The organism is Prolixibacteraceae bacterium (assembly GCA_019720755.1).
Classification (GTDB): Bacteria; Bacteroidota; Bacteroidia; order Bacteroidales; family Prolixibacteraceae; genus Halosquirtibacter; species Halosquirtibacter laminarini.
On sequence record CP081303.1, the window covers coordinates 2422201 to 2479871 of the forward strand.

At 37.2% G+C, this 57671-nt stretch carries 41 protein-coding genes (1 of these 41 running past the window's edge); 23 read left to right on the top strand and 18 right to left on the bottom strand.

Features of this window, described 5'->3' with window-relative positions:
- The 3 genes from K4L44_09480 to K4L44_09490 all read left to right on the top strand — a co-directional run.
- A protein-coding gene (locus K4L44_09480; GenBank protein ID QZE12819.1) for a VWA domain-containing protein crosses the window boundary here: on the top strand, window positions 1-1669 show its 3' portion. 68 nt of this gene lie to the left of the window's left edge; the window shows 1669 of its 1737 coding nt (coding positions 69-1737); the start codon falls outside the window, past its left edge; its stop codon occupies window positions 1667-1669.
- The gene (locus tag K4L44_09485; protein ID QZE12820.1) at window positions 1663-2991 is read left to right on the top strand and encodes a BatD family protein; all 1329 of its coding nucleotides are present in this window, start codon (window positions 1663-1665) and stop codon (window positions 2989-2991) included. Before K4L44_09480 ends, K4L44_09485 begins: the two co-directional genes overlap by 7 nt.
- A 373-nt stretch (window positions 2992-3364) precedes the next feature.
- A complete protein-coding gene (locus K4L44_09490; GenBank protein QZE12821.1) occupies window positions 3365-4642 on the top strand; it encodes an IS4 family transposase in 1278 nt (425 codons plus the stop codon).
- An 807-nt stretch (window positions 4643-5449) separates the two neighbouring features.
- Here the strand turns inward: K4L44_09490 and K4L44_09495 are convergent.
- From K4L44_09495 to K4L44_09505, 3 genes are all read right to left on the bottom strand, one after another.
- Window positions 5450-6733 carry an MFS transporter gene (locus K4L44_09495; protein ID QZE12822.1) on the bottom strand — a complete coding sequence of 428 codons (1284 nt, stop codon included), beginning with the start codon at window positions 6731-6733 and terminating at the stop codon, window positions 5450-5452.
- A 168-nt stretch (window positions 6734-6901) separates the two neighbouring features.
- Window positions 6902-7660, bottom strand: a complete 759-nt coding sequence (locus K4L44_09500; GenBank protein ID QZE12823.1) for a hypothetical protein — start codon at window positions 7658-7660, stop codon at window positions 6902-6904.
- A 59-nt stretch (window positions 7661-7719) separates the two neighbouring features.
- Entirely contained in the window at window positions 7720-8328 is a 609-nt protein-coding gene (locus K4L44_09505; GenBank protein ID QZE12824.1) for a hypothetical protein, read from the bottom strand.
- A gap of 315 nt (window positions 8329-8643) precedes the next feature.
- Between K4L44_09505 and nth the strand changes: the two genes are divergently transcribed.
- The 4 genes from nth (at window position 8644) to rmuC (ending at window position 15821) form a co-directional block, all read left to right on the top strand.
- A complete protein-coding gene (gene nth / locus K4L44_09510; protein ID QZE12825.1) occupies window positions 8644-9294 on the top strand; it encodes an endonuclease III in 651 nt (216 codons plus the stop codon).
- Between the two features lie 517 nt (window positions 9295-9811).
- Window positions 9812-13240: a hypothetical protein gene (locus K4L44_09515; GenBank protein QZE12826.1), complete on the top strand. Its 3429-nt coding sequence runs from the start codon at window positions 9812-9814 to the stop codon at window positions 13238-13240.
- A gap of 300 nt (window positions 13241-13540) precedes the next feature.
- Complete coding sequence (locus K4L44_09520; GenBank protein ID QZE12827.1) at window positions 13541-14245, top strand: sel1 repeat family protein; 705 nt, start codon at window positions 13541-13543, stop codon at window positions 14243-14245.
- A gap of 25 nt (window positions 14246-14270) precedes the next feature.
- Entirely contained in the window at window positions 14271-15821 is a 1551-nt protein-coding gene (gene rmuC, locus K4L44_09525; GenBank protein QZE12828.1) for a DNA recombination protein RmuC, read from the top strand.
- Between the two features lie 187 nt (window positions 15822-16008).
- On the opposite strand, the gene K4L44_09530 is transcribed toward rmuC, so the two are convergent.
- The 5 genes from K4L44_09530 to K4L44_09550 form a co-directional block, all read right to left on the bottom strand.
- The gene (locus tag K4L44_09530; protein ID QZE15990.1) at window positions 16009-16758 is read right to left on the bottom strand and encodes an SDR family NAD(P)-dependent oxidoreductase; all 750 of its coding nucleotides are present in this window, start codon (window positions 16756-16758) and stop codon (window positions 16009-16011) included.
- 361 nt (window positions 16759-17119) lie between these two features.
- Window positions 17120-18316, bottom strand: a complete 1197-nt coding sequence (locus tag K4L44_09535) for an arabinogalactan endo-1,4-beta-galactosidase (protein QZE12829.1) — start codon at window positions 18314-18316, stop codon at window positions 17120-17122.
- A 205-nt stretch (window positions 18317-18521) separates the two neighbouring features.
- Window positions 18522-18896 (bottom strand): NFACT RNA binding domain-containing protein, encoded by a 375-nt coding sequence (locus K4L44_09540; GenBank protein QZE12830.1) that lies wholly within the window; start codon window positions 18894-18896, stop codon window positions 18522-18524.
- Between the two features lie 279 nt (window positions 18897-19175).
- Window positions 19176-20174, bottom strand: a complete 999-nt coding sequence (locus K4L44_09545; GenBank protein QZE12831.1) for a hypothetical protein — start codon at window positions 20172-20174, stop codon at window positions 19176-19178.
- Window positions 20174-21262 (bottom strand): hypothetical protein, encoded by a 1089-nt coding sequence (locus tag K4L44_09550; GenBank protein ID QZE12832.1) that lies wholly within the window; start codon window positions 21260-21262, stop codon window positions 20174-20176. The genes K4L44_09545 and K4L44_09550 overlap by 1 nt, the downstream gene beginning before the upstream one ends.
- A gap of 577 nt (window positions 21263-21839) precedes the next feature.
- Here K4L44_09550 and K4L44_09555 point away from each other — a divergent pair.
- From K4L44_09555 to K4L44_09590, 8 genes are all read left to right on the top strand, one after another.
- Entirely contained in the window at window positions 21840-22601 is a 762-nt protein-coding gene (locus tag K4L44_09555) for a cyclase family protein (protein ID QZE12833.1), read from the top strand.
- 559 nt (window positions 22602-23160) lie between these two features.
- Window positions 23161-24984 (top strand): AraC family transcriptional regulator, encoded by a 1824-nt coding sequence (locus tag K4L44_09560; GenBank protein ID QZE12834.1) that lies wholly within the window; start codon window positions 23161-23163, stop codon window positions 24982-24984.
- A 432-nt stretch (window positions 24985-25416) separates the two neighbouring features.
- The gene (locus tag K4L44_09565) at window positions 25417-27645 is read left to right on the top strand and encodes an inorganic phosphate transporter (protein ID QZE12835.1); all 2229 of its coding nucleotides are present in this window, start codon (window positions 25417-25419) and stop codon (window positions 27643-27645) included.
- A gap of 1276 nt (window positions 27646-28921) precedes the next feature.
- Complete coding sequence (gene secA, locus K4L44_09570; GenBank protein ID QZE12836.1) at window positions 28922-32221, top strand: preprotein translocase subunit SecA; 3300 nt, start codon at window positions 28922-28924, stop codon at window positions 32219-32221.
- Between the two features lie 291 nt (window positions 32222-32512).
- Complete coding sequence (gene lgt, locus K4L44_09575; protein ID QZE15991.1) at window positions 32513-33286, top strand: prolipoprotein diacylglyceryl transferase; 774 nt, start codon at window positions 32513-32515, stop codon at window positions 33284-33286.
- Between the two features lie 59 nt (window positions 33287-33345).
- The gene (locus K4L44_09580; GenBank protein ID QZE12837.1) at window positions 33346-34050 is read left to right on the top strand and encodes a phosphatase PAP2 family protein; all 705 of its coding nucleotides are present in this window, start codon (window positions 33346-33348) and stop codon (window positions 34048-34050) included.
- 214 nt (window positions 34051-34264) lie between these two features.
- Entirely contained in the window at window positions 34265-34567 is a 303-nt protein-coding gene (locus tag K4L44_09585; protein QZE12838.1) for a hypothetical protein, read from the top strand.
- Window positions 34568-35445: 878 nt separating this feature from the next.
- Window positions 35446-35742, top strand: coding sequence for a hypothetical protein (locus K4L44_09590; protein ID QZE12839.1), 297 nt, complete (start codon window positions 35446-35448; stop codon window positions 35740-35742).
- 441 nt (window positions 35743-36183) lie between these two features.
- On the opposite strand, the gene K4L44_09595 is transcribed toward K4L44_09590, so the two are convergent.
- From K4L44_09595 to K4L44_09605, 3 genes are all read right to left on the bottom strand, one after another.
- A complete protein-coding gene (locus K4L44_09595) occupies window positions 36184-36561 on the bottom strand; it encodes a GntR family transcriptional regulator (protein QZE12840.1) in 378 nt (125 codons plus the stop codon).
- A 1-nt stretch (window position 36562) separates the two neighbouring features.
- Window positions 36563-37324, bottom strand: coding sequence for a hypothetical protein (locus K4L44_09600; protein QZE12841.1), 762 nt, complete (start codon window positions 37322-37324; stop codon window positions 36563-36565).
- Between the two features lie 302 nt (window positions 37325-37626).
- Window positions 37627-38814 carry a hypothetical protein gene (locus tag K4L44_09605; GenBank protein ID QZE12842.1) on the bottom strand — a complete coding sequence of 396 codons (1188 nt, stop codon included), beginning with the start codon at window positions 38812-38814 and terminating at the stop codon, window positions 37627-37629.
- A gap of 189 nt (window positions 38815-39003) precedes the next feature.
- On the opposite strand from K4L44_09605, the gene K4L44_09610 reads away from it, so the two are divergent.
- The 3 genes from K4L44_09610 (at window position 39004) to K4L44_09620 (ending at window position 41512) form a co-directional block, all read left to right on the top strand.
- On the top strand, window positions 39004-40122 hold the full coding sequence (locus K4L44_09610) for an ISAs1 family transposase (GenBank protein ID QZE12843.1): 1119 nt from the start codon (window positions 39004-39006) through the stop codon (window positions 40120-40122).
- Between the two features lie 61 nt (window positions 40123-40183).
- Window positions 40184-40978 (top strand): hypothetical protein, encoded by a 795-nt coding sequence (locus K4L44_09615; protein QZE12844.1) that lies wholly within the window; start codon window positions 40184-40186, stop codon window positions 40976-40978.
- A gap of 135 nt (window positions 40979-41113) precedes the next feature.
- Window positions 41114-41512 (top strand): transposase, encoded by a 399-nt coding sequence (locus tag K4L44_09620; GenBank protein ID QZE12845.1) that lies wholly within the window; start codon window positions 41114-41116, stop codon window positions 41510-41512.
- Window positions 41513-41790: 278 nt separating this feature from the next.
- Here the strand turns inward: K4L44_09620 and K4L44_09625 are convergent, their stop codons facing one another.
- From K4L44_09625 to K4L44_09640, 4 genes are all read right to left on the bottom strand, one after another.
- Window positions 41791-42261: a pentapeptide repeat-containing protein gene (locus tag K4L44_09625; GenBank protein ID QZE12846.1), complete on the bottom strand. Its 471-nt coding sequence runs from the start codon at window positions 42259-42261 to the stop codon at window positions 41791-41793.
- Window positions 42262-42524: 263 nt separating this feature from the next.
- Window positions 42525-43964 carry a pyruvate kinase gene (gene pyk / locus K4L44_09630; GenBank protein QZE12847.1) on the bottom strand — a complete coding sequence of 480 codons (1440 nt, stop codon included), beginning with the start codon at window positions 43962-43964 and terminating at the stop codon, window positions 42525-42527.
- 441 nt (window positions 43965-44405) lie between these two features.
- Window positions 44406-45839 (bottom strand): TrkH family potassium uptake protein, encoded by a 1434-nt coding sequence (locus tag K4L44_09635; protein QZE12848.1) that lies wholly within the window; start codon window positions 45837-45839, stop codon window positions 44406-44408.
- Window positions 45840-45846: 7 nt separating this feature from the next.
- Window positions 45847-46590, bottom strand: coding sequence for a hypothetical protein (locus tag K4L44_09640; protein ID QZE12849.1), 744 nt, complete (start codon window positions 46588-46590; stop codon window positions 45847-45849).
- 274 nt (window positions 46591-46864) lie between these two features.
- Here K4L44_09640 and K4L44_09645 point away from each other — a divergent pair, with 274 nt between their 5' ends.
- On the top strand, window positions 46865-47611 hold the full coding sequence (locus tag K4L44_09645; protein ID QZE12850.1) for a 1-acyl-sn-glycerol-3-phosphate acyltransferase: 747 nt from the start codon (window positions 46865-46867) through the stop codon (window positions 47609-47611).
- 877 nt (window positions 47612-48488) lie between these two features.
- On the opposite strand, the gene K4L44_09650 is transcribed toward K4L44_09645, so the two are convergent.
- The 3 genes from K4L44_09650 to K4L44_09660 all read right to left on the bottom strand — a co-directional run bounded on the left by K4L44_09650 (window position 48489) and on the right by K4L44_09660 (window position 50837).
- On the bottom strand, window positions 48489-49424 hold the full coding sequence (locus K4L44_09650) for a patatin-like phospholipase family protein (GenBank protein ID QZE12851.1): 936 nt from the start codon (window positions 49422-49424) through the stop codon (window positions 48489-48491).
- Window positions 49425-49518: 94 nt separating this feature from the next.
- Window positions 49519-50520 (bottom strand): class I mannose-6-phosphate isomerase, encoded by a 1002-nt coding sequence (locus K4L44_09655; protein ID QZE12852.1) that lies wholly within the window; start codon window positions 50518-50520, stop codon window positions 49519-49521.
- Between the two features lie 14 nt (window positions 50521-50534).
- A complete protein-coding gene (locus tag K4L44_09660; GenBank protein QZE12853.1) occupies window positions 50535-50837 on the bottom strand; it encodes a Dabb family protein in 303 nt (100 codons plus the stop codon).
- Window positions 50838-51041: 204 nt separating this feature from the next.
- Between K4L44_09660 and K4L44_09665 the strand changes: the two genes are divergently transcribed.
- The 4 genes from K4L44_09665 to K4L44_09680 all read left to right on the top strand — a co-directional run bounded on the left by K4L44_09665 (window position 51042) and on the right by K4L44_09680 (window position 57309).
- Window positions 51042-52079: a hypothetical protein gene (locus K4L44_09665; GenBank protein ID QZE12854.1), complete on the top strand. Its 1038-nt coding sequence runs from the start codon at window positions 51042-51044 to the stop codon at window positions 52077-52079.
- Between the two features lie 51 nt (window positions 52080-52130).
- Window positions 52131-52439 (top strand): hypothetical protein, encoded by a 309-nt coding sequence (locus K4L44_09670; protein QZE12855.1) that lies wholly within the window; start codon window positions 52131-52133, stop codon window positions 52437-52439.
- A 103-nt stretch (window positions 52440-52542) separates the two neighbouring features.
- Window positions 52543-53760, top strand: a complete 1218-nt coding sequence (locus K4L44_09675) for an exonuclease SbcCD subunit D C-terminal domain-containing protein (protein QZE12856.1) — start codon at window positions 52543-52545, stop codon at window positions 53758-53760.
- 3 nt (window positions 53761-53763) lie between these two features.
- On the top strand, window positions 53764-57309 hold the full coding sequence (locus K4L44_09680; GenBank protein ID QZE12857.1) for an AAA family ATPase: 3546 nt from the start codon (window positions 53764-53766) through the stop codon (window positions 57307-57309).
- The last annotated feature ends 362 nt before the right edge of the window (window positions 57310-57671 follow it).

The following is a 57671-nucleotide window of genomic DNA, read 5'->3' on the forward strand; positions in this document are numbered from 1 at the left end:
CTTCATTCCGCTTTTTCTCTCTCTGGTATACTATGTGATTATTAGAAATAGAGATGCCAAGTGGCAGAAGTTGTTGCGTCCTGAATATCGTCTATTCTTGATCACAAATACAAAAAGCAAAAAGATTACATGGCCATCCATCATTTTCTTTACAATATTCACATTGGCAATATTAGGTATTGCTGGGCCAACCTTTAAAAAGAAAAAATTACCAAAGGTCACTAATAAATCGGAGGTGATGATTGCACTAGATTTGTCTCAAAGCATGATGACAACCGATGTGCCACCAAACAGGCTAGAAAGATCGAAACTTAAAATACGCGACCTATTCAAACAAGAGCTAGGAACCAAAATTGGACTTCTCGCCTTTGCTGGAACGGCACATACCATCTTCCCTCCAAGTCAAGATAGTGAAATTATGGTGCCATACATGACGACCATTAAACCGCGTATTATGCCAGTAGCAGGACTGAACTATTCGTTTATGATAGAGCGTATCGACACACTATTTAAAACCATAGAGGCCCCATCGACACTCCTACTTTTAACCGATGAGATCAACCCATCGCAGGCTGCCATACTACAAAACTTTGTCAATACAACCAAGAACTATATCGTCGTATGGCAAGTAAGTACCCAACAAGGGGGAGTGGTTCCGTCACCCCAAAATATCAAAAGAGGACTACGTTATAAGGGCAAAACGATTGAATCACGACCAGATGCCTCCGTGTTCTCGTCTCTTCAATCAAACGAAAGAATATGGGTAGTACCGATTACATTAGATGATACAGACACACAGTATATTGCCAACATCATTCAGCAACATAGGGTGATACAAAGCGACTCTAAAAACCAATCCGATGATTGGAAAGATGTAGGACCATGGTTCTTAATCCCTTGTCTCCTTCTTGGACTGCTTTGGTTCCGCAAAGGATGGGTGATAGGATGGTGTTTTCTCCTACTCCCTTGGTTAACCTCTTGTGACACCAATGGACCAAGTGCAAAATGGTGGTATACCGACGACTATCGTGCATACAAAGCCTTTGAGGCGAAAGACTATGAGAAAGCCTCACAACTCTATAGCGATGTATCTCACAAAGCCTATGCATACTATAAAAAGGGCGACCTAGATAATGCGGCCATCTATTATGCCATGGACACCACTGCACAGGCAAAATATAACTTAGGAATGATATATGCTCAAAAAGGGGAATACCTCTTGGCACAAAAATCAATACAGCTAGCCATAGAAAAAGATCCTAATCTAAAACAAGCAGACAAACAGTTAGACATCATACAAAAGATCATCGACACCAAACCAAAGCTACTAAAAGAGCAAAAAGAGGATCAGAAAAGAAGTGTCCAACAGTTCAAAAAGATAGAGGAGCTCTCTGAGAAAGAGAAAAAACTATCCGACAACGACTATAATGCCAAACGCGACACCACTGATAACAGTCATGATAAAGTGTACGGCGACAAGCACAAATACAAAGAGGTCGATTGGCCACAAGAGAAGAAAAAGAAGGATCAAATAAAGAACCAAGTACAAGCATCTTCTCTAATCATGGAAAAGACCAATAGCGACCCAAGCGAATTTCTTCGTAAGAAGTTTATTCTACAAAAGAAAAAATATTACCCTCAAGTAAAGACAGGAGGTGAGATATGGTAAAGAAACTATTCATAATCCTTGTTTGCATTGCATACACTACTGTAGTGATCGCACAAAAGCCTTTTGCGAAAGCTTCCATCGACAGATCGTTGGTGTATACACAGCAGCCTATTAAATTAACCATCAAAGTCTATTCGCCTCGATGGTTTACCCAAGGCCTAGAGCTTCAAAGTTTGAAAATAAAGGACGCTTTTATTGTCCCTTTCACCCAAACAATTGCAAGCAAAGAGGTCTTGAACAGACACTCATACTCTGTCCTCTCCTTTTTCTATCTGGTATATCCTTACAAAACAGGAAAGAACGTAATACCTGCTGTTCCTGTAACCGCTTATATCCCGATGGGAAATGCGTACAAAGAGACCAAAGTAGTGTTGAACACCCCTACCATTCACTTTACAACCAAAACACAGCCCTCTGAGGACAGCAAATTGGTTAGTACAAGAGTCTATATAAGCGATCGTTGGAGCAAACCATTCTCGTCCCTAAAAACAGGAGATGTATTAGAGAGAGAGATTACCACCACTGCTTATGGCACCATTCCGAACTTCATCCCTTCCATAGAGATGAAGCCAGTGGACTTTGCCCGAATATATAATACGAGCAATACCACCCAACAGAATATCAACAAAGAGAGTGGAATTGTTATAAGCAAAAGAGTACAGAAGTTCTCCTATCTATTTACAGAAGATGGGAAATACACCATGCCCGGAGCAGAAATCAAATACTTCAACCCATATCTAGGAGTCTATAAAGAGAGAAAGAGTACACAATCACCTATCACCATCCAACCCAATGACCAACTAGGCATTGTAGCATCCATGGCAGATAGCCTTGCGCAACAACAGGCAACGATGAAGGTACAAGAGCCAAAAATACCTCTCAAAAGACGCATTATTCAAGCCATCGTTCACTATAAATGGTATATTCTAGGAGTGGTCGTATTACTCTTTGCATTCAAATATATTATCAGAGCAATACGAAAAATAGTTCAATATATCCAAGAGAGAAGAAGAAAGTACCTTATCTCAGAAAAAAGAGCATTTAAACTCCTGCTGAAAGAAAACGATTCTAACTATAAAAGATATTTAATGCAACTATACTATTGGATGTATCGCCTGCCAAAAAAGGAAGTATCCATTATACTCTTGGCAAAAAAACAGAAAAATAGTACCATAGAAGAGATGCACCAACAACTATTTGCTGCAAAATATGGGGGAAAGAAAACAACCATAAAGCACCATTTCCAATATGCATTAAAAAAACTACGGAAATCGATATTCTATAAGAAGAAAATAGAATACGGAAGGTTGGAAGATTGGTAAATATTATCTGACAAGTCTATTATATCGCCCCTACGCAAGGATGCTCTTGTCTAGGGGCATTTTTTCATCCCTACCCCATCAATTCCAAATATCTCTACCACGCAATCCATATCCTCCACAAATTTATACATCAACCCCACGTAGGGGCATTCCCTCGTGGATACCTTTATCACCATATCAATAATCGTGTATCAACAATCGATGCTGCAACACCTGGGAGATAGGAAGCTCCTGCTCAATGTCATTAAGTTAAGTAATGTGTTGATTATCAATGGCTTGGCTTGTTATTATGATAAATATTTCGTATATTGTATTCATAATCAACAACATAGACATGGTAAAAAAAACACCTGAGTTCATATTGAAAAAGATAATGCAATATATATATTCGAATGAATTACAGAATCAATATAGAATGAACGACAAAGATTTTACAAGAAATAGAAAATTAAAATTCCCGAAAATACTTCTCTTTTTAATGAATAGAATTACCAAGACACTATCTATTGAAATTGATAATATCATTGGTGTATTTAACAAAGACAAAAAACTTAAAACAGATGATCATTTTACCAAGAGTGCATTTGTTCAAAGCAGAAAAAAGATTGATTACAAGGTGTTTGATGTTTTATCAAAGAAACTTACTGATGAATTTTATACTGATAATACTTATAAGAAATGGCATAAGTTTAGAGTCCTTGCAGTAGATGGATCGCTTCTAACTCTACCCAATACCAAAGAGTTAATGGAAGTCTTTGGATCTAATCAACCACATACAAAAGAACCTATTATTCAGGGAAGAGTTTCTTTATTATATGATGTATTAAATGGATTTGTTATTGATTCAACACTTCAGCCACTTTCTAGAACAGAACGAGATTTAGCGATTGATCATATAAAGCATGCAACTCCTGGTGATCTTATTTTATATGACAGAGGCTATCCTTCTTTTGATATGATGTATCAACATAAGAAAAGGGATATTGACTTTCTTTTTCGAGTTCAAACGAACTTTAATAAAGAAACAAAAGAGTTTTTGAATAGTACGGATAAAACAAAGTTGATTGAATTATCTCCAAGTATAACATGTTTAAAAGAAAAAGGTTACACTGGTGATGAAACTATCATTGTACGCATGAATAAAGTTGTGTTGCCAAATGGCACTGTTGAAATTCTTATAAGTTCTCTTCTTGATAAAGATGAGTATAGAAATAACATATTTAAAGACCTGTATTTCAAGAGATGGAATGTGGAGATTTTTTATAATGAATTGAAGAATAAACTGAAGGTTGGAAACTTTTCAGGGAACTCAGAACAAGTGATATTACAAGATTTTTATTCCACCATTTTTGTTAGCAATATCCAAACCTTATTAATCGAAGAGATTAATGATGAATTAAAAGAACAGAAAGGGACTAAAAAATACAATTACAAAGTAAACAATAATGTATCCTATGGAATCTTGAAGAATAGAATCATTGAGATATTCTTTACAGAACAAGAAATGTCCAAAACGATATTTCAGATTAAAGAACTATTAAAAAAACACACAATTCCTATACGACCGAATAGAAAAAATGAGCGAGACACTAGAAAATTTGATAACAGAAAACGTCCAAAAACACTTACGAATCAAAGAGATGCAATATAATTAAAGCTTAACTTAATGACATTGAGCTCCTGCTTCCGTTGTTGCTTCAATTCGATGAAGAATAGATACTGTCATGTAGAATATTGCACGAGTTCTCGTGCAATCACGAAGCAGGTGCTTCGTGGCTCCCAGATGTTGTCACAACACATTACCAACACCACAACATGGTTGCAATATCATGGCAAACACATGGGTTTGTAGCTACCAAATTACAAATGGTCACAACAAATGGTGTGTCAATAATCGATGCGTAAACTCCTGGGAGTTAAGAAGCTCCTGCTATCCATCTGTTGTAACAAAACAATATACATGAAAAATAGATATTTAATATTATGCCCAAATGGGGGAATAATAGGGGATTGAAGGCTACTTTGTCCATGGTTTGTCCATGGTTTGTCCATGGTTTGTTCATGGTTTGTCCATCGATTCTCCATCGATTCGGTGGTTGAAGCATGAATATGATTTGGTTAAAACATGAACAATGTAATGATCAAACAGGTATAAAACATCTTTCAAAATATCTCAAAATATCATGCTATCCTTACCTAAATGCAATAAAAACCAAAAACAAACATCACTTCAGCATCACCCCAATGCCATAAAAACCATAACAAGTGATCATGTAAGCCTCTCGATAATTCCATAGAAGCCTCAACTAAACGGCTTTCTATTCTCATCATAACAACCTATAAACGACAACATTACATCACGCAACTGATATCAAAACACGCAACATTATGGCAACTATTTTCTTCACTCGATCCTCTAACATAGGTTCAAGTCTAGTATAATATTCCCCAATATAAATTACTGATTTTGCTTTGGTTCTTTTACGAATAACGCAGCAACAAGTAGGATAATAGATATTGCTAGACATAGATATGCTGCCCAACTATAGCTTCCTAGATGACTTTTGGAGAGACTGAAGATAAATGGCGATATGGAGCTAAAGACCACCATGACTAACATATTGAATCCACTAATCTGACCAAGGTATTTGTTACCAAAATATTTAGGATGAAATACGGCTGCAGAGGCAGTAAAGAAGCCCGAGAATATTGCAAAACCAACCACCAACACATAGTAGTAGATCCCCTCTCCTTTCATCATAAAGCCAAATGAGGCAATGACAATACCCAACATACAAAAAGCAAGGATATAGCTAGACCGAACAAAATCGCTTAACACATTGGCTAGCAATGCAAAAAAAACAGATAGAACGGTGACATAAATAAAAAACTGAACCATAGCCTCTTTACTCCACATAAACTCCTCTGCAATAGAGGTTATATGAAAAGTAAAACCTCCTATAAAGAAGTTACAGAAAGCAGTCACAAGACATATGATCCAAAACGGATAGGTTCGAATGGCAAGAGAGAGAGGGCTTCCCTTCTCTTGTTTGTCGTGGCTGTCAGCCTCCCCACTCTTTTTCCCATCTGGGTACAATCCATATTCGGCTGGAGCATCCGCATAGAAGAAAAAAACAAGCACAAAGATTACAAGAAGAGAGAGTGCTAGAATACGATAGGACGAGATCCAACCATAGTGATAGAGAAGGATCAGCAACAGAGAGGGCGCAATAGAGAAGCCAACGCTAACCATCGTTCCGCTGACTGCATTGGCAATACCTCGTTTCTTATCAAACCATTTCATGATCATCGCACGGGAGACCAGTGCCATGGTGCCCTGTCCCATAATACGAATCGAAAAGAAGATCATCACCAGATAGACCCATAACAGTACACCTCCTCCAATAAGCTGTGAAACTTCCGTGGTATAGGATAGTAAGAGTTGCATCATCGCAAGGGTAAAAGTGGCAGTAAGCATCACCTTACGAACCCCAATACGGTCGTATATCTTTCCTATGATAGGCAAACATAGTGCACTAAGCAATGTCCCAATTAGATAGAAGGCACTCAACTGATCTCTAGACACATCGGTAGCATCTAATAGGGAGTCTGTAAATGCAGACACCCCAAAAGGTTGTCCAGGAATACTACCAAGCATTCCTAAAGCACCGACAATCATCACAATCCATCCATAATAGAATGGGTAACGATCCACCTTTATTGGAAAAACATGTTTGCTCATTTTATTTTTTTTGCAAAAGAAATATTTCTGCGTAAAGCTCCAAAATATGCAACCTTTAAAATCATTCACACCCAACAATCTGAGCCAATCAAAACAGTAAGGTAGTCTATCGTAAATAAAAAAGGGAGTGTTTTCACACCCCCCTCTTAAAAATGTTATATGGAGTTTTTAGAAAAACACCTGTTTATAGACCACATTTCCATCCTGCACTACCGCCTTATAGTATTTCCCAGAATAACTATAGTAAGAATCCCCATCTTTCTTCACTACAGTAGCCCCTTCAGGAATCTCTTTTAGAATCTCTCCTGATGGATTTGGAACTACCACATAGTGTACAGAATCTCCGACAGGCTCTGGTCGATAGTAAGTTCCGTGACAGACATAGAAAGTAACCCCACCTTGATTGATCGACTTTGTTCCTTCAGGAAGTTCCGTAACCATCACCCCAATAGGAGCTTTCACTACTTTGTACTTCTTCTTTTTTATTTTCAGATAGTAAGTACCCGCATAGTAAAAGTATGTACTTCCTTGATAGTCGAAAGTCGTACAATTTTCAGGTAGAGAGGATACAACAGCCCCAACTGGCGCCTCTGTAACCTTATATTTAGAATCAGACTTCACGTAATATACCCCTTCTGTATAGTAATAAGGGAATCCATTCACATAAACAGTCATATATCCAGGAGGCAACATAGGCACATAAAATCCTACAGGATGCCAGTATGGTCCCCAGAATGCAGGTCCTCTATAAACAGGAGGACGTACCACCACCACATGTCTTGGCGGGGTATGTACAATAACAGTTCTACGAGGTGGTGTGACCATCACTCTGTTATAACTTGGTCGAACTACTGTAGTTCGTCTAACTCTTTGTGCAAACATTGGCAATGACACAAAGAGAGCCAATAATAAAAGAACATTTTTCACGACAACGTTTATCTTTAAAATTTAAATACTAAACCAATTCGAACACCCAAAGGCAAAGACTAAAACTTCAACTCTTGCCCCAATGTGAAGTTTAAAACATAGCCAGCAGGAATACGCATGTCTCCATTATGAGACAATAGTTGCAAACCTCCCATGACAGCAGCACCACGACCAGCTCCTTTACCACCATTAAAGGCAGCTCCAATAGCGGCACCAGCTCCTGCTTTACGGATAGTCTCCTTCCCAGCTCCTTCTGTATTAATCTTTAAGCCCATCGAAACAATAGGATGATACTTTTTCTCATACTGCACAAAATTCAGTTTCAATACCATTTCGGCAGATCCAGCCAAACGTCCACCTTTTTTAGCAGACACAATCTCGCCCTGCACTTTACTATTTTGTGGAAGCACCGAACCATCTTTGGCAATAATATCCATAGATACTACCCCCGAGAACTTATCACCAGGTTTGCTTGATGATGCAATCAAGTTGGAGGTTAATTTAATAGGGATTACCGTACCAGATTCTAGCACAAGTGTTGGCGTCTCACTTACAACAGGTGCAGGCGCTGGAGTGCTTTGAGCATCTTGAGCCATTACTGTCTCTACTAATGAGATAGAAAAGAAGATGGCCACAAGCATTAAAATACGAGTTAAATTACGGTACATAGTTGTTTATATTATTTGTTTATAACTTTAAAAACTTGATTTGTGAATCATTCAAAAATCAAACCATATCATGAAATTTCATCTGTTTTAATCAATGATTAACACAGATTCACATTTCGTTAACAAATAGACGACCCCATCTGTGCCACAACCCCACACTCATAGATTATGTTGATAATGGGTTCGATAAAATCGATCAATGAATCGTCCATACTTACAGAATAATTAACACGAACTATTTGATAATTGTTTAAGTTTGTGACGATAAAGAAGAACAAATCAAAGAGGCAGGAGATCTCATTAAAAAATAATAAGATGGATAAAAAAGAGAGATTCCAGAAGGTAATAGAGTGGTTTCAAACAAATATGCCCATTGCAGAGACAGAGTTAGACTACAGAACGCCATTCGAACTTTTGGTAGCAGTGATTTTATCGGCACAATGCACCGACAAGAGAGTGAATATGGTAACGCCTGCTCTTTTTGAACGTTTTCCAACAGTGGAGAAGATGGCAGAGGCAGAGGTTCCTGAGATTTTCGAATATATCCGTTCCATCTCTTTCCCCAATAACAAAGCCAAATATCTAGTGGGCATGGCACAGATGCTACAAAACGAATATGAATCACAAGTTCCGAATACCGTGACAGAATTGGTTAAACTACCAGGAGTGGGACGTAAAACAGCCAATGTGATCGTTTCTGTGATCTTCGATAAACCAGCCATGGCTGTAGACACCCATGTCTTTAGAGTATCAGAGCGCATTGGACTATCTTATCGATCGAAAACGCCACTAGAAACAGAGAAGCAGTTAATTAAATATATCCCCGAAGAACTACTACCTATAGCACACCATTGGCTGATACTTCATGGTCGATATACATGCGTTGCAAGAAAGCCGAAATGCGAACATTGTGGGCTTCAATTATGGTGTAAAAAATATGCTCGAGAACATAAAAAAGAATGTTAATTTTTAATGACTCAAAATAAATTATCTTACTTTTCACTACATCTATCATAAAAATTACATATCTTTAAAGCACGAACTCAATAAAACTTCCCTCTTTAGAGACCAAATTCAACTAGGTTTTTAAGGCAATTCCTTAACATGAATATTTGGCAATTACTCTCTTTAAACAGGTCGATTTTTCTACATCTAGAGTCGACTCAAATTCTTAGTCTATAGACTTTTACACACAATGCTGTTTTTTTATAAAAATCCCACACTTTTAGTCAAATTCATTTGTTTTATATCATCATAGTGCTATATTTACAAAAGTATTTCAAACATATTGTCAATACACATATTTGTATAAGCAATGGGAATACATAAACTGTACTCAATAGTAGTCAGGCAGGTTTTTGCTATCGAACAGAGCAAAACTTATTTGGGGTGATTTAGTACAGTTTCATTAAGTTGAAATATACAAAGGATTACAAATATTTGATAGATCAACTTGTTAATAGATAGTTTATAAAATACAGCTATGTTACAGAACAAAGACCTTATCCAGTACCTGAACCTTAAGCTTACAGAGCTTGGGCAGCCAGGATTTAAGTTTGATTCAGATACTTCTGAAAACCAAAGTGCTATTTTACAACTTACAGAGGAGTTAATGTTAAGTTTCAAAGAGAAATATCGTCGTATGGATGATAGAATATCTGCAGCGGACAAACGTATCGAAAACTTCCTTAATGACTACCTAAAAGATTTAGATGTCGAGGTAAAATTACCTACACAGACTCTCGTGTTGGATCGTCCAGGATTGGCAAGAGTTCTAAGTCTTCCTCCAAACAAAGATATTTTTAAGAACCAATATGTCACCACCACACGTGTGGAGCAAGGATTGGTAAACAACCCAAGGAACGACAAACGTACTACCAAAGGGACTTTTCATATTGTAGCTGATGGACTTCCAGTACCATTGGACAAAAAAGAGGTTCCAAGAAATACTTTTGCAAAGCTATTTCAATTGGCAATGCAACCAGACCAAGAGCTAAAGACCCTTCCATTTACTTCGGCACAAGAGGAGAAATCGGAGGTTTTCACCTCATTCTTAATTCGCCCTGTAGTTTGTCCTAAGGTTGCAAACTTTATTGAAGAGAAGCGAATGGAGATTCGTTTTTATGCACCAGGAGCACTCGTAAGTAATATCGACTTTGTAGAGACCATCTTTGGAAATGCAGGCGATCCTTATTTGGCTGAAAATGATGCAGCATTAGATCCAGACCATTGGACTGGACATACAGGATGTATCGTTTTGGCTCCACACCTATCAAATTACACCAAAAAAGAACTTGGCCTTCCTCATTATGATGATGCAACAGAACGTCAACGTAAAGACGAAATGTGTTGGAAAGAGGAGACAGAAAAATATAACGATGGTTCGCCATTCAAATTAACATGTCGTGACGACAGAGGGGTTACAGTCACCTTGATTGCCGACAACTATTATGGATACTCAAAGAAAGAGGTAAAAACTCAAATTGGGTACTCTGCCAATCTTTACGGTTTGGTTGAAGAGGAGCATGCTGGAGGTGCTATCGCTTTCCAACGTATGAATTTAGGAGACTTCTTCTCAGGAGTTCAATATATGCGTATGTTGAAAAAGAGTTATAGCTTCGAGGATGTAAAACAGACATTAGGTAATGTCATGGAGGTGTATCCTGAAAATTACGGGGTAGACAAACGCTATCCGAATGTTTTCTATATCCAAGAGGATGCAAACATGGATATATATCAGGGAAAAGTGACATGGAATCATCACGGACAACCCTTTCATCTTTCATTGCAACCAGGATATATCTTCATTCACCCATCAGGACATAAAATCCATATGGAGAAGCACCCTTCGGCTCCTTCATGGAGATTGATAAGTACTTTTGCTGAAGGGACATTCTGTCATAAGCCAGCAACAGTATCTGGTGGAGGTAAGAGTGAGATCTCTAAATCTCTAATGAATGCGATCATCTACGGTTCTCTTTTCGTGGACGACTTCGAGAAAGATTTCGATTTGATTGATCAAGTGATCAACTACGACTACTCTAAGCGTTGGAAAGAGCGTAAAGATAAGACCAAGCGTGGTTCTCGTTCACTTTTAAGTCCTGAGCGTTCTATTGGATCTGTTATTAAGCTTTTAACTCCTAGTGAATATCATATAGAGGAGTACAACGAATTTCTTAAAACAATACCAGACCGTGTAAAATCGATCGTACTGTTTATCAAGCGTCTTTATAGAGAGAAAGGAGACCAGCAAGGATGGAAAGAATTATTCTCTGTGGATACAGTGAATGGAAAGCAGGGGCATGAGTTGAATTTCAACAACCGTAAAGTAATCGCATCGTACCTACGTTTGGGATTCGATCTAGATAACTCTTGGTATCTACATAAACTGAGAACAGACTTTATGGCTGCTCAGAAAGTTCAGATGGAAGATGATATCTCTGCTTCAGTTGTAGTTCCTACTTCACAAATCAATATGTCGAAAAAGGTGGATAACCCATCGGTTAAATTTACAACGAACTGTGAGAATTTCTTCTTTCAACGTCCTGATGAGGCAATCGTAAGAGGATATGATAAAGAGGCGGAGGCTGATTTGACTAGTCCAAACACCTTTATCTCAAACTACGAACCAATGGATCGTGAGCAGGCTAAAGCACTCGTTTCGGATGCTATTGGATTCGATCAATATACGCAGCCTGTGAAGGATTTGATTCAAAAAGTAGCCAATGGCGAAGGAGCCAACTACTTTATTGCACCTTCTCACCCTCGTATTATTGGTGATGGTAAACCAACGAAAAACCCTCGTTACCTTCAAAAGAGAACAGATAAAGATCCTTTTGAAAACTATATCACGGATATAGGGATGAGAGTTTCACGTAATATTGGTACAGACCGTCCAGTGTATCGCCCAGTGAATGCAGTACTTTCAGGACGTCGTAACAATCCTCAGGATAAAGCTGCAGGAATACGTCCTTTGAGTGTGTATAACCCACTACACTACCAAGAGCTACCTGAGCTACTAATGGATTTTATCTGTAGTTTGACTGGTAAATCTCCATCAACAACAGGAGCTGGTACAGAGGGTGCTTTGACAAAAGGGCCTTTCAATATGCTTTCTGCGACAAGTGATATCAATAACTCGTTGTTGTCATTTATCTTGACAAACTATCAAGGCTATTCGACTGCAGCAGGATGGGTAGGATCAGAGAATCGTTTCGATCATGATATCTCTCTATTGGTACCAGAGTTATGGTGTCGTATGACTGCTGAAGATGCGGATGCAAACCAATTGATTGAGAATGGTTCGCTAGAGAAGCTTGAGGACTTTGAGTTTGAAGGCAAAGTAATAAAAGCATCTCGTTTGGGTTATCGTGTCACACAAGATTTCCTATTCCGTTATATGGGTCGTGTTTTTGATGAACCAGGAGCTGTCTTTACAGAAAAAATGTTAAAACCAGAATTGCAAGACATGGAAGCTTTTGTTGATGGTGTAAACAACATTGTAGAGGCACAAGAGAAAGTGGCATTAAACTACTTCGCTGACAACAGTGTAGAGGGTGCAATACCACCAGTAAAAGTACTTCTTCATATGATGGCTTATGGACATTACGAAGGAAAAGATCTTAGCGATCAAGAGTTGAGAAACATGTTCGACAGAGAAGTAGTATTGAACTCTGATTGGTACAAAGCTCGCCTCGTACGCAAACAAGAGATCGATACGCATTACTACGAAAAAGAGATTACTTATTTGAATGACTTTATCTCTAAATCATATAATGAGGAGTACACTGAAAAATTGGCTTTAAAAGAGAAGCTAGAAGCTTTAAAAACGCAACTTGTATTTGTTAAATCGGATGCGTATCTAGATAAAATTTATGGAACAATTGGTGCAGATATTCTTTACAAAGGATAAGTCCCAACCATATTAAAATAGAAAAAAGCGTTGACTACATTCGTTGTATGTCAACGCTTTCTTTTTTATAAAAACCATCAACTATAAAAATAGATCTCCTTAAAATAAGATTTCTGTATCTCGGGAACGAAACGAACTCCAATCCCCCCATTAAAACTCAATATATTAGATTATTATCACACACATTATCAGATTCACCACCCCTAAATAAATAACAAAACAAAACGATTTTTTAAGGCAAAAGAGGATGCTCTAAACAACAATTATTTTATTTTTACAACATATTATAACTTTTATATCATGAAGCAAATCCTCTTTACAATGATGCTCCTATTTGCTTATCCATGTCTGGCAACACAACAAGATTGGATAGCACAAGCAGAAAAAGGGAATCCACAAGCACAATATCGCATTGGAAAGTCGTATCTTGTCGGAGATACCATAAAAAAAGACATATCCAAAGCCCTCTTTTGGATAGAGAAAGCGGTAGCACAACAGGAACCTCGAGCAGAATATCTACTAGGTCTGTGCTACTATAAAGGAGAGGGAAAGGAGAAAAATGATTCGTTGGCATACCAAAATTTTAAGCGTTCAGCGCTACAGGGATACCCTTTGGCACAATACTCTTTAGCTCTTCGATATCTTCGAGGAGAAGGAACGAGTAAAAACCAATCAAGAGCTTTTCATTGGTTTCGTAAAGCCTCCGAAGGTGGAGTAATGCAGGCACGATACTCTATGGGAGTTCGACTACAAAAGGGAGAAGGGGTGGACAAACATCCCGAGTTAGCATTAAGCCTATATCGGGAGCTGGCATTACAAACACCTCACGACCCATTCTTCGACTATTTTCTTGGGTATAGCTTATATTATGGTACATGTGGGAGACAGGATCGAAACGAAGGTAGTAGACACATTCAAAGAGCAGCAATCAATGGATGTATAGAAGCACAAAGTTTGTTAACACAAATACGCCAGAAAAGAGAAAATGTTCCCGTAAAGTTTTGAAGATAAGTATTAAAACATTTCTATTATGATCGAGACAATTCTGTTAATCTGTATTCTAATTCTTCTTTCGTATCTAATCCTTTCTAGAAAGAGAGGCCAGCCTACGAATCAAGCCACTGAAAATATTGAATTAGAAATTCTCAAAAATGAAAATAGAGAACTGAAGACAGAACAGAAAAGCCAAACCCAACAAAGAGATGAGCTTATTCGTCACCAGTCCATGAATGAACTCTCTCAGAAAGAGATCATAGAGTTAAAAGATGAAAACCAAAGGCTTAAAGAGATGATTCTTCAGAAGGAGGAAAGAATCACCGAGAACAAAGTAAGCATCTCGAAATGGCAGTCTTCTCATGAGCAACTTAAGATAGAGAATGCCTATATAAAGTCGAAGGAGATAGATCTTACACAACAATTGAAAGCTCGCGAAGAGACGCTTAACGAGAAATATATCACGATTTCTAACCTAGAGTTGGAGAACAAAAATATGCATCAGAAAGTAGTACAAGAACGAGAAAGTATTGTAGAGACAAAACAGCAACTACAGAAAGAGTTTGAACTACTTGCAAATAGGATACTAGAGAACAACACCCAACGCTTTGCTAATAATAACAAAGCATCGATGGATGCCATATTAAAGCCTCTTCAAGAGAATATTGCCCTCTTTAAGGGCAAAGTAGAAGAGGTATACGATAAAGAGTCGAAACAACGCTTTAGCCTCGAACAAGAGGTAAAGAAGTTAATGGAACTGAACCATCGAATCAGTGCCGATGCCCAAAGCCTTACTCATGCACTTAAGGGAGAGAGCAAAGTACAAGGAAACTGGGGAGAGATGATACTAGAGTCGATCTTAGAGAAATCGGGACTACGTAAAGGGGAAGAGTACTTTATGGAACATGTCCTTAGAGATCAAGAGGGGAAGAGGTTGCGTAATGAGCATGGGAATACAATGCGTCCTGATGCAGTGATTGTATATCCCGACAACAGACAGGTGATTGTGGATGCCAAAGTATCCCTCAATGCCTATATTCGCTACTGCGAAACGACAGACCCTGAGCAACAAGAGTTGGAACTAAAGAGTCACGTGGATGCCATCAAGAAGCATGTGGTGACTTTAAGCAATAAGTCATATGATGACTATCCAGAGGCACTAGACTTCACCATGATGTTTATACCAAACGAACCTGCCTATATGGCAGCAATGAAGCATGAGCCTCAACTATGGCAATATGCATATGAGAAGAGAATTTTGATCCTCTCTCCTACAAACCTTATCACGGCACTGAAACTGGTGTCAGATCTATGGAAGAGAGAGCACCAAAACCTTAATGCATTAGAGATTGCAGAGAGAGGAGGCAAACTATACGATAAATTTGTTGGATTTATAGAAAACCTACAGAAGGTAGACAAAAACCTATCACAAGCACAAGGAAGTTTTCAAGAGGCTTTCAAACAGCTTCATACAGGAAAAGATAACCTAGTTCGACAGACACAGAGGTTAAAAGATCTAGGAGTAAAGAGTAAGAAACGTATCCCTGAACAATATCTTTCGGAATCGGATACTCCAGAAATAGAGTAAAGAAAAGAGGGGATCAGCTCCCCTCCAAAATGTTTTATTGTTATAGAGAAACTCATAAAAGAGAAGATAACGAAGCCTAATAATGATCCTCCAAAACGATCTATTATTATTGGTGTGCCTGAGATAGAGTGAAAAAAAAGAGCAAAGCATGGAGACTTCTTATGCTATGCTCTTATTTTATAAAAACCTACACGGTATAGAATGGGTTGGCTTGTGCTGTGGGTGTAATCACAAGATCATTGATACATACATGCTTTGGTGTGTTGGTCACATAGACTATCGCATCTGCAATATCTTCTGCTAGAAGAGGGGCAAATTGCTGATATACCTTATCTGCTCGCGCTGCATCCCCTTTAAAACGAACCAATGAAAACTCTGTCTCCACCATTCCTGGCGCAATATTAGTTACTTTGATATTGTCTTGAATCATATCGACACGCATCGCTTTACTTAGTGCATCAACTGCATGCTTCGTCGCACAATATACATTTCCAAAACGATAGACATCTTTTCCTGCAATCGAAGAGACATTGATGATGTGTCCCTCTTGTACTTCTACCATTTTGGGAGCGATAGCCCTCGTCATATATAGCAACCCTTTTATATTGGTGTCAATCATTCGTTCCCAGTCGTCCACAACCCCTTCATGAAGAAGTTCTAATCCAACAGCCAATCCAGCATTATTAATCAATACATCAACGGTACCGACAGTATGAAATATCTCTTTCACAGCGACATCTACCTCCTCCTTTTTGGTAATATCGAAACAGAAAGCATACGCATCCACCCCTTTAGAACTAAGATTCTCAACCATAGTATTTAATCGATCTTGACGTCTTCCAGTAAGTACCAAGCGGTGGCCTTCCACTCCAAACTTAGAAGCACAGGCTTCTCCTATCCCAGCAGTTGCACCTGTGATTAATATTGTCTTCATTATTATAGTTTTATATTTTTTAAAAAAAGGCACTTCATAAGAAGCCTGCCATGAGTTATTTAAAGGTATAAAAAAGAAGAGTGAAAGCAGCCCTTTTGTTTGGGAAAAACCTATAGATAAGAGACAATCAACTAGAGAATAACAATGTGATAAAATAAAAAAGAAGAGATAAAAGACAGAGACAAAGTGTGGTGAGAAGAAAGAGACTTCGTACATGATAGGTATCGTCTTTAGAATATTTTCCCTCTGAATATGAAGAAATACCAAATATACCCATCTCCAAAAAGTAAAGTAGTATCGATAGAAAAGATGAACTGTAATAATTGAGTATGAATACTCCAATCTCTACATAGAGTCCTTAATACTATTTATACGGATAGTGCAGGTAATCAACCACCTTTGTCATCTCTCCATCAAAATCAAAGAAAGTACAGTTATCCCAAGAAGAACTAGTTCCCCAAAAGTCTTTCATATGAGAAGAGATCCAAGCAGGTTCCCAAATAATAACACCCGAAGCCCCTGCGTCCATCATCATTTGGGTTAAATCGATCATATACTGTTTTTGACCGTCCAAAGTGAAAGGGTATCCTTCAAGAGGCTCTTGACTACCAAAGCTATTAGGATAGTTATCGGCATCGGCAATAGTAAATGGATAGGAGGTCTCTAAAAGCATCACCTCTTTTCCAATCGAGTTTTTAAAATCTCTAATATGGTCTTCCAACTGGGCAAATGCAATCTGTTTGTGCCATATATAATAGTAAGAGAAGCCTGCCACATCATAGTCAGTCACTCCTCCTTTACCGCTAATATTATCGAACCACCAAGAGAGATTCTTCGGATCAGCAACATGAAGTACCACTTTACTATCTCCACCAAATTCTCTATTAATATGACGCACTGCACGAATCCCTTCATTGATCACCTGCCCTTGGTTGTCCCAGTGATCATCATAGACAGAGAGTTTCGGGAAGTTGGCTTTGGTATCAGTAGATAGTATCCCTCCATTTATCTCATTTCCTATCTGAACAAACTCAGGAAGGTGGTTCTGAAGTGCCATCTTCTTCAAAAGAGAGTAGGTATAGTTATAGACAGAATCCTTCAGAACTGTTATGTTATCAATATTCTCCCATGCCTTTGGGGGAGATTGATGAGAAGGGTCCGCCCAAGTATCTGAATAGTGGATATCTAAAAGGACTGCAGCCCCTTCCCTCTTTGCAAGAGAGATCGACTTCATCACATCCTCTAAGCCACTATACAGTGGAGTCGAGTCGCCATATATAGACTTCACCCAATCAGGATTATGCCACAGACGAAGACGAACCAAATTGGCCCCTTTTTTCACCAAAAAATGATAAGGAGTCGAGACTTCACCGTTCTCTTTATATACTCCTCCATGATCCATGACTTGATTCACATAGCTCAGGTCTACCCCATGGTAAAAGGAATTATCCGAAGGAAGAGGCTTATCTGGTGTCACAACCTCTTCTTTCGTGGAGCAAGAAGCGAAACATCCCCCAACAGAGAGTAACGCAAACCATACGAACACATGATAAAGTCTCATAAAACGATGTTTTAACCATTACTATTTGACCCCTATAAAGAAAGCTATTATTTAAAACAGAGGTTATTATTTTCAGTATAAAAAAGGACAACACAATCTTAAATATAACGAGACTACACTCTCCAATAAAGAACTTTTATGTATCTAAGATCAAAGCACACATAAAGACTACAAGTTATAACTATCAAAACGAAATGATGTTCAATCAATCGTCAGCAAACACCTTGACTGTTTTAGAGCGACTAGAGGTAATGATTACCTGTCCCACATTCAAGCCCTTGCTCTTCTTTACATTCTTTGCTTCGGTATATACTACATTAACTTTTCCCTTACCTTTAGAATTCTTGGCAGCCAGTTTCGCCGCTTTCTTGATCACCTCTTTGTTGGGAATTTCGCTCTCCACACGAATCACTACATGCGATCCAGGGACCCCAGAAGCATGCATCCATATATCGTTCGGATTTGCAATCTTTACGGTAAGGATATCATTCATGGCAGCGTTGCGCCCCACTAAAATGGTAAAACCGTCAATCTCCTCCACCTTGGCTACTTTTGCAATGTCGATCTCTTCTTTTCTCATACGTTATAATTATATCCTAATGCCACAAAACTATACATTTCCCATTAGAGAAGCAATCACCCTGCAACAGTGAAATAAATAGGCACTTTCGATACGACAGAATAAGGATACGCGCTTTATATAAATAAAAAGCCCAACAACCAAAGAATCGGTTATTGGACTTTTACACGTCACAAATTTACGATAAAAGATTGGATTTCGTTATTAAAGTGTTGGGTAATGTTTACACAGGATCACGACACCCATTCTTTTCGTTTCATTATAGACTAATACATCCTATTATTGCTGATTTTCCTCTGTAGGCGTTTCAACCACAGGCTCTTTCTCTTGATAAGAGCATTTAGAGATATAATTTCTACTAGTATCCGAGAACCAAAACCAATGCTCGTCACAAAAAAGTCTTCCTAGGTCACGGTTGCTATATCCTTCCACCTTAAACTCCTCGATATTACCAGAAGCATCTACTAACTGATAGAATTTATCATTCTTTGCAGAAATCACAATATCCCCATCCACGAGACAGATACCCCAAGGCTCCACATCCAAATCAATTCTTTTATCAATCACGATCTTTTCTCCTTGATGGTATACTTTGTCTTCAAAAGAGTAAAGACACTTATTCACCACATCGGTAAAAAAGATACGCCCTTTATAGCTTGCAAACTGAACAATATAATTGTTTTGTGGTAGTGTCGCAGAAAAAGCAACCCATGCCAGTTCGCCAGGAGCCACATCTTCTAATGAACCGACGTTAAACACACTAATCTTCTCTCTATCTCTTACAAAAAGCTGGTCATTATGAAGAAATAAGCCATTCCCTGCAATCAGTCCTTTATTGGTAAAATTCCATTTACCAGTTCCGATGGTCGTAACATATTGATATCCGGTCTTAGAAAACACATCTATTTTAGAGGTGTTTTGAAGAAGAAAGATATACTTCTCATTCATAGCCATATCAGAGACAAGCGATTTAATCGTATCCCTACTATCCTTTGTCTCCCACGAATAGAAGTGATGCAACACCTCTCCAGTCTTTATATTTTGAACATCTACTCCATAACTACTCTTTGATCTATTGCCAATAAGCATTAGATCCCCATCAACGAAATAACTTGCCAAATCGTAGGACTCCGGTTGGCTAAGCATCTTGTAAGTCTCTTCTAGTTTATAATCCATAGACTTTTCAGCATGGTACGTAGCAAAATTATAAGGAGATTCATCCGATGTAGAACATCCCCATAATGTTAAGAATGTCAATAAGTATAATATCTTTTTCATTAGATCTTCATATTTTTAAGTTGGTATGCATCTGTCTCTTCCTGAATAGGCTCTTTCTCTAAAAAAGGATCGGTATCTACAGCAAAAGGATCTCCAATAAAAGGAAGGTCTCCTTTGTTATGCATCTCTAGATACACCTGTTTTACTATATTAACCAAACTCCCTTTACTATTGCCATAAGTCATATTACTACTATGTCCAAATCCAATAGTATGCGAGAATTCATGAGCATATACCTCTAAAGGCCAATTATTTCCAAGAGTACAGTACTTCTGAATATATTCACTTCGAACACCAAAAGCAGAACCACCACCAAGGCCACCTATACCACTACCAGTGACCACACCTAGGTTTAATTTAGGTTTATTAATCATAGATAGATATACCGCATCCCTATCAATAGGATCCCCATTATTATTATGCAAGATCCCTTCGTAGTTCTTAAAGGCATCTTCAAAAGTCTTAGAACTATATAGATACCCCATATTAGCAAACATGGTCGTATAATAACGAGCATCTCTGGGGCTCAATACCCCCCAGTTGCCACTTCCATATCTAGAAAATTTCACATGAGTACTCTGTTTGATTCTAGAAATCTTTTCAAAGAGAGGATCTGGACAAATAATTCGGAAAGTTACATGCTCAGGATCCATCTTTTTCATTGCATCCATATAAAGCTCTGTTCCCTGAATCGTAGTAAAAGTGGTAGGACTTTCGATTCCTGCAATCTTACCCACTTGACAATATTGTCCAGGAACTAGATCAAAATGAGCAATCATAAACTCTTGTTCGACAGTATCTATTTTACAATATACAGCAACATCCTTAAAATCATAAGGCAGTGCATTGAATAGACGAAACTGTGTGGTATCTAACAATGCATAATTCAGAGGCGCATCAATATTATATCCCCTAGCACTATCACTATATAGTACACTATCGGGTTCATAATCCGTAAACATCTTCTCCCCATGATCAAGTATATAAGTATTACTATACCATATACTATTCTCTTCACTATGGTTGGAATCATTGGAACAGCTGATACACAGCAACAATCCAACCACGACATAGATTAACTTTTGCATTCGTTGATTTTTATAATTAAGGTTTATCTATTCGAATATAATGTATATTGGCAAATATTGACAACATACAACCTTACATCACTCAACTAGATAATGAATTATAAACTAGACAACAACACAAAGAAGGTAGTTATTAACCGATACAACAGAGCAATCATGAACATCTCATTATGAAATAGATAGATTATGATAAATATTATAATATTTACATATACTTCTATCTGAACAGTGAGTTAAGAGATAAGAGATGCACAAATATTAGTTTTATTTTATTTGCTTATGTTAACAATATTTATCTATAACAAGGAGATTAAAGATCCATAACAATAAGGAGGGAATTCTTTGATTGAAAAGAACCATCACAGAAAATATCACTATCATCATCCATTTATATATAAAAAATGAAAGAGTATAGAATTGATCCAAGCAGTAAAAAAAAGAAGTTATAAATACTAAAAAAATGAAGACATTAGAGTGGAAGGATAATTTTAATCAAAAGGAATAGCATATTATTTGTAATAAATTATTGCAGATAGATACAAACTAAATATAGAACATAATAAACACTACTATATTTATGAAAATCATTGATCTATCGAAGCCTATCCAATATAATAAGAAAGACCCTTGGTTTATGCGTGTAAAAATAAAGCACAAGTCCCATAAATCTGCCAAATGGCTTATTAGAGTATTGGGCTTACCATTTAGACTCTTTCCAAAGGATTTTATAGGTTGGGCAGATGATTGTATTCAAAAGATGGGGGTACATGCGACAACCCATATAGATGCACCTTGGCATTACTCACCTACATGCAATGGCTCAAAAGCGAAAACGGCAGACGAAATTCCATTAGAATGGTGTTATGGGGATGGAGTAGTAATTGATATGGCCCATAAACTCGATAATGAAGAGATCTCATTAGAGGAGGTTAAAGCATTTGTAGATCATAACCAACTAAAAATCACTACAGGTACCATTGTTCTTTTTCGAACTGGCCGCGACCAATATATTGGGACATCTGACTACCACACAAAAGGAGCAGGAGTCAGTGCAGAGGCAACAGAGTGGCTCATCGACCAAGGGGTGAAAGTGATGGGTATCGATGCATGGGGATGGGACATGCCACTTCCATTCCTTATACAGAAGGCAAAAAAGGAGAACAACCCAGACATTTTTTGGAAAGCACATCTTGTTGGACAATACAAAGAGTACTGTCATATGGAGCAATTGGTCAACTTAGGATCACTACCACTTTCAGGATTTAAAATTTCTGCCTTCCCTTTAAAGATTGTCGGTGCATCTGCTGCACCATCGAGAGTAGTCGCTATAATAGAGTAGTTATTCAAAATAATAATTGACCGCCCAATCACGAAGCTTACAGTAATAGAAAACATCAAGATGCCTAAGATTTGACAGTTCAGGGGATATAGATATTTTGTTATTGTTCATGATTTGTGGCGGTCAATCTTCATCAATAATGTATAATTGCAAAATCGTTCAGTACCTGACAATTGCATTTGTGGCGGTCAATCTTCATCAATCTCTTTCCGAAATCCCCCGAATCTGTATTAAAGGAAGAATAAAATAGTCTTCAAAGATGAAGTAAATATTCTCAAGAAAACTTGAGGATGCATCCCAAGCAATCCTGTTCGATATAATTCACCATCATCTAGAGAAATAGTAATCCCCAAAGTTCTCTCTGTCTGTTCTGAATAAAAATACAATCGCAAAACGATCATTCTACGATTCTTTTACTCAAAATGATTCCTCAATTTCCACGAATACATACAGCTTCTTATCTACCTAATATACTGAATAACAAAATATTTTTCATATTTTAATGTTCATATTATTAAGCATTTTGGAAATTTCATTACAAACACAACATGAATCAATTATGAGAACAAAACGATATTTGCACATATTACTTTTCACCCTTTCATGGATTATAAATTTCACAGTAAGTGCACAAAATAAAGTTCGATCACCTCAAATTAAATACATAAAAGAGGCCGAAGATTTTTTCTATAAAGATCTAGATGAATCGGAGAAATATTATCTTCTAGCGGAGAAAGAGGCGGAAAAGCAGAAGGATAAAAGAATCGCTCTATTAGCAAAGACTGGTCTCGCTAAAATAATGAATCGTAAGGGAAACCTTGAAAAAGCAGACTCTTTATTTCAGATTCTTCTTTCCCAAAAAAAATATCTTCCGATAGAAAACCAAAAAAGTATGGATTGGGAATATGCCTATATGCTTTTTCGTTCAAACAAACTTGAAGAAGCAATGGAAAAATTCTCGATATTGAATGAATATTACGAGAAGAATAACAATGACGATCTCTTAGTCAAGACCTACAATATTCAGGCAAAAATATATATAAAGCAAAACGATTATGAGCAGGCGATGAAACTACTACTCCACTCTAGAGATGTGGCAGAAAAGAAGGATTACAAAGATGAACTTTCTCTTATATACAATAGTATTGCACGTCTCTTCTATCGTCGGGGAGAATTTCACAAAGCCATTGATAACTTTAAGAAAGGAGCTAATATTCAACAGGAGCTCAATACTCTACATCTTTTATGTTCAAGTTATCAAAATATTGGTACGGTCTACCTACAACTCAAAGAGATAGACAAAGGAATCGACTACATAAATCGTTCCATCCCAATATTTCAACAAATCGGAGATAAAAAAGGGTATATGAGTGCCATGAACAATTTGGCAGTGATCTACAATTTGAACGCGGAATATGATAAGGCGATTAAAATACACCAAAGTATTATTGAAGAGGCAAAACTTTTAAATAACTTTAGAGAACAAGCGAATGCCCAGCTCAATATATCTCAAATATACTTTGACAAAAAGCAATATAAACAAGCAAAGAAACTCTGTCTAAAAGCGATAAAGGATGCAGAAAACTTTGGTCTCACCGACATGACACTCTTCTATAAAATCATGATCAAATGTTGTGATAAACTCAAACAATACAAAGAGGAAATTGACTGGCAAAAACGATATCATGATGCCAAAATAACGCTGTTAAATCAAGAGAATTTTAACAAAGCACTCGACCTAGAGAAGAAATATGAAACAAAGAAAAAAGAGCTAAAGATTAAAGAGATCACCTTAGAAAACAAGAATAAAGCGCTTATAATACAGAAAAATAGAATCCTGTTTTATGCTACGACATTGATACTATTAATTTTTATAATACTAGGTTCTTTGGTATTGAGAGAGAATCGTAAGAAATTAAAGTCATACGCAATCATCATTGAGAAAAGCAAAAAAGTATTTGCACAAAATCAGATAGAGCGTGATGCACAATTTGAAAAGAGAAGGGTGGTATCAGAAATTCCAGACAATGTCATAAAGCCTATTCTAGAGAGACTAAAGATTCAAATTAACCATAAAAAGATCTACACAGATCCTGAATTATCCTTAAATACATTGGCACACATACTTGACACCAACAGTCGATATCTCTCATTGGTAATTCATGAAACATTCCAATCCAATTACACCACTTTCATCAATGAACTTCGTGTAGAAGAGGCACAAAAACTCCTTTGCAAAAACCCAGAGTTAACGATCGAAGCAATTGGGGAGATGTCTGGATTTAATAGCAAATCCACTTTTAACATGGCTTTCAAGAAGATTACTGGAATGACTCCTTCTTCTTATCAAAAAAACCATCTGTTAATGGACATGGCTATTTAACGAAGTAACAAGATAGGGACATAGAGCATTACAACGTATGGGCACCTCTTATCGGTGCCCATTTTATATGATAAGGTCAGGTGATCGAAAGATGTTGGCTTGACGATTCAAAACTTCTTCCCCGATTCATAAGAAGGGATAACCCCTCCGAAGAGAGAATTGGATGTTCACCAGAGCAATACCAAGAAGACTCACACACCCACCCATTGTCCATTCTCAGAACCCATCAAAACATATATAAGTTGATTTAAATACAGACCTAATTAAACTATTTAAGTACCAAATCGTTTTAAGATTAGAGTCTTCGGACTTACACAACATTTCATGTAGGGATCATCCTCTTAAAGTAAACAACTTCTACGACTATTGAACTTTTTAGATCATATCCCTCACGTGAACCATGATGGAATAACTAAAAACAACTTAGATCGTATGGAATCATTTTATATTACGTTGGTCGTCATCTTATTTGCATTGGCAATAACCGACCTTATCGTTGGAGTGAGCAATGATGCAGTGAACTTTCTAAATTCCGCTTTTGGCTCGAAAGCAGCACCCAAGTGGGTGATCTTTGGCGTAGCTAGTATAGGGATTCTTGCTGGAGCCACCTTCTCAAGCGGTATGATGGAGGTTGCTCGAAAAGGGATTATGAATCCAAGTATGTTTATGTTTAACGAGATCATGATCATCTTTGTCACCGTCATGTTAACGGATATCATACTACTAGACGTATTTAATTCATTAGGACTACCGACCTCCACGACCGTCTCAGTAGTATTCGAACTTCTTGGTTCTTCTGTTGCTGTCGCCCTAGTAAAGATATCTCGCATGGGAGCATCTGTGAGCGAGCTTTACCAATATATCAATACAGACAAAGCACTTGCCATCATCTTTGGTATTCTCTTCTCTGTCATCATTGCTTTCACTATAGGAGCATTAGTACAGTGGCTTACGAGACTTATATTCACATTTAAGTTCGAAGAGAAGATCAAATACTATGGCTCTATATTTGGAGGGCTATGCCTCTCATTTATTGTCTATTTTATCTTGATCAAAGGAGCCAAAGGAGCCTCTTGGATCACTGCAGAACATTTGACTTACATTAAGACTCACACTCCGTTAATTATTGGCGTATGCTTTATCGTTTGTAGTTTAATATTCCAGATTATTGTACTTCTGTTTAAACGGGTCAACATTCTTCAAATAGTAGTTTTATCAGGAACTTTTGCCCTAGCTATGGCATTTGCAGGAAACGATTTGGTGAACTTTATTGGAGTTCCTTTGGCAGGATACGAATCATTCAAATTATGGGTCGATTCAGGAGTCGCACCAGAGGCATTGAACATGTCATCCCTAGCGAAGCCTGTAGGGACTGAGACCTACATGTTGGTAATTGCAGGGGTTATTATGATTGTTACATTGATCACTTCGAAAAAAGCAAAGAGAGTCATCGCAACCTCACTCAACCTATCAAACCAAAGTGAAGGAGATGAACAATTTGAGTCGTCAGCTGCTTCAAGAGCCATTGTTAGATCTTCTATATCTATCTCTAAAAATCTAGGTTCTATTGTTTCACAGGGAGTAAAGAGTTGGGTTCATAGGCGATTTACCAAAACACAACCAACCGACAACGACGTTGCCTTTGATATGATACGAGCCTCGGTGAATCTAGTAGTTGCCAGTATTCTTATCTCTATCGGAACCTCATACAAACTCCCACTATCAACCACCTACGTAACCTTTATGGTAGCAATGGGCACCTCTCTATCAGACAAAGCGTGGGATAGAGAGACTGCAGTATATCGTGTATCAGGAGTCTTTACAGTAATCGGAGGTTGGTTTTTAACGGCAGTAGTAGCCTTCTCTATCGCCGCGATATTTGCAGCATTAATCTCTGTCGTAGGATCATGGTTAATCTTTGTACTTTTGATTATTGCCCTCTATCTATTGTCTCGTTCAAGTCGTAAGAAAATGCATATTGAGCAGGAAGAAGAAGAGTTATTCGAGACCGTCATAGAGACAACCAAAGTACTTCAAAAGAGTAATAAACGTGTATCCAATACGATATTGACTGTTGCAACAAGTTATAGCAATTTATTAAGAAGTTTTCTGAAAGAAGATCGAAAGAATATGTCCTATGAGTTAGAGAATATCGAACATATCAATAAAAAGAGTAAGAAGTGGAAGAACAATGTCAACAACATTGTCTTACGACTTCAATCCGATTCGGTTGAAACAGGGCACTACTATGTTCAGATAGTAGACTATATGCGAGAATTAACCCACTCTCTAAATTATACCACCACCCCACTATACGAACATGTGATCAATAATCACCGTCCATTTATTGAGGCACAATCACAAGAGATAGAAAAGCTATCGGACCAGATGAATCTTTTCTTCGACAGAACCCTACAAATCGTACGGGCTGAATCTTTCGATCAGATAGAGGAGCTAATTATTGATAGGGATCAAATTGTAGAAAATATGTTAGAACTCGAAAGAATGCAAATTAGACGAATCAAGGCCAAAGAGGTAAACACTAGAAATTCGGTTCTTTATTTTAATATTCTCTCTGAATCGAAGAATATACTATTCCATACTGTCAATGTGATCAAAGCATACAGAGACTTAGTGAAGAACTCTCGAGAAGCAATATAGTTAGAATAGGAAAAGAAGTAAGCACACTTAGGGCTAGCATACTAATTTTAAAAGGTACTAGCCCTTTTTTATTATATAAAAAACAGACATCGCTCTTCTGTCGCGAACACATTATTGTTTTAAATCGCATCTTCTCAATAAAAGCACCACTCCTTCATCTATTTTAACGATTAAGAGTATCCTATTGATTCCATTTTTATCTAGTATACACCTATTAATTAAAGGCATGATGACAGGGGAGTAAGCTACCCTTTGGTTAGAGTTTGGTTAGAGTTTGGTTACACTCAGAGTAACTGAAGGGTAACCAAACCCTAACCAAAGGGTAACGGAACCTAGGAGGAGACCCTTTTGAGATAAAAATAAAAACAGAGAAAACACCAACCTATTACGAGTCTTCCCCTCTTCCATAAGATTTAAACAGCACATTAATCATTGGCTGAAACAACATGTTTCAAAGGAATTGCTTTAATCAACGAATTACCATTATATTGTTACTTCAGAAACATGGAAGTGGATCAAAACAAATCAATCACTTCAATATATTCCATTCGTATGGAACTTCTTAAGGGAGACTTAGAAGCAGGTCATTTATTATACAAAAAAATACATATCGTCAACAAAATCCATCTCACACATTAAAACATTCTGTGTTCAATCACACACAGAAGAGATAAACCATATATACAAAACCATAGGGGGGAGGATCCTCACACAACCACTTAAACCTCAACATATTGAAACACCTGTCTAGGCATAAAGAGATGCTAGTCCTCGTTTGATACAACAAAATGACATACTAGACCTTTGGTCCTTACAACAATATATAATAGTCAACCACATCGAAACAAGAGGCGCCTTCCTCCATTTGATGCTACCAGAATGATATATCCAACATCTATGAAACGAATTCTCGCGCAATCACGATGTCCTTCGGAAAGTTCATCCCCCTCTACAATATAGGTTGCTACATTTCGACAACCTCAATAACCGTTTCCCGAAGTACAGAAATCGGATTGAAGCAGCACTCCCTATGAGTGGAAAACATATGCAAACACAAATAAATGAATGCCCTTTTGTGTTAGATATATTTATTTAAGATAAAGGATACACTCCCAAACAGAACTATTTGATTAAGGTATAAACAAGTTCTATTGTTATACGTTTTTGTCGTAAAATTATGGTGAATTATATAAATTTGTTTCTAGATTTGACGTACATTTGTAAGAAGTCTAAGAAGACTATTAAATAGCATTATACAAAGTTAATAATTATATATATGTCATTTGTTGATAAATTTTTAACCAAACTATTTGGGAACAAATCTGATCGAGACATTCAAGAGATCATGCCTATTATCGAGCAGGTAAAGGCAGAGTACGATCGTATTCAAAAACTATCGAATGATGGTCTAAGAGAAGAGACAAACGGTCTGAAGGCTAAGATCCAAGAATACATCAAGCCTGAAGAAGAGAAAGTTGCGACTTTAAAGATCAAAGTAGAGGACCCATCCACAGAATTGGAGGCCAAAGAGGGTATCTACAAAGAGATTGATCAAATTGAAGATACAATCAATACTAAAATTGAAGAGGTTCTAAAGCAGATACTTCCAACAGCATTTGCTGTAATCAAAGATACAGCACGTCGTTTCACAGAGAACGAAACGATCGAAGTGTCCACATCGAAATTAGACCAAGAGTTAGCTGCCACATATAATCATGTAAACATAGAAGGGGATAAAACAATCTTCGACAACCAATGGGATGCTGGAGGAAACATGACTCTCTGGAACATGATACACTATGATGTACAGCTGATTGGTGGTATAGTGCTTCACTCTGGTAAGATTGCAGAGATGGCGACAGGAGAAGGTAAAACTTTGGTGGCAACACTTCCTGTTTTCCTAAATGCTCTTGCAGGAAAAGGAGTACACGTGGTAACAGTGAATAACTATCTAGCAAAGCGTGATGCAGAGTGGATGGGACCTCTTTATCAATTCCACGGTCTTACAGTGGATTGTATCGACAACCATCAACCAAACTCAGAGGAGCGTCGCAAAGCATATCGTTCAGATATCACCTTCGGTACGAACAACGAATTTGGTTTCGATTACCTTCGTGACAACATGGCAACAAGCCCGGAGGACCTAGTGCAGCGTAAGCATCACTATGCAATCGTCGATGAGGTCGATTCGGTACTTATTGATGATGCTCGTACTCCATTAATCATCTCTGGTCCTATTCCAAGAGGTGAAGACCATCAGTTTGATGAGTTGAAACCATCAGTAGAGAAGTTGGTAGACGCACAGCGTAAGTTGGTAACCCAACTAATATCGGAAGCTAAAAAGAAACTTCACTCTGACGACAATAAAGTAAAAGAAGAGGGAGCCCTATTGTTGCTTCGTGCACACAAAGGATTGCCAAAAAATAAAGCCCTTATTAAATATTTAAGTGAAGAGGGAATCAAGATCCAGATGATCAAGAGTGAGAACTTCTATATGCAGGACAACAACAAGAACATGCATATTGTAACAGATCCTCTCTATTTTATCATCGAAGAGAAGATGAACTCTATTGAGCTTACCGATAAGGGGCATGAACTGTTGGCTCAAGGTGTAGAGGATCCATCATTCTTTATCCTTCCTGATGTAGGTTCGGAGGTTGCAGAAATCGAGAACGATGAATCGATGGATGAGCAAAAGAAAGTTCGTGTGAAGGATGAACTTCTTCAGAACTATGCGATTAAATCAGAGCGTGTTCACACCATCAACCAGTTATTGAAAGCATACGGTATGTTTGAAAAAGATGCTGAGTATGTGGTGATGGACAATAAAGTAAAGATTGTCGATGAGCAGACAGGTCGTATCATGGAGGGGCGTCGTTATTCCGATGGTCTACATCAAGCGATTGAGGCGAAAGAGAATGTAAAAATTGAAGCTGCTACACAAACTTTTGCAACAGTTACGCTACAGAACTACTTCCGTATGTACCACAAATTAAGTGGTATGACTGGTACTGCAGAGACTGAAGCAGGAGAGTTTTGGGATATTTACGAATTGGATGTGGTGGTGATTCCTACCAATCGTCCTATTGCTCGTAACGATCAAGATGACAAGATCTATAAGACCAAGAAAGAGAAATATTCAGCAGTGATTGCGGAGATCGAAGCACTAAACAAACAGGGACGTCCAGTTCTTGTAGGTACTACTTCGGTAGATATATCAGAACTTCTTTCTCGTACATTGAAGATGCGTGGTATCAAACACAATGTACTGAATGCGAAGTTACACCAACGTGAAGCGGACATCGTAGCAGAGGCAGGTCAAGTAGGAGCAGTAACTATTGCTACCAACATGGCTGGTCGTGGTACTGACATTAAGCTGATAAAAGAGATCAAAGATAATGGTGGTTTGGCTATTATCGGTACAGAGCGACATGAGTCACGTCGTGTAGACCGTCAGTTACGTGGTCGTGCAGGACGTCAAGGAGACCCAGGATCGTCACAATTCTTTGTCTCTTTGGAAGATGATTTGATGCGTCTATTCGCACCAGAGCGTGTTACGAAGATTATGGATCGTCTGAACTTCGAAGAGGGAGAGGTGATTCAGAGTGGTATGATTACCAAAGCAATCGAGAGAGCACAAAGGAAAGTAGAAGAGAATAACTTCGGAGTTCGTAAGAACCTATTGGAGTATGATGATGTGATGAATTCACAACGTGAGGTGATCTACAAAAAACGTCGTCACGCTCTTTATGGAGAGCGTATCGATACCGACATTATGAATATGATGTACGACGCGGTAGACTCTCTTGTAGAGGAGTTCCATCCTCAAGGAACAGAAGGTTTCGAAGGATTTAAGATGGAGTTAATCCGCTTTATGTCGGTAGAGTATCCTTTTGATAAGGATCATTTTGCTCAGGGCGAAGCAAACCAATTAACCCAAGAGCTATATAAGATTGTTATTGAGCGTTATGAGCGTCAATTGAATACAATTTGTGATCAGGCAATGCCAGTGATAAAGAATGTATTTGAGGAGCAAGGCGATCAGTTTCATAACATTGTGGTGCCTATTACAGATGGCCGTCTAATGTACCAAATCACATGTAATCTAGAGAAAGCATATCGCACTGAGTGTCGCGAATTGGCATTGGCTTACCAGAAGCAAGTAATCCTAGCTACCATTGACGACAACTGGAAAGAGCAGTTAAGAGAGTTGGATGATCTTCGCCAATCGGTACGTAATGCACAGTATGAGCAGAAAGATCCTCTATTGATCTACAAATTCGAGTCGTTCAATCTGTTTAAGACCATGATTGAGAAGTTGAATAAAAGTGTGGTTTCTACTTTGATGAAGGGACAGATTCCTCTTACTTCACCTCAACAGATCGAGGAAGCAGAAGAGCCAAAGAAAGAGAAGCCACGATACCAAGAGCAACGCACTAATTTAGATGCACCAAACCACGATACAAGAGAAAAGGAAAAAGTACAACCTCGTCGTGTAGAGAAGAAGGTGGGTCGTAATGAGCCTTGTCCTTGTGGAAGTGGAAAGAAATATAAGCAGTGTCACGGGAAACACTAGAATGATCTTATCTTTATGATATAGATAAACACTATAAAAGGGAAAGGAGTTCATCGAAGCTCCTTCCCTATTTTTATATCAAAAACTTTAAATTTATCTTCTATGCTTCTTTCAATTACTTGGAATGTATCCCCAGATATCTTTACCCTCAAACCTTATTCTGCCAATTGGCACTATCTATTTTTTATTGTTTTAGGTATCCAACTCGGCAAAGGTATTTATCAATATGTAAAGAGTTCGAAATTCGATACCAATAGCATTCTTATGATAGCAGGAGTCGCAATCTTAGGAATGGTATTGTGGGAGAAATACCCAAGTCACTTCATGACACCAAAACTAAAGATACGATGGTATGGGTTGGCATTTGCCATAGGTTTTATGCTAGGGTATAAGATCATGGAACGTATGTTTAAATCGGAAAAGATACCACAAGAGTGGCTCGACAAGCTTTTTATCTATGTATTTGTCGCAACCATTGTTGGAGCACGACTAGGGCATGTCTTTTTCTATGATTGGGACTATTACTCTGCACATCCTTCGGAAATATTGAAGACATGGCACGGAGGATTGGCTAGTCATGGAGGAACCATCGGAATTATTATTGCGATCTACTTCTATTCGAAACGAGTGACTAAGAAGTCGATGTTATGGACATTAGATCGTTTGGCTGTACCAGTAGCGTTGGTCGCTATGATGATCCGATTAGGTAATTTAATGAACTCTGAGATATATGGAGTGGCAACCGATATGCCATGGGGAATGATCTTCGCGAGAAACGGAGAGACCGTTGCTAAACACCCAACTCAACTCTATGAGGCTCTATCCTATCTTGTTACATTTGTAGTATTAAGCTATTTCTATTGGAAAACAAATAAGAAAGATAAAGAAGGTTTTCTTTTGGGAATTTTCTTTATTGGGGTTTTTCTATCAAGGTTCTTGATCGAATTTATCAAAGAAGATCAAGAGGCTTTCGAAGCAACCATGACTTTAAATATGGGACAGCTTCTGAGTATTCCTTTTGTTTTAGCAGGAATATATCTCATCTACAGAGCCACAAAGAAATAGTATCAAACTTAAATAATATAGAGGTGTTTTCTGTTGAGAACACCTTTTTTTATCTCTCTATGAAAAGAATTACGCACATTGCCCTACTCTATATCTTGACGACTTTCTCTTCGTATGCACAGCATCGTATTGAGATTACTCCATTAGACACCTGCTATGCAACGCATACAAAGATAACAGGAACAAAACTATGGCTTCCTATTGCGGGAGTTGTAGCCGCAGGATTTGCTTTAGATCAGACCCTCTCCATAAAGGAAACAGACATCGCTATGGGAAATCACGGCCTCTCCTATATGGGAGAGGCAAAAGTATTGGCGCCTGTTGCAGTTGCGATGACGTTAACAGGCTGGGCTCTGAAGAATCAGAAGCTGACATTGACAAGCAACCAATCGTTAGAAGCGATGGTAGGTGCTGCTGCCATCACCTCCTTGCTAAAAGTCGCATGTGGTAGAGCACGTCCATATACAGAAGAAGGACCTAACAGCTACTACCCTTTCTCGCACAAAGGTGATAACTATCGATCGATGCCTTCGGGACATGCCACCATGGCATTCGCATTCTTTACTCCACTAGCAGAAAACTACTCCCGCTGGTTCTATTTGGCTCCTATTGCAGTGGCTGCACAAAGGGTATGGACCAAACAGCATTGGCCATCCGATGTAATTGTAGCCTCAGCCATAGGTTGGGGAGTTGGATATCTCCTAGCCCATAAAAAAAGTCATCGAATTGGATTCTCACCCAATGGAATCTGCATCTATATATAGAAAAGAATATTCAGAAGGATAAAAAAGAGATAATTATAAAAAAAAGCTATTTAACATGATTATTATTCTTTAGTGCAAATAGGATGCACAGCAAGCATATATCTTTGTTCTATCATTTAACTCAAGAGCACAATATATAGGACTCTTAAGTGAATAATAAGATCTAAACATAAGATAGATCGATTAAATGTAGATCAAACATAAAATATTTGCAATGAGAATTACGACAGGACATTATTCCACCTATAGAACTACTATCTCAGGAGAAGAGTATTTTGTAAACATCAGTGCGAGCTATCCCTTTACAGTCTACTTAGGAAGCTACTCCTTCTCTCTTACGATCTCCTCTATTGCTCGTCAAAAGCCTAGAAATGTACAACTAAAAATAGGAAGGCGAGAGATGCATGCACTTGTGGATAAACGTTCGATGTCCAAAGAATCAACACGTCAAATGGACATGTATGCATTAAATAAGGTAAAGAAAGACATTGCAGCGGGAAAGATAATCCTGAGATAATCATTTGTAAAACGATAGCTTGATCATATAAATAACTTACTGATACGATGTGGAATCTTGGGAGGACAAGAGATTATGGTCATTGCCATTACGTTATACATCTATCTTATCTATAAGATAAGTAAATATGGAGAACAGTTTCGGGTAAATATCGTAATTTCTGTCATTCTTTTCCTTGTTCTCACCCCCTTTGTTTATATCATATTGTTGTACCTCTATGGTAAATACGATGAGTCTAAAGGCAACAAAGTAAAGTAATATTGATCCAACAATTAAATAAAACAACAACCTCAAATGGAACACTAGGTGTAACTATAATTCATTGTATATATCCCCCGAGATCAAAACACTATGATATAAAATAAATACACCATATCCCCCAAGAATAGCAAGCCTCTAACGAAAAACAGGTATTCTGTTTGTTAGAGGTCTATTCTCTAGGAGAATCATCAATATACTTCAGATAAAATATTCAAAGAATGAAGAAAAAGAGTGATCTATTTATCACTTCTATATCTATAGAATCAATAATATGCAATAATATTAGAAATCTGATGTTATATAAATTAGAAATGTGAAATGAATAGGCTCATAAATCATACTGTTTTACGAAATATTCTATCGTGAGCACAAAGCCTTCATATAGAATACCGGACAACTAGCTTTAAACCTTTAAATGGTTCGAAGGGGCTCTATTTGGCCTTTTCTGTTTTCGCAATGCAATAATTTTAAAAACAACAACCCCTTTATTTAATACTTCTTTTCTTCTAGAGATACTAGAATTGCAGGAGTATTGAAACATGTGCCTATGATCTAAATCAAGGACTGTAATCCTTAATGAGACTATGGTACATGAAGGAGAAATAAAAACACTTGAGATGACAAATAAAACTAAACACTTCTCCACCTATAAAACCACTATTGGAGAGGAAGAGTACTTCGTAAATGTAAGAGTAACTTACCCACTACTACTTTGGAGATATTCATTTAGATTCACGATCTCTTCTATTGTACGTCAGAAATCGAAACATGCAGAACTTAAGATAGGAAAACGAGAGATTCATTCCATCTTAGATAAAGAAGGCTCTCATAAAGAGAATATTCGTAAAATGGACATGTATGCTCTAGATAAGATCAAAGAGAAGATTGCTGCTGAAAAATTAATACTCAGGTAAACATCCAATGAGTGGAACTTACGAAACGACAGAAAAGATCCATGAAATAGAGATGATATCTGATGAATCCCTTTAATCATTATACAATTGATAGGAATTAAGACATAAGCTATAAAGTCAGATTTGACTGGCTTATTCTGATCCGTATTTTAAATAATCACAACAGCACTTACACTACACCCTTAAAAGAGTTGTTGTACACCCAATTTAAAACCGGAATCACGACTATAGTTACACCTAAAGACATAACCTCAACACAACAAAAGAGCGACCTCTAACGAAAAACAGGTATCCTGTTTGTTAGAGGTCTATTATTTATATGTTGTATCGATTCGAATAAGGCGAGACCCTACAGTTGTAAAGAAAATAGGTAGGTAATAATAAGAATCGCGGCAAAAATCACGATGCCCAAATAACCTAGCAACAGTTTAGAGCTTGTCTTCATATTTTCAATTGGTTTTCATGATTATAAACTTGGTATCTACTCTCAATCTCATCAAAGGAGATATCACAACGTTGCATCTGTAAAAAAAGTTTCTCTAACTCCTTTAAAAAGAAATCCTCTCCAAGCTTAGAGAGGATTTTAGCCTTTGCATCTTCCGCTACAAAATAGCCAATCCCCCTTTTGTTATAGACCATTCCTCGATCCATTAGTTCAGAAAAGGCATTTGCTACAGTATTCGGATTTACTTCCAACTCTACAGCAAATTGTCGAACAGAGGGGATTCGACCATGTGCCTCCCACACATTGTCTAGTATGTTATTTTCGATGATATCACAGATCTGTAGATATATCGATTTGCTTGAATCAAATTTCACATCAAAGAGCCTCCCTCTCCTTTATTAAATACCATATAGGGATATATAAAAAACTATTCATCACGAACAAGCATACCAAGAGGGCTATTTTTAAATTGTATAGCAACGCTTCAGATACAACCTCAACGTGAAATATCTTTTGTACATAATATGAAAAATCATAATCTAAAGAACCAACTAAATATAAAATGAAGAACAAAAGCATGGTGAATCGAATAAAAAACATCTTAAGTAGGGCACGCTTCTTAAATAGAAGTACTGCAAGCAATGTCTTCACATGAATTGCAAAAGAGACCATGAGTACAGCTAAAGGATACAATCCATAGTAATGAAAATAGTGATCATCCAACTGCATCACAATTTCATGGCTTGGATCAATTCCACAAAGAGAATAGGCATGTAGCACAAGGTAAAAAACCAGTGGATTTATGATAAAAATCCATATAAATACTCTCCCACAAAGATGAATCCACCTTTCTGTAGTGCTAACAGGCAATGCTAGAAGTCCTGTGGGGTTTTTATCATCACTGAGAAATCGGCATGATTCTCTAGTTATCTTTATCGAAAGGGATACAGAACCAATTAAAAAAAAACAAAACAGTAAACCAAAATCAAAGGTCCCCTCTTGAAGTATGGACATCGGATAAATTGCAAGATAGCAAAAAGGAATATATATAAAGGTGGTTATATAATTTCTTCTATTTAAGCTCCATTCTAACTTGAATAGATTAAGAATTCTACGAAAATCTATCGATTCATTCATAATTCAATACATTAAAACTAACAACAAATTTTTCTTGGAGAAAACAGTAATATTGCCACTCGAAAATGAGATATAAAAGTACATTTTTCTCATCTGTTTAATAAAGAGACAGAAAATGTTGGCAGATTTCCTCCATCAGGTTTACACTCCGATCATCTTATAGCATAGGCATTGCGAAAAACAATATCGAAGTGATGAGCACAATAGCTAGGTATATAGTGAGTAATTTTGAACTAGTCTTTTTCATAATTGATTTCTCTATTATTATAAATGAGTCCCCCACGAGAACCCCTTTTATGGAATTATAGGATTATGCGTATTTTGGGACTTTTTAGTCTACAAAACTGAATCTTAGTAACAATAACACTTTCTAATAAAGTCATTTTCGCAATAAAAAGATCACACAATTTACATTTAAGCATGTTTATGACCATCGAAATGTTTAGTTCGGAATAGTATTTTACTATTCGAACAAAATTCACCCATAATGATCTAGCTACTGCCCACATTTGATGTTTTATCAATCCTCTATAGACAGTGTTTTTCCCATTACAATGAAAACCTAATTGAAAAATACTCGCTTCTACATTATTCCTTATTTGAAGCTTTTCTATTGGGGTTTCTTTTATTCTTTGCCTTAAAAGACTTTTCTCAACCTCAGTCAATTTAAAATAGCGAAACTTGCCTTCTTCTAAATATATTTTATATCTATCTAACTCATCTTTTCCTTTGTATTTTGTATAATCAACATACCGTTGATGCTTATTATCAAACACTTTTAGAACTTGTGCCTCTAAACTAAACCGAAATCGTCCTTCTTTACCTTGTATGGCATGTAGATATAGGTGTTGGTTGTTTTCTGCACAATATTCTTGATTTTCCTCACTATTATAAGCCCCATCTGCATGAATGTTTATTACATTATATCCCAATACTTCTTGTGTCCTCTCTATTGATCCCTTAAAATGAGCAGTGTCCGAATGAGATACTTTTTCTACTTGTATAGAAGTAATGATATTAGGAAGTCCATTGTCTCCAACTACTTCTGTCAAATTAGCTGAATACCCTTTGCATTTATCACCTGCTTTATTTCTATAATCACAGTCCGTATCAAACGGAGTTTGCATGTTCTTTGCAGATAAATCTTCTCCTTTTATTGGAGTGGTAACTCCCTGATCATCTTTGAAAAACTGCTCTTTAAATAGACGTAATAGATTATCGTAATAACTATTGGCAGGTCCAGTATATTCATTAATAATATTTGAAATGAGTATCCCAAGATCCACGATCTTTTGTTTAATTGAATCTGTTGAATTGCGATAAACAACCTTATCTCCATCTGTTGAGACCACATCTGAAATATGAGGTTTAAGATCATCAGAGAAATTAAAATTATTGCAACCTTTTGTCAGAAACAAGGATAATGTCTCATGTATTAGACTATATAGAGAAAGCCATTTTATGTTGCTATTCAGCAGTTTGCTATCCATTCTTATAGTATCACTCTTAATGCCAAGTATTTCTATATGAGAAGAAGTGATTTGTGTAAAAACATCTTCAAATAAATCAGATTCATTCTTCTCATTATATTCTTTTACAGGGCTTGTTCATGAATTATTTATATGAGAAAAGGTCGACTATTCATATTATATTTGGATTTGTAAAAACAGATATAAATTATGAATAACGACCTTTCAAGTGCCGAAATTAGAAGATTTTATGAGAAATTACAAGTCAAATTGGTAGATAATAGGAGTCATGTAGGACTTAAGCACGAATTGGCTTTTGTTATCACTCTTTTTATTATCTCGATTCTGACAAGTTATGGTCATCTAAGTATGAATAAAATTCATCGCAATATGGTTCGTCATTACGAGAAACTATGTATCTGTTTGCATAAAGATATCGACAGTTGTATAAGTCGAGTTCAGTTAACAAGAATCCTATCTGAATTTGATTATGATTCCTTTTTGACAATTTGTGATGAAGTATACTCTTCTACAGAATGGATATCTATTGATGGGAAGGAACTTCGAGGAAGTATAGATTCTAAAAACAATAAAAAGAGAGGGTTAAGTATTATTTATTCTATTGGTCATAACACAAATATACAGCAGTTATTAGGCTTTTATGATGGTACAAAAGAGAGTGAAAAGAACATTGTTTATGATCATATTCTTGAGTTGCCAGAGAAGGCAAAGGTAACACTAGATGCAATGCATAATTCAGAAAATCTGTTGTCTAATATTCACCAAAATAGTCGATTCTATTTAACTCAAATAAAGTCCAATCAGCAGAAATTAAAGGATGACTTAGTACATACATCCAATCATATAAAAGTAGATGATGTGATGACAGAAATAGACAAGTCGCATGGAAGAATAGACTCTAGGAGGTACGAAATATACCCAATAAATACAGAAATGTTAGATCCTAGATGGTGTAATAGTGGCATATGTAATATGATTAAAGTGACAAGAGAGAGTTATAATGTAAAGAGAGATAAAAGGAGTACAGAAACACGATATTATATCACAAATTATAATGGGAAAATTGATGAAATTGCTGGAGCTATTAGAGGTCATTGGAAAATAGAAATAATGAATCGTATTCGTGATGTTAATTTTGGAGAAGACAAATTAAAGTCTTTAGATCATGGATTGCAAAAATCGATATCCTCTATTATGTTATTTATATGCAGTAAGTTAATGGAAATAAATAGTTACAACAACTTAAATATTTTAAGAGAAGAACTTGTGCACAATACTGATAAAATACACGATGTCTTCGCTGCTTAAATTTCATGAACAAGCCCTGATTATCTGATGATTTTAAAAACATAACTGAACTTTTTGTATAATGACTGACCAAGTAAACATCACTAGAATCATACAGCTATGTAAAGTAGACTGGGCATTAAAGAAGAAGACATATTTGTTGATGGCTCTTTTCCTATTTATTCTCTATTTCTTGCCCTTATTAATAGAACTGCCTCGCCTTAGATCTATACATTTCACACAACTGTTTAAAAATAGATACATAGTCTTTTCTGTTACCTCGATCTTTTTAGGAGGTTATCTTTCACCTGACTCCCCATTATTTGTAACCCATAAAAGGAATACTCTTGGGAATTTGATGATCCCTGTAACCGTTACGGAACGTCTAATCTACTCTTTTATACGTTTTTTTGTTTGGGTTATAGTGGTGAATCCCATACTGTTTTATTCTTCAGTAACTATCCAAGATTTCGTTCTTCCTATAGGGCGTTTTATGGAACAGCTTAACCAAAATCCTTTTTATGGTTTTTATATTCCTGTAGTATTTGCACTCTCTTTCGCTTTTTATGTAAAACTGTCTATTGGGGTACTCTTTTTTAAGAAGGATAGTAAAGTGAAAACGATTATTGTGAGGGTATTCCTATTTATGGTGTTCTTGCTTGTAGGGTTTGCATTTAGTAAATCACAAGGGCAGCTTTGGGGTGGCTTTATTAATGATACTACAAGATATTATTTTAAAAATGTATTTCATATTACCAGAGATACCGTACAAGACTATGCTACCTTACGTAGCTTTATCTTAGGCTATGTCCTTCTTGTTAATGGGTTTCTTTACTTTGCTGTATGGTACCTGATAAAAGAGAGAGATGCTCGTTAACCAAAAAGGTTCATCTGATACAGTAGAAATAAATAGTATCAATTTATGAGTCCACTCCGAAAACCTTACGCCTAATATAACATATTGTTAATTAAAGTGTTATATTTATGGTATTAAGAACAATAATAATCCAAAATGTTTAAACGTAGTCCTGCCAACAAACAACTAGATATGTTTGATAGTCCCTCAATAATTGAAGGATTACCATCTCGTGCATCAAATATCTATCATGATGACAATCATTGGCACAATCAATTTAGAAAGCTCGTTGTTTATCAGATAAGTGAGGATATTTTTGCGCCGATCTATTGTCAAGATAATGGATGTCCCAACTATCCTATTCGTATTCTTGTTGGTATGATGATTTTGAAAGAAGGTGCTGGTATAAGTGATGAAATGTTGTTTGAAAACTGTCAATTCAATCTACTTTACCGATCAGCGTTAGGACTTTTACATGCTTCTGATTCTATTCCTGCACAATCTACTTATTATAAGTTTAGACAACAAGTAAAAGAATACAGGGCTTGTTCATAAATTGGTGAAATAAGAAGCAATATATTGGATACAAATAGTATTGCACGAGATCTCGTTCAATCACGAAGTAAGAGCATCGAGGTTCCCAGGGGTTGTCACAACATATTACGAAAACATATTTCAAAAAATATCAAGGCATCGTTTATGGATTCATTTACATGTAAGAATCGCATATAAATATTGGGCAAATAGTAGTAGGAAAACAGAGATGCGGGGAATACTAAAGAATAACCCCTCTCCAAGCCTATCAAAAGGCGTGGAAGAGAATCAATAGCAAATCAATGTGAGACTTTTATCTGGTATTTGGTAAGCAATCCTATGGCAGACTGATAAGAGAAGCGAGCACCTTTTACTCTATTCTGTTCAGGATCGAGAGCTAACTGTTCGGCAGAACGAAAATCAGCGTTCATTAGATTACAACGATCGAAGAACGTTCCTCCAAGATCCACACGATCGAAAGCTACTTTTTGCATATTACAAGATTCAAATATTGCCTCTCGGACCTTTGCATTTCGAAAAGAGCAGTTACGCAGATCCATCTCTATAAATTGAGATTGATCTAGACGACAATGATCAAAATGAAACGCCAAAAGAAAAGGATTGGCATGGTTAAAAGCGACTCCTTGTAGAAGACACTCTCGAAATGTTACGTTACGAAAAGCGCTACCAGAGAGGTTCACAAGGGAGAGATCGCACCCTATAAATTCACAATCTTCAAACTCATAGCCATTCAATATCAGACTATTCATATGAACACTTTCGAAACGACATTCGAGATATTGTGTGGGAGCAGTTTCTATGTGCGTACAGACGCAATCTTCTATCGTATTCATGATGTTTTTTCGTTATTGTTTAATATTTAAGATGGAATACTCTCCGCGGGAAAGAGCAAGAGTTTTGTGAACGACTAAAATGAGTTAATAATAATTGGCAAAGATATCATAAATAATAAAACGCAGAAAGGGGGCAGCATATTGCTTCCCCCTCTCTTGTTAAGTAATATTATTCAGGCTTAAAGCTCCTCACCTACCACACCAATTAGTGCCATACGAGAACCAATACGCTCTGGAGGAAGAGTTCCAACAAAAACATAACGATCATCATTCTTTAGATAATTCTTATGTACCATCTCTTTCTCCATCCATTCTAAGAACTCCGAAGTAACGGTTGGCATCTTAGGCAAGAAGAAAGTACGTACCCCCCACATTAGAGATAGAGAGTTCACCATCTTGCGATTTGGAGTAAAGACATAGATATTTGCATCTGGACGATGGCGTGCAATATGTGCAGCAGCAAAACCTGTTTCACTAATTACTACGATTGCTTTTGCTTGAATGTCTTTGGCAAGTGTCACTGCATTCTGAATGATATGACGGCTATAATAGCAGTTGTCGTTAATGGTAACATCAAACTGTCCATCGTAAGGGAAAGCGTTGCTTACCTCAACAGAGCGGATCACTTGGCTCATCACCTGTACTGATTCTACAGGATATTGTCCAGCAGCCGACTCCTCACTAAGCATCACTGCATCTACACCATCCATCACAGCAGAAGCGATATCGTTTACTTCAGCACGTGTAGGCATTGGATTCTTCACCATACTCTCAAGCATCTGTGTTGCCACGATTACGGGCTTAGCAAGACGCTTACATTTTTGAATGATCTCTTTCTGTACGATAGGCACTTCAGAGAAGCTTGTTTCAATACCAAGGTCTCCACGAGCAATCATAATAGCATCAGTCGCATCGATGATCTTGTCGATACGACGAAGCGCTTCAGGTCGCTCAATTTTAGCAATAATTTTAGCATCACAACCAGCTTCATCTAAGATGCTACGTAGCTGTTCGATATCGGCAGCAGAACGTACAAATGAGATTGCCACCCAATTTACGTCATTCTGAATACCAAACTGAAGATCCTCTAAATCTTTGGTTGTCAAACAACCTTCAGAGATTGAGGTATCTGGAAGATTGATTCCTTTACGACTTTTAAGAAGTCCACCGATAATCACTTCGGTAACCACCTCGTCTCCATGAATCTCTTTCACCTCTAGGCGGATACGACCATCATCAATCAGGATATTCTCTCCCACTTTCACATCATTTGTGAAACCTTGATAAACAGTAGACACCTTTTCAGAAGTACCAAGACACTCTTTTGTAGTGATGACAAGAGATTCTCCAGGGACAATCTCTACCCCATTGTTCTCCACTTGACCAATACGGATCTTAGGTCCTTGAAGGTCTTGAAGAATAGAAAGATTATAGTGAAAATTTTTATTAATCTCTTTAATATTGGCAATCACCTTCGCATGGTCTTCATGGGTACCATGAGAGAAGTTTAAACGAAATACATTGACTCCAGACGCAGCCAACTGTAACAACATCTCTTTGCTACAACTAGAAGGGCCAACAGTAGCCACCACTTTGGTTCTTTTTGATAAAAAATCCATTATACCTCTTTAATTAATAAAATATGCAATTGACTAACTGATAAATTTAAAAAAATATGTGACAAATATGACTTTTGATAACAAGTTTAAAGATTTATTAGCCTATAGATGTAGAACTAAAAGAGACATAAGTCACCTATTAAACACTATAACCCAATGATCTAAAGAATGTTCTATAACACAAAAGATTTTTTCTATATGAAGGATTCAAATGATGAAATCGAAGGGTACATAACATTCAGATAACAAATGAGTCATCTTTGAAACAATAAAAAAGTAAAAGACAGTAAAGCCTATAATATTTGCTACATTCTATTGCACCAAACGGTATACTAAAAGAGATAATTTAAGGAGGTATTTTTAACTGAATAAAATGATAATCAATATAAAATCCCATGTCTCACTGGAACATAGGATTTTTATATTATACTAAGAGTACTCTTATCTTTTCGAGAAGAGTGCGAAAATACTAAATATCTCTAGACGACCTAAGAGCATATTTCCACTTAATAGATACTTACCTAAATCGGGAATAGAGCTAAAGTTTCCAAGCGAACTAACATTTCCGAAACCAGGACCCACATTCCCCATACAAGTTGCAGAAGCACTAAAAGAGGTAAACAGATCGATATCCATTGCTGTAAGCGCCAATGTGGTTGCAAAGATAACGACTAGATAAATTACAATAAAAGTAATCGCTCCTGAAATGGTCTCTTCCGAAAGAGTCATCTTTCCAATCTTAGAGGTTGCAACGGCTCTAGGATGTTGAATTTTCTTTAATTGATTTAGCATCCCCTTCCACAAGATCATCACCCTATTTACTTTAATACCTCCTGAGGTAGACCCAGCACAAGCACATTGTAGGGTAAAGAAAATTAGAATAACCTGTGTAAATGGAGGCCAAGAAGCAGTATCACAAGTAGCGAATCCAGTAGTGGTTCCAACCGATATCAACTGAAAAGAGGCATATCTAGCAGCTGTTAAAAAATTGGGGTAATATCCATCGGCAACGAGTTTTGCAGAGACTAAAATGGTAGCAACAGCCATACCTCCTAAATAATAGCGAACAATTGGAGAGGTAAAGATATTGGAACGCTTTCCTAAAGCAGTCATATATAACAGGCCAAAATGGATACCTGAGATCAACATAAAAAAGTTAATCACCATCTCTATCGAGGCACTATCAAAAGCTGCAACACTCATATTCTTAGTGGAGAAACCTCCAGTAGCAATCGTAGCAAAGGAGTGGTTCACAGCATCAAACCAGCCCATACCGCACCAATTCAATAGGACGACTTCGGCAAGCGTAAGCACTAGGTACACAACCAATATCACACGAATGGATTTCTTTGTAGTATAGCGTAGATCTTCTTTTGCCAAAGGGGAAACCTCATTACTATAAAGTACTAGTTTGGCTTGTCCTGATTGAGGCAGAATAGCCAAGACGAAGATGATAATTCCAATACCTCCAAGCCAGTGAGTCGACGATCTCCAAAAAAGGATTCCTTTAGGAAGAGTCTGTATCTCATTTAAGATCGTAGAACCTGTAGTAGTAAAGCCAGACACACTCTCGAAGACGGCATTGGCTAAGGTAAACTCTCCTCCATATAGGATATAAGGAACAATCCCAATCACACAGGATATCATCCACCCTAAAACGACAATAGCGAGTCCTTCATGGTTATTGATATCTTCGATCTTCGGGATAAAGATATAGGGAACCAATCCAAATAAGATAGCAAGAATACTACTAAAAAGCAGAGCCATCTGCGCTCCATCAGCATATCCTAAAGAGATCAGAAAAGAGATAAAAAGAAAAACACCATTCAGTAAACAGACCAAGCCAAGTTGGCGTATAACAACATAACCTCTCATAACTGTACTATTGATTCTTATTGGTTAGTTTCTTAATCACCTCAGCCAACTTACGCAATTCATCATTTGTTTGGATATTCACATCAAAAGGCCGACCATATCTCAGGTTATCATTGGCTCTATCATTAATACGTATAATTGGTTCCACAAAGAAATGGTTCACTAGATACGAGAATACAGAGATAAAGAGAAGTAAAGCAACCACAACCACGACTCCAGGAACAATAGCACGCTTAGCACGTTCTTTTAGACCAGTAGAAGTTTTAAAAAGCGCATTTTGATTATACTTTTGAATCTTAATCACCTCGTGTGTCATCTTTGTTAAAAGAGGATATGGGTTCTGATAGTACCACTCCAAAGTAGCAATTTTACGATTAAAAAGAGTGGAGTCCTTCATCATATTTAGATCATCGATAAAGATTGCAAGATTTTCAACACTCTGTCTTTCCACTTTACTAATAGTATCTTTTTTGACAATATTTAAAGCTTCTAAGAAAGAGTCACCACCCTGTTCAAAGTCCTCATATCCAACACTCCATTGTCCTTGCAAGATTAACAAGATACCTTCATTTTGCTTTTCAAGACTCGTTAGCATCTGGTTAGAAGCTTTAATTTTCGTGTTATTTTGGCTCAAAATCCTGTTAATGGATACACCAATCTTTGAAAATTCAATTCCTGAAATTGCCCCAGCGGCAACCATTAAAAGTGCCATGATAATAAAACCAGAAAAGATTTTTAAACGTATCTTCATCGTTTCTTTCTAAAAAAAATAAAATAGACTACAATTATTGTACAGCTACAATAACAAAATGTTCATTGCAACGACACATCATAAAAAAACTTGTAGCACAAATGTAGAAAGAAATATAAGTATATCTTTGTAAAAAAAACAGAATCTAAGTTATAAGTTAAGATTCTTATAATATTGGGGGAAAATAAAGACGCTATTTTGCGTATCAATACTATCCCCACCCCAATAAATGGAAGAGTTTTTAACTATTAATAAAATTTAATTACTTTTTTACATGATGAATATCTTTGTTTACATCCTGTCGACACTACGACTTATATTGTTGGTCATCGTATCTTTTATAGTTGTGTTTTCAGGTCTTCTTGTATGGTATATAAGTGGGAAAAACAGAAAAATTGGACAGAGTGTTAGTTATATTTGGGCTAATGCATCGCTATGGCTATTAAACATTAAAATCAGGTACTATGGGGATAGACCAAAAAGTGCAGGAATTGTGATGGCAAACCATCAGGGGTATTTAGACATCTTTGTACTATTGGCACAAGGACGTTACTCTATTATTGCCAAGCAAGAGATTGGAAAATGGCCTATTGTGAAGAGTGCTGCAAAAATGATCAATATGATTTTGGTTAATCGAGGAAATGCATCCTCCATGATAAAGGTGATGCGTACACTAAAAGAAGAGCTTGAAGGAGGAAATAGTATTATTCTTTTCCCTGAAGGGAAAACCAATGCAGGAAATAAAACTGCTCCATTCAAGAGAGGTTCTTTTAAAGTAGCAACTGAGTTGGAGGCACCTGTGACACCGGTTTCTATCATCTATCATAACCCGAAAGATTCGTGGACAGGAAGTGCCACTTTTATTCCTCACTTTCTAAAGCAAATGGGTAAATGGAGAACAGAAATGACTATTGTTTTTGCTCCATCTATCCAGTCAGGTTCTCTTCCGGAGTTGATGAAAGAGACCAAAGAGGTTATTGACAAGATGTTAGAGGAACACAATCCTTCTAATTCCAAATAGATTTCGATAAGAGATTGTTTTAATCAACACCCTTTCCAGAAATCAAGTTACAGTTCAAAAGGTAATTAAGGGGGTAATAGACCTATTTATACCATCACTACTTTAGAACTTACACTCTTTTCTGGACCTTGTCAAACAGTCCTAAAATGAGGAGACACTCTTTTATTGCTCCTTGTTTGCCCCCTGTTTGACAGTTCCTTTGTCCATACATCACTCATGGCTGCCTCATGGTTTGTCCATCAAATCGATGGAGAATCGATGAACAAACCATGAACAAACCATGAACAAACCATGAACAAAGTACGAATGAATCCCTTATGAAAGCACTTTTAAAGTGACCTAAACGATTTATTCAGGTCCCCACACAAGGAGTCTCTATAAAGTTGAAATTCAGCGACACACTTCACATGATTCAACCACTTTCATATAGAGGATATCTTTGATTGACAAATCAATGATTTGTGTTACAATTTGCTAACGATAGTATGGATACAATAAAGACAAATTTGTACAAGTAACTTGTTTCGGTGGCATGTTTTTTTTGTTACAATTTACAGCATTCTAATTGCGAACACACAAATGTCTCATTCTTCTAGAGTTAGTTCTGTTGAATCCGCATGGTTTTTCCTCAATGAGTTATTTCATAAGTTTACCTTTGCAATCTAGTGAATCGAAAAGAGTTCCTATTAGGTTCTATCCAATTTCTAGTTTATGTTCCTCTTGGGGTTTATAGATTCATTTCAAGAGGCAAAGTGAGGATTTGTATACATAAAAAAAATTCTTCATCCCCTACCATTAGATCGTAAAGGGGATGAAGAATTTCTTTTTTCTATCGACACATCTAATAGAATCAACCTGTTGCTCTTATTAGAGAATACTATAAGTTTTTCTTTTCGATCGCATAAAAAGCTTCCCGTGCAGCATATCTGCCTATTTCGATAAGATCACGTGATTTATTAAACTCAAAAGTACCACAAAGATCACGTGGAATTTTAATCAATACATCTGGTGGATAATCCTTCAATATATATCCAGACAGTTGTTCCTGCATCATATCAAACATATGATTTAAAGTGGAAAAATAGGAGAGTGTTTCGGATTTCTTCTGTTTGTCATCGTCATTAGACTTTCCAAAGATATACGAATACTTATTGAAAAGAGTAAATACCTTATCAAAGACAGGGCCTTCAAGATGAAAAGGGGCTGTTTTCTCCTCTGTTTCTTGGATCATATTACGCATTATATTGTCTTTCTCTGTGGTGACAAATGCATTTAAGTCGACAGCCACATGAAGATGATGATCCTCTTTTATTATACGATTAACAGGAATTGGATTGCACACTCCTCCATCAAAAAGAGTAGAGTCTTCATGTAGTACAGGAGTCAAGAAGCCGGGTATTGCTACAGATGCTCTCATTGCTGTTAACAGATCACCTTTATCGAAAATAATCTCTCTTCGGTTGATCATATCGCTAGCAATTGCAACGAATGAAATTGGAAGAGACTCAATATCAATATCCTGAACCCAATCTTCTAAATGTCCAAACACTTTTTTCCCTTGGATTAATCCAGCTTGTCCAGAGAAGTCTAGATCCATTAACTGAAACACATCCATCCGATCTAGGTCACAAATCCACTCTGTATAGTCGTCTAATTTACCAGCAGCATACAAACCGCCAACCACAGCACCAATAGACGCACCAGCAATAGAGCTTATAGTATAACCACGCTCAAGGATCTCTTGAATTACCCCAATTTGGGTTATTCCCCTTGCGCCACCGCTAGAGAGAGTTAAAGCAACTTGTTTATCCATCTAAAACAATATTTAATAAAAACTAAAAAAAGAGATACTTATACAAAAAGTATCTCTTTTTAAAAATAGTAATTTTATTCTTATTGAAAGACTATTATTTCTCAGAATCTTTCAGGTATACTTCTAATAATTTGGTAGAGCCCTTAGGAGTAAGAGTAAAGTTCTCTAAAGAAGCAGGGACAAGAATAGACTCGCCTAAACCAATCTCAAGAGTTCCCTCTTCCCATGTAATAGTATATGCTCCTTCTAGACACATATAGATTACAAAAGAATCAAGCTTATTGAAGTTTTTCTCGATCTTTTGGTCGAAATTCATCACGTTGGTAGTGAAGTATTCACAAGAAACAACCTCAGTAGAAGCATTGTTCTCTGCGTTATACTCTGTTCTATAATTATCTTCTTTTGTAAAGTCGATCGCATCCACAGCAAGCTCTGTATGCAGTTCACGACCATTGCCTTGCGCATCTTTACGATTGAAGTCATAGATACGGTAAGTTACGTCAGAAGTTTGCTGAATCTCTGCAACCAAAAGACCTCGACCAATAGCATGCACACGCCCCGCAGGCATAAAGAACACATCTCCAGCCGTTACAGTCTCCGTGTTTAGCATATCCATCACAGTATTCTCTTCCACAGCAGACACATACTCCTCTTTGGTCACCTCTTTGGCAAAACCAGAGATAAGAGTACTGTCTTTATCTGCCTGAACAACATACCACATTTCAGTTTTACCGAAGGCATTGTGTCTCTCTTTAGATAATTCATCATCTGGATGCACTTGAATAGATAGGTCATCATTCGCATCGATAAATTTAATCAAAAGAGGAAATTCTGTACCGAACTTTTCGTAGACTTTATCTCCTACCAATTCGCCCATATAGATCTCAATCAACTCTTGAAGATTGTTTCCGGCAAGGAAACCATTTGCTACGGTAGATATATCTCCCTCGACACCAGAGATTTCCCAAGACTCTCCAGCATTAGGAAGTGGTGCAATCTTTTTACCTAAAATTGACTCTAATTTGTCTCCTCCCCAAATCTTATCTTTAAGAATAGGGGTAAATTTGATAGGATACAATCCTTTATTGCTGTCCATTTATCCAGTTTTAATTAAAATTCAAAATCTACACATGCACGTCCAACAGCATATTTCTTCACGACCTTCACAACCTCAAGATGAAGAGGATGAACTTGATAAATATCTACATCCGCCAACGTGTTAAAATGTGTTATTAAAGCCAAATCAAAAGAGTCACTATTCAAAGTATGATGAAGTTGGACTTCAATGTGTTTCAACTGTTCTATTTTGCCATCTAAGCCCATCAAAGACTCTTTGATCTCGAGTAATGCATCTTGCTTATCCTTAGGAGTATCAAAGTCTTGGACTTTGAATAATACAGTATGATTGATCATGATCTATTCGTTTATAACATTAGACAATACATCCAAACAAAAGTAGTAAGAAATCTTTGTTTCGACTTTTTATTCAGCGAATATAATACGTAAAAAAAGCTAACAAAAGAAATATCTAATGATATTGTGATATCAGACAGGTTAAAATAGAGAATAAATTTAATTTATAATGACTATATTTACAGATTATATATGGAATAGAATATGAGTAGTATACTTAAGTCAATATTGTTTATTGCCATTGGCCTTATTGTTACATCGTGTCAAACAGTATGTAAGATTCCGATACAGTTGATGGAGGATTCGAAGGGCATGATTCCGATCGAAGATAATGTTATTTTAGTAATCAATAGAGGAAATAACTATCTTTCAAGGGATCTAGACTCTCTTGCGCTCCAAGGCTTTTTTATTCAGAATCACTTAGAAACCGACACCGTTATCAATTGTCCTATGCTTACGGATATTGCGACACAGAGCATGGCTGACCAGTTATATAAGCAGAACAAAGATGTCCTTTTAGATTTGAATAGTTTTCGATATGATACATTAACCAATGATCCCTCGAAGATCATCAAACCGGAACTCTCTAAGACAGACATGTTATTTCTACAGGCAAAATATCATGCCTCAAAAGCATTGGTTTTAGAGGGGATCATCACCCAACTTAAAGGAGATATCTATAACGATCAATATCAAGGGGGATATCGCAACTACGAAGTACAGGGTAAATATGTAGCTGTTTGGAAATACTATGATCTAGAGAAAAAGGAGATGTTGATCAGTGTAAACAAAGAGTCGAGTCTCTATTGGGAATCTCAAGGGAGTGGTTTAAGTAAGGTTCTAGAGAAAGTTCCTCCATACTATGAGATGGTAAAGAATATCGCATATGTGAGTAGTGAGGATGTGGTAAAGAAATTTATACCTCAATGGAACAATAGTACACGAAACCTCTTTGCTATAAATAAAATATACGAAGAGAGTCATATCTTTCCTAAAGCAAAGAAATTTCAATGGGAAGAGGTAAAAGAGTACTACCTAAAGTGTTTAGATAACCCTAAATTCATCAAGAAAAAAGCGGTTATTCTATACAATCTCGCAGTTTGTAATGAGATGTTAGGAGAAGTAAAAGAGGCCATGAAGCAGATCAATAAAGCACTCGCTATTAAATACTCCTATCCTGCAGATCAATATCGCAAGATGTTAGAGAAGATCATAACACAAAAAGAGGGACTAAAAAACTAAGTATATTTCATGGTTTCTATCTATTTTTACTAATTTGCAAATAAAAATATCATGGCAAAGAAGATTGATGTACAAGAAGAGATGGTGAACGAAATCATTGAGCACGTAGCACAAGTAATGGAGAATACGGTAGGATACCAAGAGGTTGCTCCACTAATTGATGCTATTATCAAGATCACAGAAGAGAAGCGAGATGAGCAGTTAATTTTTAACACCATCGCCACTCACTTGTCATTAAAGAAAGACGATATTCGTGTAGAACAAGTCTACACCATAATTTCATTAAATCCATTAACGCAGACATACCATCCATTCCAAAATGACAAATTGGAAGCTTTAAAGAGAGAGATGGAGTCGTAATGGGATAACACTATTTTTTAGTTTCGATTAAAAGTAAGATTGCTGTCACAGGGCTCGTAAAGAATCAATGTGGTAGTAATCTTTTTTTTTATAACCTTTCTATATGAAGATACTTCACACATCCGATTGGCATATTGGTCATAAGCTACACCAACAAGAACGTACGGAAGAACACCTCCACTTTTTTCAATGGTTGATGCAAGTGATCGAATCAGAACGGGTAGACCTTCTTGTTATTTCAGGGGACATATTTGATGTAGGCTATCCATCCAATGCCATGTTGCAACAATACTACGACTTTATCCTACAACTTAAAGAGAGCCACTGTAAGCGCATCATTATCACAGGTGGTAATCACGATCAGATAAGCACATTAAATGCTCCTAAAGAGCTCCTTCGACAGTTTAAGATAGATGTTGTTGGAGGGATGCCTAACTCTTTAGATCAAGAAATTTTTTATATAGATAATGGAGAGAAAGAGATTGCAATCATTGCGACACCATTTCTTCGAGATCGAGATATCAGACAGTCGCTTCCAGGAGAGTCATTCGAAGATAAAATGAAAGCGACAGAAGCAGGAATAGTCGCACACTATCGCCAAGCTGTAGATCATGTTCTTCAAGAAAAAGAGAGCAGTCCATTCATCTTAGCCATGGGACACCTGTTGGTTACTGGAGCCTCGACATCGGAAAGTGAAAGAGAGATTCATATCGGCACACTACAAGGCATAGATGCCAACCTTTTTCCTGAAGAGATCGACTATTTTGCCTTAGGACATATCCACCGACCACAGAAGATTAAGAGTCACAGTGAAGTTCGTTATAGTGGATCTCCTATCCCTCTCTCATTTTCAGAACATAGAGACACCAAGCAGGTAGTTCTGATAGATATCGACAAAGACAATAAGATGTCGGTAACCACCAAGGACGTCCCGAAACTACGTAAATGGGGAAGAGTGAAAGGAACCCTAGAGGAGGTGAAAGAGACACTCTCCCAACATACCAAAGAGACTTCGCGTAAAGATTGGTTTGAAGTACAAATAGTGGAACCGCAATACCACCCCGATATAATTGTAGCTTATGAGCAGTGGCTAGAAACAGAAAGAGAAAACGAACAATATAAGGTTATCAAAGAGAGTCTTCGTTTTGAGTCGAACCATTCGAAACGTAAAGAGGCACAACAGTATGCACGTGATCTAAGTGAGATGAGTGTAGAAGAGGTATTCGATTCTCTCCTGATGGATCATCATATCGAAGAGAGAGAGCCTTTGATGCAGACTTTAAAAGAATTAATATCTAATAACCCTACCCTACTCGATTAGATCATGCGTATTATCAATATAACCATCGAGAATATTCACTCGTTAAAAGGAAAACACTCCATAGACTTTGATCAAAAGCCACTATCAGACACTGGCATTTTTGCAATCATAGGCCCCACAGGATCAGGTAAGAGCACCATCCTCGACGCCATCTGTTTGGCACTATACAACCAAACACCAAGAACAGGAAGATTATCCAAAAGTGCTATAGATCTTTTTGGATCTATCATGACCAAGAATGCCAAAAATGCACTAGCAGAGGTAACATATCAAGTGAAGGGAACCACCTATCGTTCGAAATGGATGATCTCTCATACTAGAACTGGTAACTTGAGAGATTATGAGATGGAGCTATCGGAGATTCAAGAGAATGGTTCGGTGATTATATCTGAAAAGAGAAGTACGGTACCTTCAGAAAACAGTCGTATCATTGGACTAAGCTTTGACCAGTTTAATCGATCGATGATGCTATCGCAGGGAGCTTTTACGAAGTTTATCGAAGCAGGTCCAAACGAACGAGGGGAGCTGTTAGAGAAGATAACAGGGACGGAAGTGTTTCGTAAAATTGGTATCGAGACTTTCGATAGACATAAAGCAGAGAGCCTAAATTTAGAGAAGAAGAGACAAGAACTAGAGAAACTAAATATTCTATCTCCTGAAGAGCTTAAGGTTTATACTGAAGAGAAAAAGAGCCATGAAGGGTTGCTAGAGAAAAAAAGAGAGGTGCTCAAAGGATATCAAGATCAACAAAACTTGCATCGACAAAAAGAGGATGCGCTGACTCTACAAAAGGGACTACAAGAGAAGACTCTCAAACTAAACGACCAAGTGGCAGCATTCGAAGAGAGTCGCCAAATGATTACAGCACATAATAGAGTGCAACCTCATATTATTGAAATCCACCAGCTTCATCAAGATAAAGACCATATAGATAAATTATCTAAAGAGAGTGCAAACCAGCAGAAAGAGGAGAATGAGAAAAAAGAGTTACTTCAAGGAGTATCCAAACATCTAGAGGAAGCAACGATTTGCTATAAGGAGACGGTAGAGAATGAGAAGAAGATGACTCCAATATGGACTAAAGTAACAGAGTTTGATCAAGATATTAAAGTAGCAAAGGAATCCTTGATTACACTGCATACACAACAAAAAAGTCAGGAAGAGGGATATAGAAAGAGAGAGCAAAAGGTAGAGACAATTCAAAAAGATATTCTCAAAGCCAAAGAGAAGAAAGAGGTGCTCTTACAAAAGCGCAAAGAGTCGAAACAGGTAGAGGAACTTCAACAAAAAATATTCTTGGTTGAATCCCTAGAGACACAACTGACAAACGACAACCAAGAGATTCAAAGTTATTACAAAAAAGAGGGCGAGAGTAAAACAGTGTTGGCACTGCAGTCCGAAAAAACGATTACAGGAAAACTGACAGTGCTTCACTCCTCACAACAGAAAGCACATGATTATGTGGAGACTTTAGAAAAGCAGCTTCAAGGACATACCTTTGAGACCATCAATCTGAAAAAAGAGCAGATTCAAAAAGAGATAGATGCACTATTAAAATATACGGACTACCGTAAACAAACAGAAACGTTGGTCAAAGCCATAGAGGAGGATAAAAAGCTTGTCAAGGCCTCTGAATTACATTGTACTCAGTTAGAAATAGAGACGGAGAAGATCAGACAGCAGTTAGAAATAGAGAAACTGCGCCTTGAAGAGCTAGAAAAAAGAAGAGAGAGAGAGGTCCTTGAGTCTAACTACGAAGTGGTGCGAGATAGTTTGACTCCGGAGAGCCCTTGCCCTCTTTGTGGATCACTGTCTCATCCGTATGTCCAAGAGATGCCGCAAAATAAGTTGGATGAAACCACTAGAAGCATCTCTGAAACGAAGCAGCGGATTGTTAAAGCTTCTGAAGATCAAACAAAATTGGTGCATACTTTGACCAAAGAGAGAACAAGTGCCACATTGAAGAATCAAAATATAACGGATAGCCAGAGACAGATTGCCTCAATAAAAGAGGAGATCCAACATATCCATTTGTCTCAACCATGGCAGTTGCTAGATAGCCAAGAGTCTAATACGAAAATCAAAAGTATGAAAGGCTCGCTTGAGAAGTTGAACCAACTACACGTTTCTCTAAACAACTTACACAAGATTCGTGATCGCAAAAAAACTATCGACGATTTGGTGACAAAGTTTAATCAAGTCAACAAAACACTGATACAACTGGAATCGATTTTACAAGTCTCTTTGGACAGCCAACTAGAGCGCGTAGGCATTGCGGTCAAGAAAGCAAAAGAGCGCGTTGCAGAGCACGAACAACTACATCGAGAGATTGAAACACTCCAAACGATGTTACAGAATCTTATCACCAGAGAGGAGACCGAAATTAAAGAGCTCAACTTAGCAAAGATTCAGACAGAGGAGGGGGGCAAGCGGTTTGCAATACATAAAGAGAAATACGATAAGATGGTCTTGGAAAGAGAATCGCTATTTCAAAAGCGAGATCCCCAGAAGGAGAGACTTGAATCGGAACAGAAAAAGGAGAGCTCGCGTGAGAAACTGTCTCTTTTAGAAAAACAAGAGGTGCAGGTAAAAGCTGACATCCAAAGAGTCTCCATTCGAGTTAAAGAGATTCTACAAGATAAGGTAGAGATAGAAAAGCAGTATCAAGAGAGAGAGAAGCAGCTTCTTCAAAGAGCCAAAACACTAGGTTACACTGCAATAGAAGAGATGAAAAGAGTGATATTAGAACCATCCCAATATGATACCCTAGTACAACGTGAATCACTTCTAGTCAAAGAGCAAGTGACCTTGACGGAGTCCACACGTAGCTGCAAAGAACAATTGGTTCGAATAGAGAAACAGATAGATTCTTCTAAGAGTCTTCAAGAGCTGCTGATGTTGGATAAGACATTGCAACAGGAGATCAATGAAAAGACGAAGGAACTGGGAATCATCGAAAATAAATTAACGGAGAACAACAGAGCAAGTATCCACTCAAAAGTACTCCTAGAGGATATTGGAAATCAAGAGAGAGAAACCAACAAATGGCGTAACTTAGTAGAGCTTATCGGAGATGCCAATGGAAATAAGTTTGCGAAGTATGCACAAGAGTTAACCCTTCGCAAACTACTATTTCATGCCAATCGTCATATGAAAAACCTCTCGGATAGATACTGGATCGAATACCAAAGGAATGATAAGGTGGACGATCTATTTATCGTGGACACCTACCATGGCGATGTAACAAGAGCAGTAAAAACGCTATCTGGAGGAGAGAAATTTATTGTGAGCCTCTCTTTGGCTATTGGGCTATCCGAATTGGCTGGCAAAAAGACACAAGTGGAATCGCTATTTATCGATGAAGGATTTGGGACACTAGACCAAGAGGCTTTGGATATTGCCATCACTGCATTAGAAAGGCTTCAGATGGAGCAGAATCGAACCATTGGCGTCATTAGTCATGTGAAAGAGATTAAAGAGAGAATTACCACACAGATATCGCTACAAAAGAAGAGCAATGGTTATAGTACACTGAAGATTAATTCATAGGTGCAAATATAAAACCGAGTATTGGCTCTATGTATCTACTTTAAGAGTAATATCTTTCATTGTAACGTAGCACCATAACGACGGGGGCATTATGCCTCTTGTTGAAGCGCATCTCCCCTATTATAAAACCTTATATCTTTGCCATGATATCACCCTGAGAGGGGATATATTATGGTAAAGATTCCCCATAAATCGTCTATTTCGTGTCAGTAGTTCAAATCAATGTGAAGGCACTATTCTCTCTCAAATCTCTGTATTAAGATACAAAACAAGCACCATAATGCTTAAAACAGGGACTAATTGTACAATTTTGTGCATTTATCTTATGGGGAAAGAGAGTTAGAACATCTTTTAACAAAACG

Bases quoted from the DNA above. Each gene is read 5' to 3' on its own strand.
- K4L44_09490 (QZE12821.1), top strand. From the start codon at position 3,365: ATGCAATATATATATTCGAATGAATTACAGAATCAATATAGAATGAAC.
- K4L44_09620 (QZE12845.1), top strand. From the start codon at position 41,114: ATGTTTAAACGTAGTCCTGCCAACAAACAACTAGATATGTTTGATAGT.
- K4L44_09540 (QZE12830.1), bottom strand. From the start codon at position 18,896: ATGAGAAAAGAAGAGATCGACATTGCAAAAGTAGCCAAGGTGGAGGAG.
- K4L44_09505 (QZE12824.1), bottom strand. From the start codon at position 8,328: ATGTACCGTAATTTAACTCGTATTTTAATGCTTGTGGCCATCTTCTTT.
- K4L44_09625 (QZE12846.1), bottom strand. From the start codon at position 42,261: ATGAATAGTCTGATATTGAATGGCTATGAGTTTGAAGATTGTGAATTT.
- K4L44_09655 (QZE12852.1), bottom strand. From the start codon at position 50,520: ATGGACAGCAATAAAGGATTGTATCCTATCAAATTTACCCCTATTCTT.
- K4L44_09580 (QZE12837.1), top strand. From the start codon at position 33,346: ATGAAAAGAATTACGCACATTGCCCTACTCTATATCTTGACGACTTTC.
- K4L44_09610 (QZE12843.1), top strand. From the start codon at position 39,004: ATGAATAACGACCTTTCAAGTGCCGAAATTAGAAGATTTTATGAGAAA.
- K4L44_09605 (QZE12842.1), bottom strand. From the start codon at position 38,814: ATGGATAGCAAACTGCTGAATAGCAACATAAAATGGCTTTCTCTATAT.
- K4L44_09545 (QZE12831.1), bottom strand. From the start codon at position 20,174: ATGAAAAAGATATTATACTTATTGACATTCTTAACATTATGGGGATGT.
- K4L44_09485 (QZE12820.1), top strand. From the start codon at position 1,663: ATGGTAAAGAAACTATTCATAATCCTTGTTTGCATTGCATACACTACT.
- K4L44_09520 (QZE12827.1), top strand. From the start codon at position 13,541: ATGAAGCAAATCCTCTTTACAATGATGCTCCTATTTGCTTATCCATGT.
- K4L44_09640 (QZE12849.1), bottom strand. From the start codon at position 46,590: ATGAAGATACGTTTAAAAATCTTTTCTGGTTTTATTATCATGGCACTT.
- K4L44_09585 (QZE12838.1), top strand. From the start codon at position 34,265: ATGAGAATTACGACAGGACATTATTCCACCTATAGAACTACTATCTCA.
- K4L44_09660 (QZE12853.1), bottom strand. From the start codon at position 50,837: ATGATCAATCATACTGTATTATTCAAAGTCCAAGACTTTGATACTCCT.
- K4L44_09650 (QZE12851.1), bottom strand. From the start codon at position 49,424: ATGGATAAACAAGTTGCTTTAACTCTCTCTAGCGGTGGCGCAAGGGGA.
- rmuC (QZE12828.1), top strand. From the start codon at position 14,271: ATGATCGAGACAATTCTGTTAATCTGTATTCTAATTCTTCTTTCGTAT.
- K4L44_09680 (QZE12857.1), top strand. From the start codon at position 53,764: ATGCGTATTATCAATATAACCATCGAGAATATTCACTCGTTAAAAGGA.
- K4L44_09665 (QZE12854.1), top strand. From the start codon at position 51,042: ATGAGTAGTATACTTAAGTCAATATTGTTTATTGCCATTGGCCTTATT.
- lgt (QZE15991.1), top strand. From the start codon at position 32,513: ATGGTATTGTGGGAGAAATACCCAAGTCACTTCATGACACCAAAACTA.
- K4L44_09600 (QZE12841.1), bottom strand. From the start codon at position 37,324: ATGAATGAATCGATAGATTTTCGTAGAATTCTTAATCTATTCAAGTTA.
- K4L44_09535 (QZE12829.1), bottom strand. From the start codon at position 18,316: ATGAGACTTTATCATGTGTTCGTATGGTTTGCGTTACTCTCTGTTGGG.
- K4L44_09515 (QZE12826.1), top strand. From the start codon at position 9,812: ATGTTACAGAACAAAGACCTTATCCAGTACCTGAACCTTAAGCTTACA.
- K4L44_09635 (QZE12848.1), bottom strand. From the start codon at position 45,839: ATGAGAGGTTATGTTGTTATACGCCAACTTGGCTTGGTCTGTTTACTG.
- K4L44_09670 (QZE12855.1), top strand. From the start codon at position 52,131: ATGGCAAAGAAGATTGATGTACAAGAAGAGATGGTGAACGAAATCATT.
- K4L44_09550 (QZE12832.1), bottom strand. From the start codon at position 21,262: ATGCAAAAGTTAATCTATGTCGTGGTTGGATTGTTGCTGTGTATCAGC.
- nth (QZE12825.1), top strand. From the start codon at position 8,644: ATGGATAAAAAAGAGAGATTCCAGAAGGTAATAGAGTGGTTTCAAACA.
- secA (QZE12836.1), top strand. From the start codon at position 28,922: ATGTCATTTGTTGATAAATTTTTAACCAAACTATTTGGGAACAAATCT.
- pyk (QZE12847.1), bottom strand. From the start codon at position 43,964: ATGGATTTTTTATCAAAAAGAACCAAAGTGGTGGCTACTGTTGGCCCT.
- K4L44_09590 (QZE12839.1), top strand. From the start codon at position 35,446: ATGACAAATAAAACTAAACACTTCTCCACCTATAAAACCACTATTGGA.
- K4L44_09675 (QZE12856.1), top strand. From the start codon at position 52,543: ATGAAGATACTTCACACATCCGATTGGCATATTGGTCATAAGCTACAC.
- K4L44_09565 (QZE12835.1), top strand. From the start codon at position 25,417: ATGGAATCATTTTATATTACGTTGGTCGTCATCTTATTTGCATTGGCA.
- K4L44_09495 (QZE12822.1), bottom strand. From the start codon at position 6,733: ATGAGCAAACATGTTTTTCCAATAAAGGTGGATCGTTACCCATTCTAT.
- K4L44_09555 (QZE12833.1), top strand. From the start codon at position 21,840: ATGAAAATCATTGATCTATCGAAGCCTATCCAATATAATAAGAAAGAC.
- K4L44_09615 (QZE12844.1), top strand. From the start codon at position 40,184: ATGACTGACCAAGTAAACATCACTAGAATCATACAGCTATGTAAAGTA.
- K4L44_09560 (QZE12834.1), top strand. From the start codon at position 23,161: ATGAGAACAAAACGATATTTGCACATATTACTTTTCACCCTTTCATGG.
- K4L44_09645 (QZE12850.1), top strand. From the start codon at position 46,865: ATGATGAATATCTTTGTTTACATCCTGTCGACACTACGACTTATATTG.